The sequence below is a fragment of the Ruegeria sp. CDSA241 genome (assembly GCF_059611265.1).
This window is the reverse complement of sequence record NZ_JBXWPF010000003.1, coordinates 110345-168015: the sequence shown is the minus strand read 5'-3', so window position 1 is coordinate 168015 and position 57671 is coordinate 110345. Positions and strand designations below refer to the sequence as shown.

56 protein-coding genes, 1 tRNA gene, 1 other RNA gene and 1 pseudogene (2 of these 59 running past the window's edge) are annotated in these 57671 nt (G+C 57.7%); 31 read left to right on the top strand and 28 right to left on the bottom strand.

The window, feature by feature from the left end; all coding sequences use genetic code 11:
- A protein-coding gene (locus AC2FJV_RS04390; RefSeq protein WP_496712803.1) for a permease crosses the window boundary here: on the bottom strand, positions 1–938 show its 5' portion. It extends 334 nt beyond the left edge of the window; only the first 938 of its 1272 coding nucleotides appear in the window; its start codon is at positions 936–938; its stop codon lies off the left edge, out of view.
- Positions 939–1074: 136 nt separating this feature from the next.
- Complete coding sequence (locus tag AC2FJV_RS04385; RefSeq protein ID WP_142636775.1) at positions 1075–1815, bottom strand: YebC/PmpR family DNA-binding transcriptional regulator; 741 nt, start codon at positions 1813–1815, stop codon at positions 1075–1077.
- 110 nt (positions 1816–1925) lie between these two features.
- On the opposite strand from AC2FJV_RS04385, the gene AC2FJV_RS04380 reads away from it, so the two are divergent.
- The 4 genes from AC2FJV_RS04380 (at position 1926) to AC2FJV_RS04365 (ending at position 7053) form a co-directional block, all read left to right on the top strand.
- On the top strand, positions 1926–3698 hold the full coding sequence (locus tag AC2FJV_RS04380; RefSeq protein WP_496712801.1) for an SLC13 family permease: 1773 nt from the start codon (positions 1926–1928) through the stop codon (positions 3696–3698).
- Positions 3699–3715: 17 nt separating this feature from the next.
- Positions 3716–4450, top strand: a complete 735-nt coding sequence (locus AC2FJV_RS04375; RefSeq protein WP_496712799.1) for a glutamine amidotransferase — start codon at positions 3716–3718, stop codon at positions 4448–4450.
- 72 nt (positions 4451–4522) lie between these two features.
- Complete coding sequence (locus AC2FJV_RS04370) at positions 4523–5380, top strand: bile acid:sodium symporter family protein (protein WP_496690945.1); 858 nt, start codon at positions 4523–4525, stop codon at positions 5378–5380.
- Between the two features lie 11 nt (positions 5381–5391).
- The gene (locus AC2FJV_RS04365) at positions 5392–7053 is read left to right on the top strand and encodes an FAD-binding dehydrogenase (protein ID WP_496712797.1); all 1662 of its coding nucleotides are present in this window, start codon (positions 5392–5394) and stop codon (positions 7051–7053) included.
- On the opposite strand, the gene AC2FJV_RS04360 is transcribed toward AC2FJV_RS04365, so the two are convergent.
- From AC2FJV_RS04360 to AC2FJV_RS04350, 3 genes are all read right to left on the bottom strand, one after another.
- A complete protein-coding gene (locus AC2FJV_RS04360; RefSeq protein ID WP_496677719.1) occupies positions 7054–7800 on the bottom strand; it encodes a YbaY family lipoprotein in 747 nt (248 codons plus the stop codon).
- Between the two features lie 96 nt (positions 7801–7896).
- Positions 7897–9675 (bottom strand): SLC13 family permease, encoded by a 1779-nt coding sequence (locus tag AC2FJV_RS04355; protein WP_496689672.1) that lies wholly within the window; start codon positions 9673–9675, stop codon positions 7897–7899.
- A 90-nt stretch (positions 9676–9765) separates the two neighbouring features.
- A complete protein-coding gene (locus AC2FJV_RS04350) occupies positions 9766–10581 on the bottom strand; it encodes a TIGR00282 family metallophosphoesterase (protein ID WP_142636761.1) in 816 nt (271 codons plus the stop codon).
- An 87-nt stretch (positions 10582–10668) separates the two neighbouring features.
- On the opposite strand from AC2FJV_RS04350, the gene AC2FJV_RS04345 reads away from it, so the two are divergent.
- The gene (locus AC2FJV_RS04345) at positions 10669–10902 is read left to right on the top strand and encodes a putative hemolysin (protein WP_142636759.1); all 234 of its coding nucleotides are present in this window, start codon (positions 10669–10671) and stop codon (positions 10900–10902) included.
- An 8-nt stretch (positions 10903–10910) separates the two neighbouring features.
- On the opposite strand, the gene AC2FJV_RS04340 is transcribed toward AC2FJV_RS04345, so the two are convergent.
- Positions 10911–11468: a 5-formyltetrahydrofolate cyclo-ligase gene (locus AC2FJV_RS04340; RefSeq protein WP_496712795.1), complete on the bottom strand. Its 558-nt coding sequence runs from the start codon at positions 11466–11468 to the stop codon at positions 10911–10913.
- Entirely contained in the window at positions 11465–12859 is a 1395-nt protein-coding gene (gene mgtE / locus AC2FJV_RS04335; protein WP_496712793.1) for a magnesium transporter, read from the bottom strand. The genes AC2FJV_RS04340 and mgtE overlap by 4 nt, the downstream gene beginning before the upstream one ends.
- Before the next feature lie 140 nt (positions 12860–12999).
- On the opposite strand from mgtE, the gene guaD reads away from it, so the two are divergent.
- Positions 13000–14289 (top strand): guanine deaminase, encoded by a 1290-nt coding sequence (gene guaD / locus AC2FJV_RS04330; RefSeq protein WP_496712847.1) that lies wholly within the window; start codon positions 13000–13002, stop codon positions 14287–14289.
- Here guaD and AC2FJV_RS04325 read toward each other — a convergent pair.
- From AC2FJV_RS04325 to AC2FJV_RS04315, 3 genes are all read right to left on the bottom strand, one after another.
- Positions 14286–15620 (bottom strand): 8-oxoguanine deaminase, encoded by a 1335-nt coding sequence (locus AC2FJV_RS04325; RefSeq protein WP_281994936.1) that lies wholly within the window; start codon positions 15618–15620, stop codon positions 14286–14288. The genes guaD and AC2FJV_RS04325 overlap by 4 nt on opposite strands.
- Positions 15621–15734: 114 nt before the next feature.
- On the bottom strand, positions 15735–16526 hold the full coding sequence (hisN, locus tag AC2FJV_RS04320) for a histidinol-phosphatase (RefSeq protein WP_281994937.1): 792 nt from the start codon (positions 16524–16526) through the stop codon (positions 15735–15737).
- A gap of 44 nt (positions 16527–16570) precedes the next feature.
- On the bottom strand, positions 16571–16942 hold the full coding sequence (locus tag AC2FJV_RS04315) for a helix-turn-helix domain-containing protein (RefSeq protein ID WP_142636749.1): 372 nt from the start codon (positions 16940–16942) through the stop codon (positions 16571–16573).
- 339 nt (positions 16943–17281) lie between these two features.
- On the opposite strand from AC2FJV_RS04315, the gene AC2FJV_RS04310 reads away from it, so the two are divergent.
- Positions 17282–18238, top strand: coding sequence for an NADPH:quinone oxidoreductase family protein (locus AC2FJV_RS04310; protein WP_496693843.1), 957 nt, complete (start codon positions 17282–17284; stop codon positions 18236–18238).
- Between the two features lie 7 nt (positions 18239–18245).
- Here the strand turns inward: AC2FJV_RS04310 and AC2FJV_RS04305 are convergent, their stop codons facing one another.
- Positions 18246–19127: a LysR family transcriptional regulator gene (locus tag AC2FJV_RS04305; protein WP_142636745.1), complete on the bottom strand. Its 882-nt coding sequence runs from the start codon at positions 19125–19127 to the stop codon at positions 18246–18248.
- 125 nt (positions 19128–19252) lie between these two features.
- On the opposite strand from AC2FJV_RS04305, the gene AC2FJV_RS04300 reads away from it, so the two are divergent.
- On the top strand, positions 19253–19462 hold the full coding sequence (locus AC2FJV_RS04300; RefSeq protein ID WP_142636743.1) for a DUF1127 domain-containing protein: 210 nt from the start codon (positions 19253–19255) through the stop codon (positions 19460–19462).
- Positions 19463–19643: 181 nt separating this feature from the next.
- On the top strand, positions 19644–20423 hold the full coding sequence (locus AC2FJV_RS04295) for a Bax inhibitor-1/YccA family protein (protein ID WP_142636741.1): 780 nt from the start codon (positions 19644–19646) through the stop codon (positions 20421–20423).
- 166 nt (positions 20424–20589) lie between these two features.
- On the opposite strand, the gene AC2FJV_RS04290 is transcribed toward AC2FJV_RS04295, so the two are convergent.
- The 7 genes from AC2FJV_RS04290 to gatC all read right to left on the bottom strand — a co-directional run bounded on the left by AC2FJV_RS04290 (position 20590) and on the right by gatC (position 25466).
- The gene (locus AC2FJV_RS04290) at positions 20590–21096 is read right to left on the bottom strand and encodes a hypothetical protein (RefSeq protein ID WP_185956682.1); all 507 of its coding nucleotides are present in this window, start codon (positions 21094–21096) and stop codon (positions 20590–20592) included.
- 228 nt (positions 21097–21324) lie between these two features.
- Positions 21325–21492, bottom strand: coding sequence for a 50S ribosomal protein L33 (rpmG, locus tag AC2FJV_RS04285; RefSeq protein WP_007799108.1), 168 nt, complete (start codon positions 21490–21492; stop codon positions 21325–21327).
- A 281-nt stretch (positions 21493–21773) separates the two neighbouring features.
- Positions 21774–22165: RNase P RNA component class A (gene rnpB / locus AC2FJV_RS04280), an RNA gene on the bottom strand.
- A gap of 123 nt (positions 22166–22288) precedes the next feature.
- Positions 22289–23005, bottom strand: a complete 717-nt coding sequence (locus AC2FJV_RS04275; protein ID WP_496712845.1) for an N-acetylmuramoyl-L-alanine amidase — start codon at positions 23003–23005, stop codon at positions 22289–22291.
- Positions 22956–23648, bottom strand: a complete 693-nt coding sequence (locus AC2FJV_RS04270) for a hypothetical protein (protein ID WP_496712791.1) — start codon at positions 23646–23648, stop codon at positions 22956–22958. The genes AC2FJV_RS04275 and AC2FJV_RS04270 overlap by 50 nt, the downstream gene beginning before the upstream one ends.
- Before the next feature lie 39 nt (positions 23649–23687).
- Complete coding sequence (gatA, locus tag AC2FJV_RS04265) at positions 23688–25175, bottom strand: Asp-tRNA(Asn)/Glu-tRNA(Gln) amidotransferase subunit GatA (protein WP_496712789.1); 1488 nt, start codon at positions 25173–25175, stop codon at positions 23688–23690.
- Between the two features lie 3 nt (positions 25176–25178).
- A complete protein-coding gene (gene gatC / locus AC2FJV_RS04260) occupies positions 25179–25466 on the bottom strand; it encodes an Asp-tRNA(Asn)/Glu-tRNA(Gln) amidotransferase subunit GatC (protein WP_496690956.1) in 288 nt (95 codons plus the stop codon).
- Positions 25467–25693: 227 nt separating this feature from the next.
- Between gatC and AC2FJV_RS04255 the strand changes: the two genes are divergently transcribed.
- Together AC2FJV_RS04255 and AC2FJV_RS04250 are read left to right on the top strand one after the other, a co-directional pair.
- The gene (locus tag AC2FJV_RS04255; protein WP_185956681.1) at positions 25694–25852 is read left to right on the top strand and encodes a hypothetical protein; all 159 of its coding nucleotides are present in this window, start codon (positions 25694–25696) and stop codon (positions 25850–25852) included.
- A 135-nt stretch (positions 25853–25987) separates the two neighbouring features.
- Positions 25988–26551, top strand: a complete 564-nt coding sequence (locus AC2FJV_RS04250; protein WP_496689663.1) for a DUF4202 domain-containing protein — start codon at positions 25988–25990, stop codon at positions 26549–26551.
- On the opposite strand, the gene AC2FJV_RS04245 is transcribed toward AC2FJV_RS04250, so the two are convergent.
- Entirely contained in the window at positions 26542–27198 is a 657-nt protein-coding gene (locus AC2FJV_RS04245) for a ceramidase domain-containing protein (protein WP_271949387.1), read from the bottom strand. The two genes, AC2FJV_RS04250 and AC2FJV_RS04245, sit on opposite strands and share 10 nt — an antisense overlap.
- A gap of 58 nt (positions 27199–27256) precedes the next feature.
- Here AC2FJV_RS04245 and AC2FJV_RS04240 point away from each other — a divergent pair, with 58 nt between their 5' ends.
- Entirely contained in the window at positions 27257–27949 is a 693-nt protein-coding gene (locus AC2FJV_RS04240) for a metal-dependent hydrolase (RefSeq protein WP_496689661.1), read from the top strand.
- Between the two features lie 7 nt (positions 27950–27956).
- On the top strand, positions 27957–28934 hold the full coding sequence (locus AC2FJV_RS04235; RefSeq protein ID WP_496689659.1) for a nuclear transport factor 2 family protein: 978 nt from the start codon (positions 27957–27959) through the stop codon (positions 28932–28934).
- A 28-nt stretch (positions 28935–28962) separates the two neighbouring features.
- Here AC2FJV_RS04235 and AC2FJV_RS04230 read toward each other — a convergent pair whose 3' ends face one another.
- On the bottom strand, positions 28963–29418 hold the full coding sequence (locus tag AC2FJV_RS04230; RefSeq protein WP_496693848.1) for a nucleoside deaminase: 456 nt from the start codon (positions 29416–29418) through the stop codon (positions 28963–28965).
- Positions 29419–29479: 61 nt separating this feature from the next.
- Between AC2FJV_RS04230 and AC2FJV_RS04225 the strand changes: the two are divergent.
- The 16 genes and pseudogenes from AC2FJV_RS04225 to AC2FJV_RS04150 form a co-directional block, all read left to right on the top strand.
- Positions 29480–30286, top strand: a pseudogene (locus AC2FJV_RS04225) (pseudouridine synthase); the annotation flags it as partial.
- Between the two features lie 177 nt (positions 30287–30463).
- Positions 30464–31378, top strand: a complete 915-nt coding sequence (locus AC2FJV_RS04220) for a 5-bromo-4-chloroindolyl phosphate hydrolysis family protein (protein ID WP_271949379.1) — start codon at positions 30464–30466, stop codon at positions 31376–31378.
- Between the two features lie 31 nt (positions 31379–31409).
- The gene (locus tag AC2FJV_RS04215) at positions 31410–32600 is read left to right on the top strand and encodes a toxic anion resistance protein (protein WP_496693849.1); all 1191 of its coding nucleotides are present in this window, start codon (positions 31410–31412) and stop codon (positions 32598–32600) included.
- A complete protein-coding gene (locus AC2FJV_RS04210; RefSeq protein WP_496693850.1) occupies positions 32569–33573 on the top strand; it encodes a DUF2927 domain-containing protein in 1005 nt (334 codons plus the stop codon). Before AC2FJV_RS04215 ends, AC2FJV_RS04210 begins: the two co-directional genes overlap by 32 nt.
- A gap of 22 nt (positions 33574–33595) precedes the next feature.
- Complete coding sequence (locus tag AC2FJV_RS04205) at positions 33596–34744, top strand: SPFH domain-containing protein (protein WP_496712787.1); 1149 nt, start codon at positions 33596–33598, stop codon at positions 34742–34744.
- A gap of 65 nt (positions 34745–34809) precedes the next feature.
- A complete protein-coding gene (locus AC2FJV_RS04200; protein WP_281994944.1) occupies positions 34810–35301 on the top strand; it encodes a cytochrome b in 492 nt (163 codons plus the stop codon).
- Between the two features lie 18 nt (positions 35302–35319).
- Complete coding sequence (locus AC2FJV_RS04195) at positions 35320–36429, top strand: TFIIB-type zinc finger domain-containing protein (RefSeq protein WP_496712785.1); 1110 nt, start codon at positions 35320–35322, stop codon at positions 36427–36429.
- 85 nt (positions 36430–36514) lie between these two features.
- Positions 36515–37183: a nitroreductase gene (locus tag AC2FJV_RS04190; protein ID WP_271949366.1), complete on the top strand. Its 669-nt coding sequence runs from the start codon at positions 36515–36517 to the stop codon at positions 37181–37183.
- Positions 37184–37203: 20 nt separating this feature from the next.
- Complete coding sequence (gene dtd / locus AC2FJV_RS04185) at positions 37204–37641, top strand: D-aminoacyl-tRNA deacylase (protein ID WP_496712783.1); 438 nt, start codon at positions 37204–37206, stop codon at positions 37639–37641.
- Complete coding sequence (locus AC2FJV_RS04180) at positions 37641–38744, top strand: glycerate kinase type-2 family protein (RefSeq protein ID WP_496712781.1); 1104 nt, start codon at positions 37641–37643, stop codon at positions 38742–38744. Before dtd ends, AC2FJV_RS04180 begins: the two co-directional genes overlap by 1 nt.
- A 51-nt stretch (positions 38745–38795) precedes the next feature.
- Complete coding sequence (locus AC2FJV_RS04175; protein WP_496712779.1) at positions 38796–40787, top strand: CocE/NonD family hydrolase; 1992 nt, start codon at positions 38796–38798, stop codon at positions 40785–40787.
- A 125-nt stretch (positions 40788–40912) separates the two neighbouring features.
- Positions 40913–42496 carry an ABC transporter substrate-binding protein gene (locus AC2FJV_RS04170; RefSeq protein WP_142636703.1) on the top strand — a complete coding sequence of 528 codons (1584 nt, stop codon included), beginning with the start codon at positions 40913–40915 and terminating at the stop codon, positions 42494–42496.
- A gap of 15 nt (positions 42497–42511) precedes the next feature.
- Positions 42512–43468, top strand: a complete 957-nt coding sequence (locus tag AC2FJV_RS04165; RefSeq protein WP_142636701.1) for an ABC transporter permease — start codon at positions 42512–42514, stop codon at positions 43466–43468.
- On the top strand, positions 43468–44283 hold the full coding sequence (locus tag AC2FJV_RS04160) for an ABC transporter permease (RefSeq protein ID WP_142636698.1): 816 nt from the start codon (positions 43468–43470) through the stop codon (positions 44281–44283). The genes AC2FJV_RS04165 and AC2FJV_RS04160 overlap by 1 nt, the downstream gene beginning before the upstream one ends.
- Entirely contained in the window at positions 44280–45917 is a 1638-nt protein-coding gene (locus AC2FJV_RS04155) for an ABC transporter ATP-binding protein (RefSeq protein ID WP_142636696.1), read from the top strand. Before AC2FJV_RS04160 ends, AC2FJV_RS04155 begins: the two co-directional genes overlap by 4 nt.
- A 143-nt stretch (positions 45918–46060) precedes the next feature.
- Positions 46061–46897: an alkaline phosphatase family protein gene (locus tag AC2FJV_RS04150; protein WP_496712777.1), complete on the top strand. Its 837-nt coding sequence runs from the start codon at positions 46061–46063 to the stop codon at positions 46895–46897.
- Positions 46898–46901: 4 nt separating this feature from the next.
- On the opposite strand, the gene AC2FJV_RS04145 is transcribed toward AC2FJV_RS04150, so the two are convergent.
- The 8 genes from AC2FJV_RS04145 to AC2FJV_RS04110 form a co-directional block, all read right to left on the bottom strand.
- Positions 46902–47825, bottom strand: a complete 924-nt coding sequence (locus tag AC2FJV_RS04145; RefSeq protein WP_496712775.1) for an alpha/beta hydrolase — start codon at positions 47823–47825, stop codon at positions 46902–46904.
- 13 nt (positions 47826–47838) lie between these two features.
- Complete coding sequence (locus AC2FJV_RS04140) at positions 47839–49728, bottom strand: acyl-CoA synthetase (protein WP_496689643.1); 1890 nt, start codon at positions 49726–49728, stop codon at positions 47839–47841.
- 151 nt (positions 49729–49879) lie between these two features.
- Positions 49880–51700 (bottom strand): ABC transporter transmembrane domain-containing protein, encoded by a 1821-nt coding sequence (locus AC2FJV_RS04135; RefSeq protein WP_271949350.1) that lies wholly within the window; start codon positions 51698–51700, stop codon positions 49880–49882.
- A gap of 127 nt (positions 51701–51827) precedes the next feature.
- Positions 51828–51902, bottom strand: a tRNA-Gly gene (locus AC2FJV_RS04130).
- Between the two features lie 138 nt (positions 51903–52040).
- Positions 52041–53177, bottom strand: a complete 1137-nt coding sequence (gene nagA, locus AC2FJV_RS04125; RefSeq protein WP_496712774.1) for an N-acetylglucosamine-6-phosphate deacetylase — start codon at positions 53175–53177, stop codon at positions 52041–52043.
- Entirely contained in the window at positions 53174–54202 is a 1029-nt protein-coding gene (locus AC2FJV_RS04120) for an SIS domain-containing protein (protein WP_496712772.1), read from the bottom strand. The genes nagA and AC2FJV_RS04120 overlap by 4 nt, the downstream gene beginning before the upstream one ends.
- A 19-nt stretch (positions 54203–54221) precedes the next feature.
- Positions 54222–54971 carry a GntR family transcriptional regulator gene (locus AC2FJV_RS04115; protein WP_271949346.1) on the bottom strand — a complete coding sequence of 250 codons (750 nt, stop codon included), beginning with the start codon at positions 54969–54971 and terminating at the stop codon, positions 54222–54224.
- Positions 54958–55833, bottom strand: coding sequence for a glucosamine kinase nucleotide-binding domain-containing protein (locus AC2FJV_RS04110; RefSeq protein WP_496689635.1), 876 nt, complete (start codon positions 55831–55833; stop codon positions 54958–54960). Before AC2FJV_RS04110 ends, AC2FJV_RS04115 begins: the two co-directional genes overlap by 14 nt.
- A gap of 171 nt (positions 55834–56004) precedes the next feature.
- Here AC2FJV_RS04110 and AC2FJV_RS04105 point away from each other — a divergent pair, with 171 nt between their 5' ends.
- A complete protein-coding gene (locus AC2FJV_RS04105) occupies positions 56005–56889 on the top strand; it encodes an N-acetylmuramic acid 6-phosphate etherase (RefSeq protein WP_281994952.1) in 885 nt (294 codons plus the stop codon).
- Between the two features lie 24 nt (positions 56890–56913).
- On the top strand, positions 56914–57671 hold the 5' portion of the coding sequence (locus tag AC2FJV_RS04100; RefSeq protein ID WP_281994953.1) for an ABC transporter substrate-binding protein. It continues 496 nt past the right edge of the window; 758 of the gene's 1254 nt are visible here — the first part of the coding sequence; its start codon is at positions 56914–56916; its stop codon lies beyond the right edge, outside the window.

Sequence of the window (57671 nt, the reverse complement as noted above, 5' to 3'; positions counted from 1 at the left end):
CCTGCTCCGGTCAAGGCCACCATCAGAGTTCCGGATACCATGACCGCCCGGTGGGATTTCAGGTTAACAAACTGCCACAAAGGCGCAGAGACCAGATATCCAGAGGCCGACGAAATGATCATTGCGGTAAGACCTTTGGCCGAACTGTGATGTGCCTCGGCCGCCATCAGGGCAAAGAACGGAACCGATAGACTGACAACCACAATCGGAAGGCGCATGACCATATAGCGCCGGAACCAGGTCTGGTTGAACATCGCCAGAATATCGGTGAAATACTCGGACCAATGTCTTTTGCTTTCGTCCTCAGGCGCTGTGGAAATTTTCTGATGCGGAACTTCGGACATCGCCAGGATTGATAGGCCAGACAACAGAAAAAACACCACTGCAACTCCGATCACAACTGAATGGCGCGCAAACGGAGGGTTGCCCAGCGTGATTTGATGGACCAACAGAACAAGACCGATTGCGCCCAATCCGCCGGCGCCTAACTGCAGATATCGCATGATCATCCGTGACCTGGACTGAACGTGCGCGCCCAGCAGGTCAGTAAGCAGCAATGTCTGGATCTCACCCACGAGACCGATCAAAAAAAATGCGGCGATAAAGGCTGTAGCCGTGAACACGAGACTGCCCGTCGCGGCCGCCGCCAGAGCCATGACAAGGCAGGCCCCGATCAATACTTCGGTCATCGCGATGCTGCGTTTCTTCTGTTCGCGCAGCGCAATGACTTGGGCCAGAAACACGTCGGCGATCATGCTGCCGACCATGCGGATTGAAACCAGCGCGCCGGCGATGAACATCGGAAGTTCCAGCGAAACCGCAAGAAATGGCAAGACAATGGACGGGCTGCCAAGGGTCCAGGCGACCTGCGACAGAATGCTCTGCCCGGTCAAAACAGGCACATTGCGTTTGGCCAAATCAAATTGAGGTTCGGTCATCTGCTCTTTGACTCACTGCTTCAGCTATTCGACCCAGCCTATGGGTTCGAACCTGATCGGCCAATAGCCCTATCCTCCAACCAACAAAAAACCCGGCCTGACGGCCGGGTTTCCAAATCTCAAGATGCGGGGCAGATCAAAGCTGCGCCATCACCTCATCCGAGGCTTCGAAATTGGTTGTGACGCGCTGAACGTCATCATCATCTTCCAGCGCATCGACCAGCTTCATCAGCTTTTGCATATCCTCAAGCCCCAGCTCGGTCGTGGTGCTTGGCTTCCAAACCAGTTTGGTGGATTCCGTTTCACCCAGCGCGGCCTCGAGCGCGTTCGAGACGTCGTTCAGATCGGTGTCGGCGCACCAGATGATATGACCTTCGTCCGAGCTTTCAACATCTTCCGCGCCTGCCTCAATGGCCGCTTCGAACACGGTGTCGGCATCACCAACCGTATCTGGATAGACCACTTCACCCTTGCGTTCGAACATAAAGCCGACGGAGCCGGTCTCGCCAAGATTGCCGCCATTCTTGGAAAAGGTCGAGCGCACGGTCGATGCGGTCCGGTTCCGGTTGTCGGTCATCGTCTCGACGATGACGGCCACTCCGTTGGGGCCATAGCCCTCATACCGGATTTCTTCGTATTCGTCGCCATCGCCCGCCTGCGATTTCTTGATCGCCCGGTCGATCACGTCTTTGGGGACCGAGTTTGACTTGGCCTCTTTCACCGCCAGACGCAGACGCGGGTTCTTGTCGGGGTCGGGGTCGCCCATCTTAGCGGCAACAGTGATCTCTTTTGACAGCTTGGAAAACAGTTTGGACCGCGCGGCGTCCTGACGTCCCTTGCGGTGCTGGATATTGGCCCATTTGGAGTGGCCTGCCATGGTGCGTCCTCGTGATAGTGTTTGCGTATTTGGCGCCCATATAGACGTTTGCGGGCCATGGGATCAAGAGACCGGCTTGCGACGGCTTCTTCTGCGAGTATGTTGGCGGTATGACGACAGATCAGATCATACTCTTCGCTCTCTTTGCCACTGTATTCGGAATGCTGCTTTGGGGGCGGTTTCGCTATGATCTTGTTGCGTTTTCCGCGCTTCTGGTCGGAGTGGTGTTGGGTGTCGTGCCCGTCGATGACGCTTTTGCCGGTTTTGGTCACTCGGCGACCATCATCGTCGCGCTGGTTCTGGTCGTTTCGGCCGGACTGGTCCGGTCCGGTGCGGTATTCCTGATCACGCGATCCTTGGTTGACGCGTCACGCGGCCTTGGGGCCCATATCGCCTTGATGGGCGGTATCGGGGCGGTTCTGTCCGCCTTCATGAATAACGTCGCTGCCTTGGCCCTATTGATGCCGGTCGACATTCAGACCGCACGAAAAGCCGGACGAGCTGTCGGCCTGACCCTAATGCCGCTCAGCTTTGCAACAATTCTGGGTGGGATGGCGACCCTGATTGGCACGCCACCGAACATCATCATCGCCTCAATCCGCGCAGAAACTCTGGGCGAGCCCTTTCGTATGTTCGATTTCGCCCCTGTGGGTGGCATTGCTGCGATTGCCGGGCTTGCTTTTGTCTCACTGGTGGGCTGGCGATTGATCCCGAACCGGGGACCGCAAACCGAAACCTCTGAGGCGCTGGCCGAATATATCGCAGAACTAACCGTCCCACCGGAATCGCCGTTGATCGGCAAACGGGTCAGCGAGCTTTATGAAGATGCCGAGAAATCTGACGTCGCCATCATCGGCCTGATCCGCGACGGCAAGCGCCGCTATGGCCGGTCGGCCCATGCAACACTGAATCAGGGTGACGCGCTGGTGCTTGAGGCCCGCCCCGAGGCGCTGGATGAATTCCGCGCGGCGCTGAAGCTGGATTTTTCGGACACACGTCGACAGGAGCTTCTGACCGCTGAAGGCGACGGGCTGGAAGTCGTCGAGGTTGTCGTGACCGAAAACGCCCGCATCACCGGGCGTACGGCGCAGGGGTTGGGATTGGCATGGCGGCAGAGCACCGTTTTGATGGGCATTTCGCGCCAGGGCCGCAGCATCACTGAACAGGTCCGCAAAACCGAGGTTGAGGCTGGCGACATCCTGTTGTTGCTGTGCCCGCGTGATCGCAGCGCCGATGTGACCGAATGGCTGGGATGCCTACCGCTGGCCCAACGTGGTTTGAACGTCACCGCCAATGAAAAGGCGTGGCTTGCGATTGGCCTGTTTGCCACCGCGGTACTGGCAGCCAGTGTTGGGCTGATCTACCTGCCGGTCGCATTGGGGCTGGTTGTGGTTGCCTATGTGCTGACCAAGATCATGCCAATCGCGGATCTCTATACTCACATCGAATGGCCGGTGGTCGTTTTGCTGGGCTCGATGATCCCGCTGGGCAGCGCGCTGGAAACCTCGGGCGGCACCGAACTGATCGCCAATGCGCTGATCCAGTTAACTGACGGTCTGCCTGCATGGGCTATTCTGACCGTTCTGATGGTGGTCACCATGACCCTGTCGGACGTGTTGAACAACACCGCCACAGCGATTGTGGCCGCCCCGGTCGGCATTCAGATGGCCCGCACGCTTGAGGTTTCCCCCGACCCGTTTCTGATGACGGTCGCCGTTGCAGCCTCTGCTGCGTTCCTGACGCCTATCGGGCATAAAAACAACACGCTGGTTCTGGGACCGGGTGGCTATCGGTTCGGAGACTACTGGCGCATGGGCCTGCCGCTGGAAATCCTGATCATTGCGGTTTCGATACCCGCCATCCTTGTGTTCTGGCCGCTGTGACGGGTAAGAGCCGTTCCATGAAACAATTTCTGATCCTGCAGTTACGCCCGGAAACCGATGCGTCGGATGCCGAATATGCCTCGATTCTGGACAAAACCGGCTTGAGCCCCGAACAGACCCACCGCATCCGGCTGGACTGCGAAGACCTGCCCGACGGTCTGGACGTGACCGACTATGCCGGGGTGATCGTCGGCGGTGGCCCCGGCTGTGTCAGCGATGATCCGGCGACAAAATCGCCGACGGATGCCCGCACCGAAGCCGCCATCATGGGTCTGATGTCACAGATCACCGGGCGCGATCATCCGTTCATGGGGTGCTGCTATGGGTTGGGTATTCTTACCGCGCATTTGGGTGGCGATGTCAGCAAGGACCAGTTCGGAGAGCCCGTCGGCCCCTCAACCTGCCACGTGACAGAGGACGGTGCCACCGATCCACTGATCTCGGGGCTAGGTCAGAGTTTTGATGCTTTTGTGGGCCATAAAGAGGCTGTGCAATCCCTGCCAGATGGGTGCGTGCATCTGCTGGCCTCGGACCCTTGCCCCTTCCAGATGATCCGCTGGGGCCAGAATGTCTATGCCACACAGTTCCACCCCGAGGCTGATGCCCGCGACTTTGAAGAACGTATCACCATCTACAAACACCACGGCTATTTCCCGCCCGAAGATGCGCAGCGTCTGATCGACATTTGCCACGCCGCCAATGTCACTCTGCCCGGTGAAATCCTGCGCAGGTTCGCCCAACGCTACGGCTGACCCTACGGCGCGGTTGCCTGCGGCTTTGACCCTCGCTTACGCTGGTCCGAACGGCTTTGGGAGGAGTTGTAGTTGGATCTGCTTATTAATGTCGGCCTGCCACTATCGTTGGCCATAATCATGCTGTCCTTGGGTGTCGGGCTTGAGATCGCCGATTTCCGCCGGGTTGTCAGCAGACGATACCCTTTTGCGATAGGGGCGTTCTGCCAGGTGATCTTGCTTCCCATTGCGGCATTTACGACGGTCAAACTCTTTGCACTGCCACCGGAAATAGCAGTCGGTGTTATGCTCCTCAGCTTTTGCCCCGGCGGTGTTACCAGCAATATCCTGACTAAACTGGCCAAGGGTGATGTCGCTCTTTCCGTCAGCCTGACAGCCATCATCAGCTTGCTGTCGATGGTGACGGTACCCGTATTGGCCGCATGGTCGATCAATCACTTCATGGGCGAGGACGCACCCGAGGTTTCGATCACCGGCCTCGCCATAGCGATGTTCCTGATAACCACCCTGCCCGTCGCTATCGGCGTCAGTATACGGCATTTCGCAAAAGGATTCGCAGAACGGGTCGATGCCCCTCTGTCCAAACTGGCTTCGATTCTTTTCGTCCTGATCGTTCTCGCCGCGCTGGCCGGGAACTGGGAAATGTTCGTCGAAAATTTGGGGCTGATGGGGTCGGCGTTGATCACCCTGAACATTGCGCTGCTGCTGATCGGGCTGGGACTGGCCCGCGCCGTGAACCTGTCATGGAACGAGAGCAAGACGATCTCGATCGAAACTGGCATCCAAAACTCGACTCTTGGCATCACATTGGCAGCGCTGATTACCAGCACGGAAAACGGGCTAAGCCCTCTTGCTCTGCCATCGGCCGTCTATGGTATCTTGATGTATGTCGTCGCCCTGCCATTTATCGCCTGGCTGCGCCGCAGCTGAGAGGAAAAAACATGTCCAATAACACCGCAGATGCCATTGTCGTTGGGGCTGGGCTGGCTGGGCTTGCGGCCGCGGCCGAGCTAGGCGACCGCGGAAAAAAGGTGATCATACTGGATCAGGAACCCGGTCATTTCCTCGGCGGTCAGGCGTTCTGGAGCCTCGGTGGATTGTTCATGGTCGACACGCCGGAACAGCGCCGGATGGGCATCAGGGACAGCCACGAACTGGCCTTGCGTGACTGGCAGGGCAGCGCGCAGTTTGACCGCGAAGAAGACGCTTGGCCCCGCAAATGGGCCGAGGCTTATGTCGAATTCGCCGCCGGTGAAATGCGGCCCTGGCTGCACGATATGGGGCTGCGATGGTTTCCTGTGGTTGGATGGGCCGAACGTGGCGGTTCTTATGCCGATGGACATGGCAATTCGGTACCTCGGTTCCACATCACATGGGGCACCGGCCCTGGTATTCTGGAACATTTCATCCGTCGCGTGCGCGAACATGTCAGCACAGGCCTGATCCAGCTGAAGTTCCGCCACCAAGTCAGCCATATCATTATGCAAAACGGCTGCGCCAAAGGCGTCTCGGGAGAGGTCTTGGCTGAGGACGCAGCCGCGCATGGCGCCAAGACCAACCGGGAAGAGGTCGGGGAATTCGAGGTCTATGCTCCTTCGGTCATCGTCAGTTCGGGCGGTATTGGTGGCAATTTCGAAATGGTGCGCAAGAACTGGCCGCGCGACCGCCTGGGCGAACCACCCAAAGACATGATCGCGGGCGTGCCGTTCCACGTTGACGGTCGGATGATCCCTATCAGCGAAAAGGCCGGTGGGCATGTGATCAACGGCGACCGGATGTGGCATTACACCGAGGGCGTCAAAAACTGGAACCCGATCTGGCCATCGCACGGAATTCGTATCCTGCCCGGCCCAAGCTCTATGTGGTTTGACGCGCGCGGCAATCGTCTGTTGCCCCCTTGTTTGCCGGGGTTCGACACGTTGGGCACGTTGAAAGAGATCCTGAAAACCGGTTATGAATACAGCTGGTTTGTGCTGACCCAAAAGGTGATCAAAAAGGAATTTGCGCTCTCCGGGTCGGAACAGAACCCGGATTTCACCTCGGGCAGCTGGAAAGAGGTTATCCGTCAGCGCATTTTGTCAGGATCGCAAGCCACCGCGCCGGTCGAGGCCTTCAAACAACACGGGGAAGATTTCATCGTTGCCAACACTCTGACCGAACTGGTCAGCGGCATGAACCAACTGGGTGGCGATCTGATCAAAGAGGCGCATTTGCGCGCCCAGATCGAAGCGCGGGACTCACAGGTCGACAACCCTTTTACCAAGGACGCGCAGATGGCGGCGATTCTGGCGGCCCGCAACTATCGGGGTGACAGGTTGATCCGCACCGCCAAACCACACAAGTTCCTTGATCCTGCGAATGGGCCGCTAATCGCGGTCAAACTTCACATGCTGACGCGCAAAACGCTGGGCGGTTTGCAGACCAACCTCGACAGTCAGATGATCGGTGCAAACGGTCAGGTCGTTCCCGGGTTGTTCGCCGCAGGAGAGGTCGCCGGTTTCGGCGGCGGCGGCTATCACGGATACAACGCACTGGAAGGCACATTTCTGGGCGGCTGCATCTTTTCCGGGCGCAACGCAGGACGGTCGCGCGCTGTGGCCTGATTAATGCGTGCGTATGAATTTCAGAACCGGGTCGCCTGCGCTGTCCAGCAGCGCAAGGCTATCGCCCGCCACCGCATAGGACACCACGTTTTGCAGCGCGGCAAAGAACTGATCCTCGACCTGCTCCATCTCGGGTGGGCAGGCCATCAAAGTGGCCGCAATATTGTCTGGAAACGTCAGCGAAGTGCCCGAAATCTCGGCCTGCCCGGTGAACCGGTTGCAACCGCCTGAGCCGCTAAAGGCACCGCCTTGCGCAAACTCAAGCTGCGGGGCGCGTTCGCTGTTCAGCACGGCCCCCTCCACACCAATCGCCGTCCAGCTTGTGTTTTCCAGCCCCGCCGATGTGGGGCCGTCCGTCTTGACCAACAAAATGTCGGCCGTATCCGGCGCACCATTGGTCAGGACCGGATACACCGTGTCGGTCGTAAACAGCAGTTGTGACCCACGATATATTGCCCCCCGCACCGCATAGGTCATCCCGTCACGGATCAGAGCATCATCATAGGTCAGTTCAAACTCGGCAGGCACCCCGCTCAGCACGTAGCGCTGCGCAGCCAGCGTTACCGCTGGCGCATCCGCAAGCGATATATCCTGCAGCTCGATATAAAGCGTCGCGTCTTCAGGTACGGCAATCCGTTCGCGATAGGAGGCGGTACCGGTCACCGAACCAGCCGATACATCGCTGCCAATCAGCGCCACCATAATCGCACCCATTACGATCAACTGACCAAATTTTGGAAAAGGCATAATCCCGTCCTTTCGTCCAAGTTCTAGAGGAAAAGATTGTGTCTGGATCGGCCTTTACAAGACCGTCAGCGCAAAACCGGCGGGTTCGCGCCGGTGTCACAACGGCCAGATGATCGGAATAAGCAACGAAGCAAGCAGCCCTACCGTCAGGTTCAAGGGGATGCCAACCTTCATGAAATCGACAAACCGATATCCCCCCGGACCATAGACCATCATGTTGGTCTGATATCCGATTGGTGTCGCAAAGGATGCAGATGCCGCCAACATCACCGCAACTACCAGCGGCCTTGGGTCTACGCCGACGGCCTGTGCCAACCCGATTGCGATCGGCGTGACCACTACCGCAACGGCGTTGTTGGAGACGAGTTCGGTAAGCACCGAGGTCAAAACATAGATGGCCCAAACGATCAGGAACGGTGGCAGCGCACTTAGCCCAGGTGCGATTGCATCGACGATCAGGGAAACCGCCCCAGACTTATCAAGCGCGGCCCCGATGGCCAGCATCGAGAATATCAGCGCCAGAAGCCGCCCCTCGATAAAGGAAAACGCCTCATCCGCGTCTATGCAGCGGGTGACCAGAACCAGAGCGACCGCAAGAATGGAGAGCAACAGAATTGGCGCCACACCCAATGCAGCCAATACGACGATCCCGATAAGTGCGCCAATCGCCACCGGAGCGTGATTGCGGCGGAACGCACGCGCCGAGGGCTGTGTCACGTCGACCATATCCATATCAGCGGCAAGCTTCTGGATATCGGCAGGCGATCCCTCCAACAGCAGAGTATCCCCGACCCGCACCACGAGGTCGTCTAGTTGACGACCGATATTCTGGTTCCGCCGATGTACCGCCAGAACGTAGACACCATAGCGGCGGCGCAGGCGCATCACGCCCAGCGTTCGCCCAACCATACGGCACCCCGGTGTGATCAGCACTTCGACCGTTTTGGTCTCGACTGCAGAAACCTGATCAACACGCTTTAACTCTTTGTTGCTTTGCAGGCTCAGCAACTCGGTCATCTCGGTCCGCAGGACCACGCGATCCCCAACCTCAAGCGTCACCCCTTTGAGGTTGCGCCGCAAAGACTCGTCCCCGCGGACCACGTCAATCAGGCGTACGCCAGGGCGTTTGAACAGTTGCACCCCTGTCACCTCGCGCCCGATCAGGTTGCTGTCGGGCGGAATGACGGCCTCGGTGAAGAACTTCATCTTAGAGCGATCACTGAGAAGCGAGGCCATGCTGTCGCGTTCCGGCAGCAGGCGCGGCGCAACAAAGCGCAGATAGATCATGCCGTAGATCACTACTGCGATGCCCAAGGGCGTGACTTCGAAAATCGTGAATGCAGCCAGACCCTGAGATCGCGCGACACCATCCACAAGCAGGTTGGTCGAGGTGCCGATCAGTGTCAGCGTCCCCCCCATGATGGCAGCATAGCTGAGCGGGATCAGCAATTTCGAGGCCGGCACGTTCAACGTGCGGGCAATCTGTACAAAAACCGGGATCATCACGACGACCACGGGTGTGTTTGACACCACCGCCGAGGCCAGAACCACAAACCCCATGAGCATGGCAATCGCGATACGCGGGTTAACCTGTGCCTGTTTCTGCGCAGTTGCGGTAAAGGAATCCAATGCCCCGGTTCTGACCAGAGCCCCCATGACGATGAACATCGCCGCAATCGTCCATGGCGCAGGATTGGACAGAACTGCCAACGCGCTTTGATAGGGCAGGATACCGGTCACCAGCATCAGGGCAACGCCCGCGATGGCGACAACCTCGGTCGGGTAAGCCTCGCGCAGGAACATGACAAACATGCCTGCGACAACCAATAGCGCCACGATCGCGCTGCCCGTTTCTGTCAGTTGAAGAAATTGCATTCGTGGTATTCAGTCCGAACCCTGGCCCAGCTTGCGCGCCCGTCGGGCAGTTTCCCGTATTGCGGGCAGCAGGGCAAGCCCAACGTCGCGCTATTGCGGCCCGGCTTGTTGCAAGCGACCCCCAACGCGCACCATTTGCACGGATTTTGCCTGACCATTGCGATCATCGGTTTCCACGAACACACCGCTTAGCGTTGCTTCGCCATTTGCAGGCGTAAACCGCGCCTTGGGCATGCCGGTGATGAACCGGCGCATCGGTTCCAGCTTTTCCATACCAATGACAGAATCGTAATCCCCGCACATCCCGGCATCGGTCAGATAGGCTGTTCCCCCCGGAAGGATCTGAGCATCTGCGGTCGGCACATGCGTATGCGTTCCAACCACGAGGCTGGCGCGCTTGTCACAGTAATGCCCCATCGCCATCTTCTCGGATGTGGCTTCGCAATGCATGTCAACGATGATCGCCTGGGCCTGACCGCCGCGCGGGTGCGACTTCAGAATTGGCTCGATCGCCGAGAACGGATCATCGAAGGGCCGCTTCATAAAGACCTGCCCCAGCACCTGTACAACCAGAACCTTGCGCCCGCCAGGGGCGGTATAGAGACGATGCCCGCGTCCCGGAGCACCCTTAGCAAAGTTAACGGGGCGCACAATGCGCGGTTCGCTCTCAATGAATTGCAACATGTCCTTCTGGTCGAAAGCGTGGTCGCCCAGCGTCAGACAATCCGCCCCTGCATCTAACAGCAGCTTGGCATGATCCCCGGTCAAACCCATTCCGTTCGAGGCATTCTCACCATTGATCACCACGAAATCCAGCCGCCATTCGTCGCGCAGACGTGGCAGATGTTGCTGAACAGCCGCGCGTCCAGCGCGGCCCATAACGTCACCCAGAAAAAGTATCCTCATAGAAACCGTCTAAGTGTGGCAATTCGCAAGTACAAGCCGTTAAGCTGACCCAATGAACGGCAAAACTCTTTATTTAGGAGATTCTTTATGTTTCGGATCGGTCTGACCTTTGGTGTCTGTGCCACCCTTGCTGCCTGCTCGGAAGAGCAAGCGGTCAACTCAAACCCACAGCTGCCAAACCCCTCGGCCATCTATTGCATCGACAGCGGTGGGCGGTATGAAATTCGGGACGGAGAGAATGGTCAGACCGGCGTGTGCATATTGCCTGATGGCACCGAAAAAAATGCCTGGGAATATTTTCGCGCTAAAAACCAGGGCTGATACCTTCGTTAAAAGGTCAACACACGGCTTTCAGTTACTACCATATCAAGCGGCTGATCCGTCGATTCCAGCGACAGCCCGTCTGCTTCTTGCGCATCGAAGGCAAAACCGATGGCCAGAGTCGGGCGTTTCGCGCGCAGCCCTTCCAATGTCCGGTCATAGAACCCGCCCCCATAACCCAGACGCCCCCCATTTGCATCGAATGCCACCAGCGGAACGATTAGAATTTCGGGATCGAAATAGTCATCGACCTCGGGCACTTTGGCGCCAAACGGACCATCCTTCAGCCTACCTTCGGGCGTCCAGCGAGAGAATTTCAACGGCTGCCCGGCCGCCTGAATAACCGGCACACCAACCGGGCCATAAGCGGACGCCTCGGCCATGGCGGGCAGCGGGTCACTCTCGGTCCGGATGGGCATATAACCCGACAGGGGTACTCCGCGGTGCCCGGCCAGAATTTCAGACAGTCGCCCGGCGGCACCGGGCGGATTTGCATCAAACGCAGATTTGCGCCGGGCAAAGGCCGCCTTGCGCGCGGCAGCTTTGATTTCGGTCAGATCGGTCACAATAGCACCACGCTGGCAAGCCCAAGAAAGATAAAGAATCCCATGACATCCGTCGTTGTCGTCACAAAGGTCCCTGACGCCAGCGCCGGGTCAACACCCATCCGGTCCAGCACGACCGGTACTACCGTACCTGCAAAGCCTGCGATCACCATGTTCACGACCAGAGCGGAGCCAATCACGACACCCAGCAACGGCGAGCCGAACCAATACATTCCCACCACGCCCAGAACGGTGGCAAAACACAGCCCGTTCAACATGCCCACCAGCAGTTCCCGTCGGATCACCCGCATTACGTTCGCACCTGTCAGGTCGCGCGTTGCCAGGGCTCGCACTGCGACGGTCAGCGATTGTGTCCCCGCATTGCCCCCCATCGAGGCCACAATCGGCATCAGAATGGCCAATGCCACCAACTGATCAATCGCCGCCTCGAATTGGGAAATCACCAGCGAGGCGCAGATCGAAGTACACAGGTTGACCGCCAACCACGGCAGGCGTCGCCTGCTGGTCGCGGCCACACTGTCGGACAGCGAGCTTTCGTTGCTGACACCGGCTAGGCGCAACATATCCTCTTCGTATTCCTCATCCAGCACCACCATCGCGTCATCAATGGTGATCACACCAACAAGCCGTCCGTCACCATCCACCACTGGGGCCGAGATCAGGTGGTACTGATTGAACGCATAGGCCACGTCCTCTTCATCCTGATCGACGGGAATGGTATAGAACTCTTCTTCGGCAATTTCGTGCAGAGGCACCTCGCGCCGGGTGGCCATGAGTTTGCCCAGTGTTACCTGTGCTGTTGGCTTCAACCGCGGATCAACAAGAACCAAATGGTAGAATTGTTCTGGCAGTCCGTCATTGGCACGCATAAAATCAATGGCCTGCCCAACTGTCCAATGCTCGGGCGCCATGACGACTTCGCGTTGCATAAGCCGTCCGGCCGAGTTTTCCGGGTAGGATAACGCCTGTTCGGCCGCGATCCGTTCGGAATCCTCCAGCGCACCCAGGATGGCTTCTTGCTGCGGCTCTTCAAGGTCTTCCAGCAGATCGACGACATCGTCGCTTTCCATGTCGCGTACGGCATCCGCCAGAACATCGGGACGCAGGACTTCAATAACTTCTTCCCTGACACCTTCGTCCAGTTCAGACAGAATATCGCCGTCGAACTCTTTGTCATACAGACGGATCAACCGGGTGCGGTCATAGGGGTTGATCTGTTCCAGAAGGTCGGCGATGTCGGCAGCGTGCAGCGGGTCCATCAATTCGACCAGCTTATCGCGGTCATCAACATCAACTGCATACAGAATGGATGCTACCGTTCGACGATCCAGTGCATAAGCGTCATCATCAGAAGTCGGCTCACTTACGGGTTCGTTAATACCTGTTGTCATATCTGCCCCCGCTCTGTTCGCCCATTGGCCCCTAAATAGAAGAAGCAGCTACCGGAAAACAATGACAATGCGCCGATTTACCGACAACTTTCCTGCCCCTATGCTGTTTCGCAGTCCCAGACAGGCGGAGATGAATGAGTATGGCGCAAAAAACGCTGCTGAAAGGGCGTGTCCTGAGTTTCACTGGCACCCCGTTCGAGGGCGAACCGACCGAGGCTGTCAAAATCAGCGAAGCGGTTCTGATCGAAAACGGTCGGATTTCCAGCGTATCGGATGCCGACAGTCTGAACAACGCCCACCCCGAGGCAAAAGTCGTGGATCATGGTCAGCACGTGATCCTTGCAGGATTTGTTGATGCGCATGTGCATTATCCGCAGACCGCCATGATCGCCAGTTGGGGCAAACGCCTGATCGACTGGCTGAACACCTATACCTTCCCCGAAGAGATGAAATTCGGCGATGCAGCCTATGCCTCTGAGATTGCCAACCGGTATCTGGACCTGACAGCGGCACATGGCACCACCACGATGTGCAGCTATTGCACCATCCATCCCGAGAGTGTTGATGCCTTTTTCCTTGCGGCCAAACAACGCGGTCAACGGGTGGTTGCGGGCAAAACCTGCATGGACCGTAACGCGCCCGATGGTCTGAGGGATACGGCGCAAACCGCCTATGACCAGTCCCAGGCCTTGCTTGAGAAATGGCACGGGATCGACCGCCTGTCCTATGCGATTACGCCGCGTTTCTCACCCACCTCCACACCCGAACAGCTAGAGGCCATGGGCGCATTATGGGCAGAGCATCCCCATTGCCTGATGCAAACCCATCTCAGCGAACAGACTGATGAAATTGCCTGGGTACGCGAGCTGTTTCCCGACGCCCGCGATTATCTGGACACCTATGAAAAGTTCGGCCTGCTGGGCCCCAACGGCCTGTATGGCCACGTCATCCACCTTGAGGCACGTGAGCGCGACCGACTGCGTGAGGTCGACGCTGCGTTGATCCATTGTCCGACCTCAAACACCTTTATCGGGTCAGGACTGTTCGACATGGCAGGGTTGATGCGCGACGGACACCGGGTTGGTCTGGCAACGGATACTGGTGGCGGTTCAAGTTTCTCGATGCTGCGCACGATGGCATCGGCCTATGAGATCGGACAACTGCGCGGAACGCCGCTGCACGCCGCGCAACTGCTGTGGCTGGGCACCGTAGGGTCGGCCCGAACGCTGAGGCTGGATGACAGCATCGGCAATATCGCCCCGGGAATGGAGGCCGACCTGATCGTGCTCGATCTCGCCTCAACCCCGGCCATCGCGCAACGCGAGGCCTGCGCCGATGATTTGTGGGAGGCCATCTTTCCCACCATCATGATGGGCGATGACAGGGCGATTGCCGAGGTTTGGATCGCAGGTCAACCTGTCAGGACCTAGGATTGCAAGGCAAGGGCCAATCGGTTCTGCCGTTCAATCACCCGGGGCAGATCCAGCGTTGCGATCTGCCCGTCCCGCACGATCTGACGGCCTTCGACAAACAGGTGCTTTACCCTCGTCGGACCGGCAAGCAACAGGGCTGCCGGATCCCAACTGCCCGCGCTTTCGATGCCGCGCGTATCCCAAATGGCTATATCGGCACGCTTACCGATAGCCAGACGGCCGCAATCAGGTCGGTTCAAGACATCCGCCCCACCCCGCGTGGCAATTTCAAGCGCCTCGCGAGAGGACATGGCATCGGCACCGCTTGCGACTCGCTGCAACAACATAGCCTGCCGCGCCTCGAGGATCAGATTGCCGCTGTCATTGCTGGCCGACCCATCGACGCCAAGACCCACAGGCACGCCACTATCTCGCATCGACCTTACCGGTGCTATCCCCGAGCCCAACCGGCAGTTCGAACAGGGACAGTGGGCCACGCCAGTCCGGGACCGGGCAAACAGATCAATCTCTGCCCCGTCCAGTTTCACGCAATGGGCGTGCCAAACATCTGATCCGGTCCATCCCAAATCCTCGGCATATTGACCAGGACGGCACCCGAATTGTTCCTGAGAATAGGCGATATCCTCGTCATTTTCGGCCAGATGGGTGTGGAGCATTACGCCTTTGTCACGGGCCAGATTGGCCGTGTCTCGCATCAAGTCGCGACTGACAGAGAACGGCGAGCAAGGTGCCAGCCCGACCCGACACATTGCACCCTCTGACGGGTCATGAAAGGCGTCGACCACACGCATCATGTCTTCGAGAATAGCTGCTTCGGCTTCGACCAGAGCATCCGGTGGCAGGCCGCCATCGCTTTCGCCAATACTCATCGCACCGCGCGTTGGGTGGAACCGCAGGCCGACCTCAGCCGCCGCAGCAATGGTGTCATCCAGACGCGCGCCGTTGGGGTATAGATACAGGTGATCAGAACTGAGCGTACATCCCGACAGAGCCAGCTCGGCTAAACCGATCTGGGCGGATACGAACATCTCTTCGGGGCCAAATCGCGACCAGATCGGATAGAGCGTTTTCAGCCATCCGAACAAAAGCGCATCCTGCCCGCCAGGCACGGCGCGGGTCAGGGTCTGGTACAGATGGTGGTGCGTGTTCACGAGGCCGGGCGTAACCACACATCCGCTTGCATTATGGATCTCTGCGGTTGCCTGCAACCCGTGGCCGATCTGTTCGATCTGTCCATCTCGGATCAGAATATCCGCGCCCGAAAGCTCTCGGCGCTGGTCATCCATGGTCAGGATCGTGTCTGCATTTTTGATGAGGATACCAGTCATCTTGCTCTCCTTGCATCGCCCGTTTCATGCATGGAGTGCAAAAGCTGGCGGAAAACGGGCACAAGAACCAGCCGGCTCAAGGTTAATCCGCTCGCCGGGTCGCCGCAACAATTTTCAGAAGTTGCGCAGAATTTCCAGCGCAGCTGCGTGAATATCCGGGTTTGCCGCCGCCAGAGCCCGACCGCCATTATGGGCGGGGCCGCCTTGCCAGTCTGTGACGATACCGCCAGCCGCATGAATCACGGCGATTGGAGCCTGAATGTCATAGGCGTTCAGACCTGCTTCGATCACCAAATCCACCTGACCCGCTGCAAGCAGAGCATAAGCATAGCAATCCATTCCATAGCGGGTCAGGCGTACGTGCTGTGACACAGCCTCAAACCCGGCACGATCTTCCGACGCGCCGACCTCGGGGAAGGTCGTGAACAGAATCGCCTGGTCCAGAGAAGGTGTTGAACGGGTCTTCAGGGACATATCGCCCGTAGGACCATGGCTTCGCGCGATATCCGCCGAGCCGATGAAGCGTTCCCCGATATACGGCTGGTCGATGATCCCCATGGTTGGCCCGTCCTGCGTGCTAAGCGCAATCAGAACCCCCCATGTCGGTGTCCCGCTGATAAACCCTCGGGTGCCGTCGATCGGATCCAGAACCCAGGTGCGGCCACTTTGCCCCTCGTGCTGCCCATATTCCTCGCCAAATATTCCATCTTGGGGCCGATGTCGGGCTAAAACCGCGCGCATGGCTTTTTCGGCTGCGCGGTCGGCGACAGTGACCGGATCAAATCCCTGATCCAGCTTATTTGAAGTCTCAAGATTAGACTGCCTGAAAAAAGGAAGAATGGCCGAACGCGCTGCGTCGGCCATTTCTTCAGCTACTTCAAGATCACTCAGCGACACCTTATCCATACGCTACCCGTGCGTTCCGTCAGGATCAGAGTCAACCCGCGAAATCAGGCAACATCACTCAGAACGCGCGCAAGCTCGAACAAGCGGCGACGCTGGTTTTCCGGTATGGCATAGTAAGAGCGGACGAGATCCAGGGCTTCTTTGTCGCCCATAAGGTCTGCAGGAACCGATTTCTTATCCGAGCTTCCTTTCTCGACCTCTTCCAGGCCTTCAAAGAAGAAACTGACCGGAACATCCAATGCCTCGGCAATGTCCCAAAGACGAGACGCGCTGATTCGATTGGCACCGGTTTCATATTTCTGGATTTGCTGAAACTTGATACCAACTTGCTGTGCCAACTGCTGTTGGGTCATGCCAATCAGCCAGCGGCGATGCCTGACGCGTTTGCCCACATGGACATCGACGTGATGGGTCATTGGTACTATCCTCCCTTACACACACAACTGAGACGGGTGCGCAACATGCTTTGTTACCGCAACATTAGCGAGCCCGACTTAACCACTCCCTAATTTGGAACATGCCCCCCAAATCAGCACCATAGCGCACTATTACGTTTTTTGGCGCTTTTTTCAAGAAGGTTGAATCTGATTCCACAAACAATGGTTTATAGTTGTGTTGTGAATACCGCGCACACGTTGATTCCGATCTGGAAACAACCACCTGATCAACACCGGATTAACGGGGTCTTCAGCAGGGTAACAGATTGACAAGACCACGACAGCACTGACCTATGCCCGAAAAGACGGAGCCAAATCATGCTGGCGTTTCATATCCAGACCAACGGGGCCAAGGCCCAGCTTTGCAATATTGACCTGCCAGAACCCGGCGACAGCCAGGTCTGCATTCAAATCAAAGCCTGCGGTTTGAATTTTGCGGATCTCCTTATGCAGAAGGGGACGTATCAGGACACCCCGGTGGCGCCCTTTTCCTTGGGCATGGAAGTCGCAGGGATTGTTCGCGAAATTGGAAACAATGTACGCCACCTGAACCCGGGTGACCGTGTCGCTGTCTATTCCGGCCAGGGTGGCCTCGCTGAATTCGGAGTGTTCGACGCCGATCGTGCAATCGCAATCCCTGACTCTATGAGCTTTGAAGACGCCGCCGCAATTCAGATCACATATGGCACCAGTCATATTGCCTTGGATCATCGTGCGCGGCTCAGGCCCGGCGAAACCCTTTTGGTGACCGGTGCGGCAGGTGGCGTCGGCCTGACGGCGGTAGAGATCGGCAAGCTTATGGGCGCCACGGTTATTGCGCAGGCGCGCGGCAGTGAGAAACTCAAGGTGGCACAGAGGGCCGGGGCCGATCATCTGATCGACGCATCCGAAGATCTGCGCGCCCGTGTCCAGGCATTAGGAGGCGCGGATGTCGTATATGACGCGATCGGCGGCGATGTGTTTAAAGCCGCCTTTCGCGCGACCAACCCCGAAGGTCGCATCCTGCCCATTGGCTTTGCGGGCGGTGAGGTGCCGCAAATTCCGGCCAACCACCTACTGGTCAAGAACCTGACAGTCATCGGGCTCTACATCGGCGGCTACTTGAAGTTTCGACCTCAGATTGTGACGGACAGCTTTGAAACGCTGTTTCGCTGGCATAGCGAGGGCCGCATCAAACCGCATATCAGCCATGTCCTGCCCCTGTCCGAAGCCGAACGCGGACTGGCCATGCTGCGCGACAGGACGGCCACCGGGAAAGTTGTCATAACCCCTTAAGGGATGATCAACCGACAACGGCTTTGAGCGGCACCCCCCCAAGCAAACGAAAGTTCTGGCGCACCAGCGTCGCCAACGCCTCAACCACGGCCCCGCGGCCAGTTTCGCCGCCATACAGATTTATCATATGCGCAGGAAGCTCGGGCAGGACGCCACCCGAATCGATCTGGGCAAGATGTGCGGCCTCTGTCCCTTCGAGCATGGCATGAACCGCCAAATCGGCGCTGACCGTTGCCTCGATAGTACGGTCGTTTTCGGTTTCCACCGAAAGCTCCCAGGGAATTCCAGCCGCATCCAGCGCAGCAATGACCTGCGGCCTGAACAGACACCGACGCCCAAGCGCTAGCGGAATGGGGCGTTTTCGCCAGGCAGACCCGCCCGGCGCACCAATCCAGCGCAAAGGAAGCTCGGCAATCGTCTCGGCCCCCTGCCCCACTGTCGCCTCGGTCGTTAGGATCAAATCGCAGTCTCCGCGCTTAAACATATCCTTCAGTTGCAGCGAATAGGAGGAGATAAGCTGCACACGGACGCGTGGGAAATCCGCGTTGAATCGCTGCAGCACCCGGGGAATCGCCGGATAGACGATATCATGCGGCACACCAAGAACGACCTCGCCCTCATAGGCCTGATCCGTCAGCTTGGACATCACCTCGTCATTCAACGAGATCATGCGTCTGGCATAGGCCAAAAGCTGTTCTCCCGACGCTGTCAGCGCGATGGTTCTGCCACTTCGGTCCAGCAGCTCCAGACCTAAAAGCTCCTCCAACCGCTTTAGCTGCATCGATACGGCAGATTGTGTCAGGTGCAGGAAACCGGCTGCCCGCGTCACGCCACCCTGATCGGCAACTGCCACAAAGGAGCGGAGAGTGGTGATGTCCAGATTTCGCATCTTCACGATTCCTTATGGATGTGTTCAATAATATTCATTTTCAAAATGTGTCACAGCCCTCCATATAAATCAAGGAAGTTGATGCAATAGGCACAACACATCAGCAAAACCGAAAGGACAAGGCTATGACGCAAATCACAGCTTCAACATATTGCAAGCCACGGCAGCGCTTTAAGCTCACTTCTGTTCTGGATGCGCTATCGCTACGGCGCCAACGCTGTCAGCTCGCCAGATTGGACGACCGCGCCCTTCTCGATATCGGCATTACCCGTGAAGAAGCCGAAGCCGAAGCAAAACGCCGCATATGGGATGCTCCGGAATTCTGGCAAAAATGAACCTAATCCACTACTTTTACCACTGAATGGCGGCTGACACCTCGAAGCCGCCATTTTTGTTGCGTGTTTTAGCCTGTTTCCCACGTTAAACCCTTGAAACACAGCCCGCACTTGACGATATTTGCGAGGAGCGCGGCCTGACATCGGGACGCAAAAAGAATATGTGGAGGGAGACCTTTTAATGGCACAATTTGACACGATCCGGACGGCGACCGGTACGCGCGCTGCCCAGATTGACGAGGGCCTGCGCGCCCATATGAACAAAGTCTACGGCACAATGTCCGTGGGCATGCTGATTACGGCACTCGCGGCCTGGGCTATTGCTGGTCTTGCCGTGACCTCAGATCCAAGCAACGCAGTTGCTCAGATCGGCGCTGATCGTTATCTGACCAGCCTGGGCGGCACCCTGTTCCTGTCGCCGCTGAAATGGATAGTGATGTTCTCACCGCTGGCATTCCTGATCTTTGGCTGGGGCGCGCTGATGCGGCGCGGGTCGGCTGCGGCGGTGCAACTGGGTTTCTTCGTATTCGCGGCCGTTATGGGCGTTTCGATGAGCTCGGTGTTCATGATCTACACTCCTTACTCGATCGCGCAGACGTTCATTGTGACCTCGATTGCCTTTGCTGGTCTGAGCCTGTTTGGCTACACCACCAAGCGCAATCTAAGCGGCATGGGCACATTCCTGATTATGGGTGTGATCGGCCTGCTGGTGGCGATGGTCATAAATATGTTCCTGCAATCGCCTGCGATGATGTTCGCGATCTCGGCAATCGGAGTGATTATCTTTGCTGGCCTGACGGCGTTCTACACACAGGACATCAAAAACACCTACGTTGCGCATGCAACACATGGTGACCAGGAATGGCTGAACAAAGCGGCTATAGACGGCGCGCTGAGCCTCTATATCTCGTTCCTGAACATGTTCCAGTTCTTGCTGATGTTCATGGGGCAACAAGAGTAGCACACCGCATTACAGCAGCAAATAAACAGGGCGGGTCCGAAACGACCCGCCCTTTTCTTTTGCGGCCTGCAGCAGGTCGCCCTGCGGTCAGCTCCTCGCCACGTGCTCCCAAAAAGAAAGGCCCCGTCCTGATGACGAGGCCTTGGAATTGAAAGCGAACGGAACTTTAGCTGCAGTTCAACTGAACAGCAAATCCGGAACTGCGCTTTTCTGAACCTTTGCGATAAACGTCGCCGACAGGCAAGCAGCCAGTGAATTGTTCGGCGCCAGTACCAAAGTTTGCACCAATCGTATTCGGAACCCTGGTGCGGCTATTTTCGGTACGAACGACGCCGAAAAGCGTTCCGTTCACTTCAACAGTGCTCAGGAACAGGTTTGTATCTGAGCCAGAAACGACTACTGCGCTGGTATCGCTGCGCGCGCCATTTTCTATTGCAACACGTGCAATTTTACCCGGATCGGTCTCGTCCGTTGAAACTCGGACCGGGGGCAGCTCTGCCAACTCTGCCGGAACATTGGTGGACTCTGGAACAAACGCCGCCGCACCCGGCACTTCGCTGATGCTCCGCGGCTCACCATCAATGCCCGTAAAGCCAACACCCTCGCGGTTATAGGGGTCTTCACAGGCTGCGAGAGCCAGAATAGTTGCTGTGGATAACAAGATTTTTTTCATGACGGCCAACATTTTGGAACGGTTAGCTCAAGCGTAGTTGCAATACATTCCAAAAAGCAACCCAGCGGGCAAACGAATGCCTCGGCTGCTGATGCTTAGCTGCAACGGCCTCCAAGCGCGCTCCGGCTGCCTTGAGCCGATAGATTCAGGTATGAAACATCGTCGCGCAAACGAAAAAGGCCCTGTCGAAACAGGACCCTTGTCATTCTGTCCAAGCAGGACGGCAGATTACTTGATCTTGCCTTCCTTGTACTCGACATGCTTCCGAACGACCGGGTCGTATTTACGAACGGTCATTTTCTCGGTCATGGTGCGCGCGTTCTTTTTGGTCACATAGAAGTGGCCCGTGCCCGCGGTCGAGTTCAGACGGATCTTGATTGTCGTCGGCTTCGCCATGGTTATCTCCTGCGTCCGAAAAGGCAGGGGCCTTTCGGTTGAATTCCTATGAGCGTGCGCTTTTACCCGGTCATGCAGCCGAGTCAACCTGAATTCGGGTAGATCGGCGCAGATTTCATCAAAACACAAGATCGTCCCTGCCCCCAGCTTATCGCAGACCTTTACGCGGCCATTTCGGCCACAAGGGATGCCAGCTCAGCAGCCACAGCAAGACCTGTATCAAAGGATGACTCCAGCCGTGACCCACCTGTGGAACAACGCGATTCGTCTTAGCAATATTAACGCGCGGAGGGCCTGTAAGCCGGATCTTGTTCCAGGGTTGCCCCCTTCGATGACCATTCCTCTAGGCCGTGCATTGCTGCACGGCTCAAGCTGCCAACCCGGTCCCTCTCGGCCAAGACGCACTTAGCGGCGGTATCGGCGGACGCCGACCTGCCCGCGTGGGGACCCTATTTGGCATTGCTCCCGGTGGGGCTTGCCGTGCCACCCCTGTTGCCAGGGGCGCGGTGGGCTCTTACCCCACCGTTTCACCCTTACCATGCACGCATGGCGGTCTGATTTCTGTGGCGCTTTCCGTCGGGTTGCCCCGCCCGGGCGTTACCCGGCACCGTTGTCTTGTGGAGTCCGGACTTTCCTCTCGGGCTTACGCCCCAGCAGCCATCCGGCCCTCCGCGCGGAGACGTGGGTATGCGCAGTGTCAGGCCGCGTCAAGGGCCGATAGGGCGTTAAGGGGCAGCCCCTTCTTGGCCTGCGGTCAATTCAGCCCCGAGATATTTTTGGTCAGATGAAAAGCCGATCAGGTCCAGAGCGCCGCATGGCCGAGCGAGGTGAAATCCGCAGGTTCCAACGGGCCTTTGGCCCAAGGGCGGTATCTGAGACGCACGGTGGCAAGCAGCGTGTCGTCGTCCGTTTCGGGCGAAAAGCCCATCTGTTGCGCCAACGCACGGAACAGCGGCATCGAGGCCTCTTGCGGGCCATCATCCTGGCCACGTTGGCCAGCAAGATTGAGATGTTCGAGCCGTTGCCAGGGAAAGCGAGGGCCGGGGTCGACCTTGCGCCCCGGAGCCATGTCGGAATGGCCGATAACCCCGTCCGGTGCAATCGCCCATCGGGCCATGATACGGGCCAGAAGCCACTCAAGCGTGGTCATCTGAGGTTCGGGAAAAGGATGGGTGCCAAGATTGTCCAGTTCTATCCCAATCGAACGCGAATTGATATCGGTTCGCCCGCGCCACTCTCCTGCCCCGGCGTGCCAGGCCCGGTCCTCTTCGCGCACCATTTGCCAAAGCGTGCCATCGGAACCGATCAGGTAATGCGCAGAGACTTCGAAGGCCGGGTCACACAAGCGATCCAGCGCAGCCTGTGCACTGTCCATTGCGGTGTAGTGCAAAACGATCAATGACGGCGTCAGCCCATCCCGGCGATCTCCGAAATTGGGGGATGGGTGCCAGATGGGCTTTGGATCAGTTGTTGACGGCACTGCGGAACGGGCTGGGATCCCAGCCGCAAGCATATCCGTCGCCATCAGGGTCCAGCCCCTTGCGGTCCTTCTGGGGACCGCCATTTGACAGGAACTCGATCTGCGCCTGGTCCGCCGATTGGAATTTCGCGCAATTCCGCTGTGCCTTGGCCTGCAGGTTGAACCCTGCACGGCTGTAAAGCTGGGCACCGACCGGATTGGATGTGCTCAGCGCGTATTGGACGATGTTTGGCTGACCATCCGCTCCGCGTTGCGGAACCGCGGTTGGGGCGACAACCTCATAGGTTTGGCTGTTCTGTTCGATTCGAGCAGCATCGGTTTCGATACTGCGACGTTCAGAAACCGCAGCAAAATCCTGTTCGTCAGAGATGCCGCTGTTGCTCGCAGTCGGCACCGATGCTGAAGCGGCGGCCGCCTGCGTCGAGGTGCTTGCAAGCGCTGCAGCAGTGGCCGTGGCCAGGTCAGCGCCATCCACGCCGGATGTTGGCGAGCCCAAGGGTTGCTGCGAGACCTCATAGGGTTCCGGCAGAGGGCTTCCAGTGCCGCCCTGCCCTGCCAGCTCAGCTTCTCTTTGCGCCTGATAAGTCGGGGTGTTGAATCCTGTACCCTGAACCGGGGCCACCGTGTTACAGGCGGCCATCAACCCGATTGCGGGGATCAGAATCGAAAAGCGCATCCAGCTGCTCCGTTCTACGTTGTCTTGTTGATCAGAGGATTACCACCATTTCCCCGGCTTGGCCACAAAGCCCGCAGCGCTTTCCAGCGCATAGGCCGTGTTCAGCAAATCGCCTTCGTCCCATGGACGGCCAATCAGCTGCAGACCAAGCGGCAAACCCTGAGAATCAAGACCTGCAGGAACCGAAATGCCCGGCAATCCAGCAAGGTTGACCGTCACGGTAAAGACGTCGTTCAGATACATCTGAACCGGATCCGCCTCGGTCATTTCACCCAGACCGAACGACGCCGACGGCGTGGCCGGGGTCAGGATGGCGTCAACACCGGCGGCGAAAACGTCCTCGAAATCTTTCTTGATCAACGTGCGGACCTTGCGGGCGCGGTTGTAATAGGCGTCATAGAAACCCGCCGACAGAACATATGTCCCGACCATCACCCGGCGCTGCACCTCGTGCCCGAAGCCTTCGGCGCGGGTTTTCTCGTACATCTCGGTGATGCCGTCGCCCTGCCCCAACTGCGCGCGGCGGCCATAGCGGACACCATCATAACGCGCCAGGTTCGAGGACGCTTCGGCAGGCGCAATCACGTAATAGGCGGGCAGCGCGTATTTGGTATGCGGCAGCGAGATGTCGACGATCTCGGCCCCCGCGTCCTTCAGCATCGCCGCGCCATCTGCCCAGAGCTTTTCGATCTCGGCGGGCATGCCGTCCATTCGGTATTCCTTGGGGATACCGATCTTCTTGCCCTTGATGTCGCCGGTCAGCATGGCCTCGAAATTCGGGACGGCCAACTCGGCGCTGGTGGAATCCTTGGGGTCATGACCGCACATGGTTTCCAGCATGATCGCCGCGTCGCGGACATTCTTGGTCATCGGCCCGGCCTGATCCAGCGAGGATGCAAAGGCCACGATGCCCCAGCGCGAACACCGGCCATAGGTTGGCTTGATGCCGGTAATGCCGACAAAGGCCGCAGGCTGACGGATCGAGCCGCCAGTATCGGTGCCAGTGGCGGCCAGACACAGATCAGCCGACACGGCCGAAGCCGATCCGCCGGAGGACCCGCCCGGTGTCAGCTGTGCGTCGTCATTGCCACGGCGCCACGGGCTGACCGCATTGCCATAGATCGAAGTTTCGTTGCTGCTGCCCATTGCAAACTCGTCCATGTTCAGCTTGCCCAGCATCACGGCCCCCGCGTCGGCCAGTTGCTGCGAAACGGTAGATTCGTATTCAGGTTTGAAGCCTTCGAGAATCTTTGAGGCTGCCTGCGAGGGCACGCCCTTGGTGCAGAATAGGTCCTTGATGCCGATCGGCAGACCACACATCGACGGCGCATCACCCGCTTTGATGCGCGCGTCCGCTGCCTTGGCACGTTCTATCGCGATCTCGGGGGTTTTATGAACAAAAGCGTTCAGCGCATCTGCTGCATCAATGGCGGTCAAGCAGGCTTCGGTCAGCTCGACCGAGGTGACATCACCGGCACGCAGCGCGTCGCGGGCTTCGGCCAGGCCCAGTTTGTTCAGATCACTCATGTCTTACTCCACCACTTTGGGGACTGCGAAAAAACCTTCGCGTGCGTCGGGGGCATTGGCCAGAACCTTGTCCTGCTGGTTGCCGTCGGTGACCATATCCTCGCGGCGCTTCAGGCGCATCGGTTCGACCGAAACCATCGGCTCGACACCGTCGACATCCACTTCATTCAACTGTTCGATGAACCCAAGAATGGTGTTGAACTCGGATGCCAGCGCAGGCAGCGCGTCATCCTCGACCTTGATCCGGGCCAGTTTGGCCACCTTTGCGGCGGTGCTTTGGTCAATCGACATCGGAAAACCTCATATGCGTCAGGGGGCATTTACCTGTCTGATGCCTCGGTCGCAAGGGTAGCAGGCGGTTGTTCTGCCCCTTCTATGCAAGGAGGTGGCTTAGCCATACAAAATTGCATAGCGCCTATGCACAAAAGTAAACCAATTAGTTCAGAATTCGCCTTGAAAAAGTGAACTGCGCCGTTCACTTCTTACAGCATGGCACAGCCACTAACTGGAGTAAGATGATGAAAACGCTCATGACCGCATTTGTGTTGGCCACTACTGTTCTTGCTACGCAAGCTCAGGCATTCGGACCCACCATGGGTTCGCTAACCCGCGACCTGTCTTTCCCCGATCAGGTTTCCGAACCAGTTACACAGGACAAAACGAAGCTGGGTAACTGACGCCACAACTTCGTCCGGGTCGGATCCCCCTCTCCGACCCGGAATTTCGCATTTGACTGCTGCGTTTGATTTGCCGACTCGCTACGATGCGTCCGAACACACCGCCGGATTTCCGGCAAGGCCACGGAGCATAGAATGAGCGCGCGAAAACAGGCAGTCCTGGACGCAATCGACGCAGCCAACACCCAAGATCCAACCTTAGAGAACGGCCAACCCGCAGCGTTGCTTTACGGACAACGCATGAGCGCTGAACTGGCCAGGCTTTTTCCCGATGCATCGAACTCGCTTGAGATCGCCGCACGCGGGCAACATGTTGAACGCTGGAAGCTGGCCCGAAGTGAATATCCCGAAGGGCGCGCAGGGTATCTGGCTTGGCGCAAGGCGCAGGGCGAACACCATGCGCAAACCGTCATGACCTTGATGAAGCAGTGCGGATTTGAAGAAAACGAAATCCAAGACGCCGGACGCATGGTGCGCAAGCAGGGTATCAAACGTGACAACGAGGTACAGGCGCTGGAAGATGTGGCCTGTTTTGTGTTCCTCAAATGGTATTTCGCTCCCTTCGCCGCAAAGCACTCGCAGGAAAAAATCCTCAGCATTGTCGAGAAAACCGCGCGTAAGATGTCATCCGATGCACGCACCAGGGTTCTGGCCGAATTTGACCTGCCGACAGAACTGGCTGCTGCGTTTCAGGCCTGAGACGCACGGCTTAGGTGCCTGCGGTAGACCTCGATCATCCAGCCCAACATCGTGGCGTTCAGGATGTGCCACAGAAAATGCGTGCCAGTCGGGAACTGCGTGCAAATCGGTGCGTCCAAAGCGCGAAAGGTAATTGACACGATCAGGATCACTGCGCCGGTCGCCAGCCCGCGGGCGGTATCAGGCAGGCATTTCGACAACAGGACGGCGTAAATCAGGATCAATAGCGGCACCGGAGCATAGGCGGCCGATCCGCCCAGACCCGGAATCAGTTGGAACACCGGAATCGTCAAAGCGGCATATGGCACAAACAGGGCCGCGCCGATCCCCGCGTAAAGCGGCCGCAACTGCCAGACGTCGCGATTCATTGCAAAAATATAGGTCAGGATAAAAAGCAGGATGGGTGCTGTATCCGCCAACGCGGACCAGACCTGTGCATGGGTGTGAAACAAATAACTGCCAATTCCGATGCCGACCAGGATAACCACAAGCATTTTTGCCAATGGCATCCCCGGCCCGCGCACCCGCCGCCACATAATGAAAGCCGCAATCAAAAAGGCGGCATTCGTAACCGCATTTATCGGCTCTGCCCAATAGGCAGGCGATAAACGCTCGCAATAACTGTCAATTTCCCGAAACCAATCCATGAAATTTTACATACCCGATGCTAGTCTGCAGCCAACAGTTCATTTGGGAGTGCTTTTCATGAATATCATCTGGCTTGGGCATGGCAGCTTTCGCATTGAAACAGCAGGACAGGTTCTTCTGATCGACCCTTGGCTGACCGGCAACCCCGTTTTGCCTGAAGATCAGCATGACGCTGCTTTGGAAGACGCGACACATATCCTGCTGACACACACGCATTTCGATCATGTTGTTGACGTTGTCTCATTGGCCAAACATCTGAACGTCCCCGTGGTCGGTCAGTATGACCTAATGGGGTACTGGAGCGAAGCCGAGGGTCTGGAAACAGTCGGCTTCAACAAAGGCGGCACGGTCAACCTGAACGGTGTTATGGTCTCGATGGTACCCGCCTCGCACAGCTCGACATTTTCGACCCCAGACGGGCTGCGAACCGGCGGCAGCGAGGTCGGTTTCATGATCTCATCCGAGGGGCACATGCTCTATGTTTCGGGCGACACCGATATCATGGCCGATATGGACTGGATGGGGGATTACTATAATCCCGATATTGGTATCCTGTCCGCAGGGGGCCACTTTACCATGGACATGAGAGGCGCCGCCTATGCTGCAAAGCGCTATTTCAATTTCAAAACCGTGATTCCCTGCCATTACAAGACCTTCCCGATTCTGGAACAATCCGCGCAGGTGCTGGCGGACGGTTTGCCGGGTGTCGAGGTGATCGAACCGCAGCTGATGCAAGCCATCAAGCTGTAGCCGCTTGATGAGTAACGCGGTAACACCCTCTCCAGAACTGGTCGCTGTCATACGGCGCTGGAATGATGCGGTTCGCCTCAAGGATCGCGCCGCGCTGATGAACCTGCTCTCGTCATCTGAACATCTGCGGTATCAGGGGTCGGCAGATGGCGAAAGCTGGTCCGGACAGGTGTTCCGCCAGGGCTTTGCCGACCACACCCGCGAAATTCCGGATTTCAGCTGGGACGAACATTCGCTCGAGGCGTTTGAATGCGGTGACATAGGATGGGCCCATTGCGAAGCAACACTTGCATTCACATCAAACGGCAAAGCCACACTCCATAGGTTCACCTTTGTATTGCATCTGGAAAACGGTGTCTGGAAGATGATCCAGATGCATGTCTCCAACCCGACTTCGAACATGGAGAAAATCGGGATCGAGCATGAAGCGCTGAACGCATTGATCGCGGCAGCTCGGCAGGAATTCACTCAGGATCAACAAGAGGGCGCGGCATCGGTCATGTTTACTGATATCGCGGGTTCTTCTGAAATTACGCGTAAGGTCGGAGATCACAAATGGACCGCGCTCATATCCAGCCATTTCGATCTGGCTGAAAATCTGATTCACACCCATGGCGGCCGACTGGTCAAATCACTTGGAGATGGCACGATGTCGATCTTCTCCTCTGTCCACGACGCGATCCAAGCGGCGACCGAATTCCAGAGGGAAAATGCGGCCCTACAGTCGGATATACCCTTGGGTCTTCGGGTTGGCATTCATACCGGCGATGTCATTCAGCGGGACGAGGATTTCTTTGGATCAGTGGTCAATAAGGCCGCACGGGTGACTGGCCTTTGTGGCGCAAATGAAATTCTTGTCACCGACGTTACCCGATTGCTGCTGGGCGCGACCGCCGGGCTGCAGTTCAGCGCTCCGATTTCGGCTCAACTAAAGGGGTTCGGTGGTCCACAGACGGTCTATCGCGTGGACTGGGCCAAACCCTAGCACCGCAGGCCGGTGGTCCCAACCCAGATTATTTACTGGCCCTCTTTTTGGTGAAGAATTCGCGCAGCAGGGCTTCGCAATCCTTGGCGGCAATACCGTCAAACACTTCGGGTTTATGGTGCGACTGTGGATGGGAAAACACACGCGCCCCGTGAGCTACCCCACCCGATTTGGGATCAGAGGCCCCGTAATAGATCCGCCGAACACGAGCGGCGGCCAAAGCCGCGGCGCACATCGCGCAGGGTTCCAGTGTGACATAGATGTCGTGGTCAATCAGGCGTTCCGATCCGGTCGCAGCACAGGCGACGCGCAGGGCCAGAATCTCGGCATGTGCGGTTGGGTCGTTCAACTCGCGTGTCTGATTGCCTGCCACGGCGACAACCCGGTCGCCCAGCACGATAGCAGCCCCTACCGGAACTTCGCCGCGTTCACCGGCTTCGCGCGCCTGCTCAAGCGCGATATCCATGTACGATCTGAACTCCATGCCTCTGACTGCATCAGAAACCTGCCTTTCGCAAGGCGGCGGGATGCGCTATGGGCTGCAAATGACTAATACCCCTCCTCCAGGCGACCGGATCGCCAAAGTCCTTGCCCGCGCTGGCGTCGCCTCGCGCCGGGAAGCGGAACGCATGATCGAAGCAGGTCGTGTGGTTGTGAACGGCAAGACCATCGACAGCCCCGCGCTGAACGTTACCGCCAAAGACAAGATCACCGTCGACGGCAAGCCGGTGTCCGAGCCGGAACCGTCACGTCTTTGGCTGTACCACAAGCCACCCGGTCTGGTTACGACGACGAAGGACGAAAAAGGCCGCGCGACGATCTTCGACAAGTTGCCCGAGGACATGCCCCGCGTCATGAGCGTCGGGCGGCTTGACCTGAACTCGGAAGGGTTGCTGTTGCTGACAAATGATGGCGGCATCAAGCGCAAGCTGGAACTGCCTGCCACCGGATGGCTGCGCAGATACCGCGTCCGTGTAAACGGGCGTCCAAAAGACGAGGATTTCGCGCCGCTCCGAAAGGGGCTGGTGATCGAGGGTGAACGGTTCCAACCGATGGAAGTAACACTCGATCGGCAACAGGGTGCAAACGCCTGGCTGACCATTGGCCTGCGCGAAGGTAAAAACCGCGAAATCCGCCGCGCGATCGAGGATATCGGCTTTGCCGTGAACCGGTTGCTGCGCGTCTCGTACGGCCCGTTTCAGTTGGGCAAACTGAAACCCGGAGAGGTCGAGGAAATTCGCCGCCGGGTCATGCGTGATCAGCTTGGTCTTGAGGCTGAGCCCGAGGCTCCGGCCAAACGCCCTGCACGGCCACAGCGCAAACGGCCTCCGATCGGCAAGAAATCTCGCAAATGATAAGGGTTAGGTAACCTTCCCCCTAGCGCCGGGGCCGCGCATCCCCTAAGTTTTCCGCAAAGAGAAACTCAGGGAGCATCATGTCCGGGTCCGGAGTACAAAAACTGGCTTACGTGGCCTTATTGGTTCTGTTGTTCGGCGTCTGCACCGGATTACTGGGAGGGCTGTAAGCACATGGCCAAACGCTTTGGCGGCAAATACAGCCCAAACGACTCAGATTCGTCGACAGATCAACCGGCGCGCGGTCAGTTTGATGGCGCGCGCGTAGAACCAGCTGGAGCACGGGCTAATATCCTGTTTATCCCGGCTGTTCCATTGGTGTTTCTGTCGCTGAACGACGGTGCAATCGGGATGACCATTGGCCTGATTGCCGCTGGTTTGCTGACCGGGGCGGCCTTTCTGCTGCGCGAAGGGTTGCGGGCCGAAGCGGCCTATAACGCGCGGCGCACAGCCCGGCGCCCGGCAATTCCCCGCAAGATATTTTCCAGCGTTCTGACCGGCCTTGGGGCTGGATTGGCCTCATACCGATCCGAGTTTCTCGATGCGGCAACCGTGTCTGACGCCAGCCTCATCGCCCCAGTTTTATTCGGCACCGCCGCTGCTGTGTTGCATTCCGTTTCCTTCGGCCTGGACCCTATGTCAGACAAAGGCATGGAAGGCATCGATACCTTTCAGCAGGACCGTGTCGCACGGGTAGTCGAAGACGCTGAGGCGCATCTGACCGAAATGACCGACGCCATCAAACGTGCTGGGGACCGCCGGATCGAAGCGCGGGTCGAGCGATTTCAGGAAACTGCCCGCGATTTGTTTCGCACCGTCGAAGAAGATCCGCGCGATCTGGCCGGAGCAAGAAAATACCTGACCGTCTATCTGCAGGGTGCCCGTGACGCGACGGTCAAGTTCTCGGATGTTTATGCGAGAACACGTGATGCACAGTCGCTGCAGAATTACTCGTCTCTACTGGATGACCTGGAACAGAATTTCTCTGCCAGGACCCGTAAGATGCTATTGGATGACCGCAGCGATCTGACGGTTGAAATTGACGTGCTGCGCGAACGGTTGCAGCGCGAAGGCGTTCGGTTGGACTGACCGGCCCGAAGTATACAGAGAGGATTACCCCATGTCCGAGGAAGTAAAGAACAAGGCAGTCGAAGCCGAAACGCTGCTACAGGAAGTGACCGCCGTCGCCCTGCCCGACCCCACGGCGGAAATTGTCCTTCTGAAAGAGGCCGACGAGCCTGTAGGTGCTGAAATTCGTAAACGCATGGGCGAGATCGACATGGGGAACACGAATTCCATCGTGTCCTTCGGCTCGGGTGCGCAGGCCGAGTTGCAGGAAATCAGCCAGGCGATGCTGGCGGATGTACGTAACAAAGATGTCGGTCCGGCAGGTGACAGCCTGCGTAATATCGTGACCACGATCCGTGGTTTCTCGGTCAGCGAACTCGACGTGCGGCGCGAGCGTAGCTGGTGGGAAAAACTGCTGGGCAAGGCCGCCCCGTTCGCCAAGTTCACCGCCCAATACGAACAGGTTCAAGGCCAGATCGACCGGATCACGGATGACTTGCTTTCGCATGAACATACGCTGTTGAAGGACATCAAGTCCCTGGACATCCTGTATGAAAAGACGCTGGGCTTTTATGATGAGCTGGCGCTTTACATCGCGGCCGGCGAAGAGAAGCTGAACGAACTGGACAGTCAGGACATTCCTCAGAAAGAGGCCGAGGTTCAGGCCGCTCCCGAAGAGGATCAGGTGATGAAAGCGCAGGAGCTGCGCGATTTGCGTGCTGCGCGCGATGATCTGGAACGCCGGGTGCATGACCTGAAGCTGACGCGGCAGGTCACCATGCAGTCGCTGCCCTCGATCCGTCTGGTTCAGGAAAATGACAAATCCCTGGTGACCAAGATCAACTCGACCCTGGTGAACACCGTGCCACTCTGGGAAACCCAGCTGGCACAAGCCGTCACCATTCAGCGCAGCGCCGAGGCCGCCGCCGCCGTGCGCGATGCGAATGACCTAACCAACGACCTTCTGACTGCGAATGCCGCCAACCTGCGCGAGTCGAACAAGGTGATCCGTCAGGAAATGGAGCGCGGTGTCTTTGATATCGAGGCCGTAAAACAGGCCAATGCCGATCTGATCGGAACCATCAATGAAAGCCTGGAGATTGCGGATGAAGGCAAGGCCAAACGCGCCGCTGCCGAGCAAGAGCTGCAGAAGATGGAAACCGAACTGCGCGACACTTTGGCCGCAGCCAAAGCGCGCAAGGACGGTATCGGTGACAACGCCGGAACAGCTGTTCCGGGCTGATGGTGGATTGAAGGTGCGGTCACAGGGATATCTGAAGCCTGTATTGGGTCTGGTCGCATTGCTGGCGCTGGCCAACTGCGACGAGGCCCTGACGTCTTCGGTTGCCCCTCAACCGCGCCCCGTAGCCCCCCCAGCGCCTGCCCCTAATGCCTATGTACCTCCATCTGCGGCCAGTCAGGATCTTGCGCGGTTCTATCAGCGGGTAGAACGTGACCTGCTAACGCGTGGTATGCTGCGCAGCGATGGCGGCGGGCCGGACACACCCTATGATGCCAGCGATCTGGAGCGGAATTTCGAGACGATTGCCTTTTTCAACGAGTATCCAGATCACGCCGTCACCGCGACCACATACTCGACCGAGGGCCAGCTTAGCCGATGGTCCGCCCCTATCCGTGTTCAGACAGAATTCGCCCCGTCTGTGTCCCCCGAAATGCGGGCAAAGGATGCCGAACAGGTCGAGATCTTTACCGCGCGGCTGTCCAAAGTGACCGGCCATCCGATGTCTGTCGTTACCCGCAAGGCAAATTTCCATGTCTTTTTCGCGGGAAAGGATGACAGTGCATACGTGGTCTCCCGCCTGAAACAGCTTGTGCCCGGTATCGATCAGCCTTTGCTAGACCTGGTTGCAAACCCGCGTTCAAATATTGACTGTTTTGTCATCGCGTCTCCGACCAACCGGTCCCTGCACCGGTTTGTTCGGGCGGTGGTGCTGATCCGTGCTGAATTGCCTGATATGCTGCGGCGCAGTTGCATCCACGAAGAAATGGCGCAGGGGCTGGGACTCTCCAATGACAGCAACGCTGCGCGACCCTCCATCTTTAATGATGACGATGAATTTGCGCTGCTGACCAGCCATGACGAGAAATTACTGACAATGCTCTATGACCCGCGTCTTGAGCCTGGCGTGGCTGTCGAAGACGCGCGTCCCGTGGTGCGGATCATTGCGCGCGAACTGATGGGCCAGCAGCTGTGAGCCCAAGATAAGGAGACCCCAAATGGGTATTTTCGATTTTCTGACCGGCGAGTTCATCGACGTCATCCACTGGGTCGACGACACCCGCGATACGATGGTCTGGCGGTTCGAACGCGAGGGCCATGCGATCAAATACGGCGCCAAACTGACCGTGCGCGAAGGCCAGGCGGCCGTTTTCGTGCATGAGGGGCAGCTGGCGGATGTCTTCACTCCTGGTCTCTATATGCTCGAGACCAACAATATGCCGATCCTGACGACACTGCAGCATTGGGACCATGGCTTTCAGTCTCCGTTCAAATCCGAGATTTATTTCGTCAACACGACTCGCTTCAATGACCTGAAATGGGGCACCAAGAATCCGATCATGCTGCGCGATCCGGAATTCGGACCGACCCGCATTCGCGCTTTCGGTACTTATACAACCCGGGTCAAAGACCCAGCAAAATTCATGATCGAAATCGTCGGCACCGATGGTGAGTTCACGATGGACGAGATCAGCTTTCAGGTGCGCAATATCATCGTTCAGGAATTCAGCCGGGTCATCGCAGGATCAGGCATTCCGGTTCTGGACATGGCCGCCAATACCGCCGATCTGGGCAAGTTGATCGCGGCAGAAGTGACCCCGGTCTTGGACGGGTACGGGCTGGAGATGCCTGAATTTTATATCGAGAACATCTCACTGCCACCCGCAGTTGAAGCGGCGCTGGACAAGCGGACATCGATGGGGCTGGCTGGTGATCTGGGTAAATTCACCCAGTATTCAGCCGCTGAGGCGATGACAGCCGCGGCCAACAATCCCGGTCAGGGCGGTGGCATGGGCGCTGGCCTTGGCATGGGAATGGGCATGGCCATGGCACAGCAGATGTCGAACATGGCAGCGGGTCAGCCGAGCGGTCCGTGGGGCGGTTCCGCCCCCGCTGCCCAGCAACCTGCGGCGCATACGGCGCCTCCGCCGCCACCGCCAGTGGAACATGTCTGGCATATCGCCGTTGACGGGCAAACCAGCGGGCCATTTTCCAAGGCCAAGATGGGCCGCATGGCGACAGACGGAGAGATCACACGAGACACCCATGTCTGGACCGCCGGTCAGGACGGCTGGAAAAAGGCGGGTGAGGTACGGGAACTGGCGCAGTTGTTCACGATCCTGCCGCCACCCCCGCCCGGAGCCTGAAGTGACGGAAAGCTTAGGCAGCAACGTTTAACGCGTATCCGCAACCTCTCTGAAAGAGCAAACGAATGTCTACTTTGGACCGCTACTCAAAGCCCCAAATCGTATTGCACTGGCTGATCGCTGTGATCATCATCGGCGAATGGATCAGCAGCGATGGCATGGGACGGGCCCTGCACGCCCGGCTCGAGGGCAACACGGTCTGGACAGAAGGGGCCACCCCTCATGTCTGGCTTGGCTGCATCGTCTTTGCGCTGATCCTGGTCCGCATCCTTCTACGGTGGCGACAGGGCGCGCCTGCCCCGGTTGAGGAGAGCTCGGCCCTGATGGCGACCGCAGCAAAGTTGGGACATCTCTTGCTTTATGCGCTGATGGTCGCGGTGCCAATCTTCGGCATGTTGGCCTGGTTCGGGGGTATCCATGTTGCTGGTGAGGTCCACGAAACCGTGGGCAATGCCCTGTTGTTCGTCGCATTAGGTCACGCTGCCTTTGCCATCTGGCATCATTTCATCAAACGGGACGGGGTGCTGAACCGGATGCGCCTGTCCTCTGGCCGATAACGCAAATTCGAGACTTCAATGGCCCCTACCGACCCTAACATTGTAGACGAACACCGCTTTCCCTGCGATCAATGCGGGGCGGATTATCGGTTCAATCCCGGTGATGGTACGCTCACCTGTGACCATTGCGGTCACTCAGAGGCAATTGGCGCCGGACCGTGGGGCGGTTCCAGCCTGAAAGAGCTGGATTTCAACAGTGCGCTTTCGGATCAGCTGCCTGACGATGAGATCGAGGAAACGCGTGTTCTGACCTGCCCCAACTGTGCGGCTCAAGTTGAATTTGAACCGGCCACGCACGCAGCCGAATGCCCCTTTTGCGCAACCCCAGTAGTGACGGATACCGGCATCAGCCGTCACATCAAACCCCGCGGCGTGCTGCCCTTTGCGCTGGATGAACGCACTGCGCATAAGGCGATGGGAGACTGGCTGGGACGGTTATGGTTCGCCCCAAACGGGTTGAAGGATTATGCCCGCAAAGGGCGCAAGATGCAGGGTATCTATGTTCCATACTGGACCTTCGATGCGGATACGAAATCCACATATCGGGGCGAGCGCGGCATAGTTTACTATGAAACACGCAGCGTCATGCGCGATGGCAAGCGTGTACAGCAAAGGGTCGCCAAGGTGAGATGGTCCCCGAAATCGGGCCGGGTCGCACGGTTCTTTGATGACGTTCTGGTTTTGGCATCCCAGTCTTTGCCCAAGAAGTACACCGACGCGCTGGAACCCTGGGATTTACCCGCGTTGGAACCGTATCAGCCTGAGTACCTCGCCGGTTTTCGGGCCGAGGCCTATACAGTCGAATTGAATGACGGCTACACCGAAGCCCGCACACATATGTCCCGCGTGATAGAACGGGATGTACGCTTTGATATTGGTGGCGATCGGCAGCGCGTTCATGCGGTTGAGACCGATGTGCGGGATGTGACCTTCAAGCATGTCCTCCTGCCGATCTGGATGGCCGCCTACAAATATCGGGGGCAGACGTACAGGTTTGTAGTAAACGGCCGCACCGGGCGCGTTCAGGGGGAACGTCCCTGGTCAGCGCTCAAGATCTCTGTCGCCGTGTGCCTTGGCCTTTTGGTAGCTGCCGGTGTTGGTTACATGGTGGCAACCGGTCAGCAATGACGTGACCGGCTAACCGCATCAGCACTTGAACATCCGCCAGTCTGACCTCATCCTGCGCCCTGTCAACGCCGATGGGGAGGCCTGTGTGACACTATCCGCTCTGAACAGTCTACTGGATCAACGGCATTCCTGCCGCGCCTTCCTGTCTGACCCGGTGCCAAAGGATCAGATTAATCAGATCCTGACCAGCGCAGCCCGCGTTCCAAGCTGGTGCAATGCGCAGCCCTGGAACGTGACCATCACCAGCGGGCCAGAGACCGATAAGTTTCGGAAGGCTCTGCAGGATGAGGTAACCGCGGACACGCCATCCCCGGACCTGCCCTTTCCTGCCTCCTATTCGGGCATCTACCAGGAACGCCGCCGTGAATGCGGCTGGGCCCTTTACGAAGCCGTTGGCGTTGAACGCGGAGATCGCGCCGGGTCCACCCGGCAGATGATGGAGAATTTCGCCCTTTTCGGAGCGCCCCATTGTGCAATCATATCCAGCCCAACGGAACTCGGCGCTTATGGCGCGATGGATTGTGGTGGCTTTGTTACGGCCTTCACCCTAGCGGCGCAGGCTCTGGGCATAGCGACAATTCCGCAGGCCGCAGTGGCCAGCTATGGCCCTTTTCTGCACCGATATTTCAACATCCCGGATGACCGTCTGATCCTATGTGCGATCTCTTTCGGCTATGCAGACAAAGACCACCCGGCCAACAGGTTTAGAACCAGTCGCGCCGCGCCCGACGCGTTTGTCGAGTGGGTCGACTGACCATCAAATGGAGGAACCAAATGCGTGCGCTGTTGCAGAGGGTCTCGCTGGCAAAAGTCTCGGTCGAGGGTACGGTGATCGGACAAACCGGTCCGGGCCTGCTGATACTGGTTTGCGCGATGCAGGGGGATGACGACCAAAAGGCCGAACAGCTTGCTGCCAAGGTCTCAAAGCTGCGGATATTCAAGGATGAGGCCGACAAGATGAACAGGTCGGTTCTGGATATGGGCGGCTCGGCCCTAGTAATCAGCCAGTTCACACTTGCCGCTGATACCTCGCGCGGGAACCGCCCGGGGTTTTCTGAAGCGGCACCGCCAGAGGTTGGAAAACGCTTGTATGAGGTTTTCGCGCATCGGCTAAGTGGTCTTGGCGTCCCTGTCGAAACCGGTCAATTCGGGGCGGATATGGCCGTCGAACTGGTCAATGACGGCCCGGTCACGATCTGGGTCGAAAGCTGATGGAGCAAAGGCAAAAGGCAACCCGAATATGGCAGGCCGGAGTTGACGCGGTTAGTGGATATGCGGCGACGTTAACGGCGCTGAATGATATCGAGGCGCCCGACCAAATTTTAGCTGTCGGCAAAGCTGCGGCGGCGATGACCCGCGCAGCGCTGGACCATTTCGGCCCCCTCCCCGCGCTGGTTGTCACCAAAGATGGCCACGGGGACGCCCTGCCTGACCATGTCAGGGTGATCGAGGCCTCTCATCCCGTACCAGATCTTCGCAGTCTGCAAGCGGGCCGCGCACTGCGTGAGATGGTCCAGTCGATGGGATCGTCTTCGCATTTGCTGCTGCTGGCTTCGGGCGGGGCCTCGTCTTTGGCCGAGGACCTTGTACCCGGCAAAACGTTGGCGAATCTGGAGCAGTTGAACCGAAAACTGCTGTCGGAAGGGATGAATATCTCTGAAATGAACGCCGAACGGCGCAAACTGTCCCAAATCAAAGGGTCTGGCCTGTTGGCCCAGTTCAAAGGAGCGAAGGTGACTGTTCTGGCGATTTCCGATGTGCCCGGCGATGACTTGAACGTTATCGGATCGGGCATTGGCGCACTTCCTGAGCCGCGCGATTTTCAGGGAGTTGCGCGCATCGTTGCATCGAACAAGCATGCCCGTGCTGCCGCCGTCCGACAGGCCATGGCCGAGGGCGCACCCGTTTTAGCGAATGAGGAATGCCTGCACGATGACCTGAAAAGCATAGCAGCCCGTTTGGGGCCACGGCTGCGCAATATGCCCGAAGGCGTCATGGTTTTCGGTGGAGAGCCAACTGTCGTGCTGCCCAGAAATCCAGGCAAGGGTGGGCGCAATCAGGCACTCGCTTTAGCGTTGGCCAGAGAAATCGCGGGTATTGCTGGGCTGACGCTGCTTGTCGGGGGCACCGACGGCACCGACGGGCCGACCCAGGCCGCGGGGGCGATTGTTGACGGGACCACCTGGGGCGATGGTGCGGAAAAGGCGCTGCGGGATGCTGACAGCGGCAGCTATCTGGAACGCGCAAATGCTCTTTTCGTCACCGGACCGACCGGAACCAACGTAATGGACCTTATTGTCGCAATCCGAAGCTGATTTGACGATTTTCACCTGCACCAAAACCCTTTTGGCCCCGAGACTGACCGAATGAATCCAGCCGACAATTCGCTACTCGACATCGAAGACCTGCCAGATGTCGGCATTCACATGCCGGATGGGTGCCGGCTTTCAGCCCGGATATGGAAGCCGTCGCATGCAGAAAGCCACCCTGTACCTGCCATTCTGGAGTTCCTGCCCTATCGCAAGCGCGACGGCACTGCGACACGAGACGCCCTGACCCATCCTTGGTTTGCCAAGCGCGGCTATGCCAGCATCCGCGTGGACATGCGCGGCAGTGGTGACAGCGAAGGGCTGATGGCGGATGAGTATACCCAGCAGGAACTGGAAGATGCAGTTGCAACTATCGAGTGGCTGGCGCAGCAACCGTGGTGCTCTGGTTCTGTAGGAATGATGGGGATCAGTTGGGGCGGTTTCAATGCTTTGCAGGTGGCGGCACTACAGCCAGAGGCGCTGAAGGCGATTATCACGCTGTGCTCGACCGCCGACAGGTATGCGGACGACATCCACTACAAGGGTGGCTGCCTGCTGAACGAAAATCTCGGCTGGGGCGCGACCATGTGGTCTTATTCATCGCGCGCTCCCGATCCGGCCCTGCGTCCGAACTGGCGCGAGCTGTGGCTGGACCGCCTTGAGAACGAGCCCTTTCTGCCCTCTGTCTGGTTGCGCCATCAGACTCGGGATGCCTATTGGCGTCACGGGTCAGTCTGCGAGGATTTCAGCGCTATCCGGGCGGCGACTTTGGCTGTTGGCGGCTGGGGTGATGCCTATAAGAATACGGTGCCTTTATTGGTTGAGCAGCTTGATTCTCCGGTCAAGGGGATCGTCGGACCTTGGGTTCACAAGTATCCGCATTTTGCTGTTCCCGAGCCCCGAATCGGATTTCTGCAAGAGGCCCTGCGTTGGTGGGACCATTGGTTGAAAGGCCAGGATACTGGCGTCGACCAGGAACCCGACTATCGCGCCTATCTTATGGATGGGGTACGCCCCCAGCGCTGGTACAAGGAACGGCCCGGTTGCTGGATAACCGAGGATAAAGGCGCGACCTCGCATCTTCCTATTCAAACTCTGAATATTTCTAATGTTGGGCTGGACCAACCCGGACCGCTGGACACGTGCATCCGATCCCCCCAGACCTGCGGGATGGAAGGCGGAGAATACTGCGCCATCTGGTTGGGGCCGGATATGCCGGGCGATCAGCGTGTGGATGATGCATTTTCGGCCTGTTTCGACAGCGCCCCACTGGCCAATGATCTGAACATCGTGGGCGCGCCGCAAATATGCCTGCACATCAGTGCCGACCGTCCCCATGCCCAGATGGCAGTGCGCTTGAATCACGTCCATCCCGATGGGGCAACAACACGCATAACATACGGTGTCCTTAACCTGTGCCATCGCGATACCCATTCGCAACCGACCGAATTGGTCCCAGGCAAGGTATACGAGGTCACGCTGAATCTGGACCATATCGCTTATCGGGTGCCAAGGGGACACCGCTTGCGGATTGCGGTATCCAGCGCCTATTGGCCGCTGATCTGGCCTTCGCCCGAGTCTGCAGAACTTCATCTGACCGAGGGCCAAATCAAGCTGCCCATCCGTCACGCGGCTAGCGAGGCATATGTATTCCCCCCCCCGGATGCCGAGGCCGCACACGACATCACGACTGTCCGAGACAGCCGGAACTCTCGACAGGTCGAAACTGACATGAACTCGGGGGAAACTCATCTGATTATCGAAGATGACTTTGGCCTTGTTACGGACAACCACCACGGCCTGACACATGGCGGAACAGCCTTTGAACGTTGGTCGATTCGCCCTGATGACCCCTTATCTGCGCGCGGATATTGCCATTGGACACAAGAGATAATCCGTGACGGCACAGAGCTGCGTACAGAAACATCTTGCGAAATGTGGTCAGACGCCGGAAACTTCTACCTCTGTGCTGAACTCAAGGCATTTGAAAACGGCAGTTTGGTATTTTCAAAGACTAAGGAGGATACCGTACCGCGTAATCATATGTGAAATTCAAGCAGGTCTGAGCCGGACTTTTTTCTTGCTCGACCAACCGAATTGCGCCTAACTTGACTGGCGCGTCAATAAAAAAACCCGTCAGGGGCTGACGAGATAAATCACTGGGAGATATCTGAATGAACGAACAAATCACTCACATGGCCAAGCAGGTTACAGCTGGCAAGCTGACCCGCCGCGAATTTATGGGGAAAGCTGCAGCACTTGGTGTGTCTGCTGCGATGGCCAGCACAATGTTTGCCGATGCTGCACGCGCGGCTGGCCCGAAAAAGGGCGGTGATCTGAAATTTGGCCTGCAGGGCGGGGAATCCACCAACTCGCTTGACCCGGCCACCTATGCCAGCTCGGTTCCGTTCCAGAACGGCAAGCAGTTCGGCGACCAACTGGTCGAGGTTGCGCCCGATGGATCGATCGAACCGCGCCTTGCAGAAAGCGTCGAAGGCAGCGCGGATGCCAGGGTCTGGACCTTCAAACTGCGTCAGGGCGTGGAATTCCACAACGGCAAGACCATGACCAGCGAAGACGTGCTGAAAACCATGGAGCGTCACTCGAACGAGGATTCCCAGTCCGGTGCTCTGGGCATCATGCGCGGCATCGAATCGATGAAGGCTGATGGCGACAATTTCCAGGTTACGCTGAATGAACCAAATGCCGACCTGCCCTATCTGATGGCGGACTATCATCTGATCATCCAGCCGGATGGCGGCATGGAAGATCCGGGCGCAGGGGTTGGCACCGGCCCTTACCAAGTGGAAGTCAACGAACCCGGCGTGCGCCACGTGTTCAAGAAATTCGCCAACCACTGGAGCGATTACGGCAATTTCGACAGCGTCGAAGTGGTTGTTATCAATGACGCAACCGCCCGGACCGCCGCGCTGCAATCCGGTCAGGTCCACGCGATCAACCGGGTTGAGCCCAAGATTGCTGATCTGCTGGGTCGCGCACCGAACCTGACTGTGCATTCAACCGCAGGCCGTGGCCACTATGTGTTTATCATGCATTGCGACACGGCACCGTTTGATAACAATGAACTGCGTTTGGCCCTGAAACACGCGATTAACCGTCAGGATCTGGTCGACAAGGTTCTGCGTGGCTATGGCTCGATTGGGAATGACATGCCGATCAACGCGGCCTACCCGCTGTTTGACGGTTCGATCCCGCAGCGTGAATTCAGCATCGAAAAAGCAGCTGAGCATTACAAGAAGTCGGGTCATGACGGCTCGCCAATCATTCTGCAGGTCGCTGATGGCGCCTTCCCTGGTGCTGTGGACGCGGCCGCCCTGTTCCAGCAGACCGCGGCTCAGGCTGGTATCCCGCTGGAAATCAAGCGTGAACCCAACGATGGTTACTGGTCCGAGGTTTGGAACGTACAGCCGTTCTGCGCCTCGTACTGGGGTGGCCGTCCGGTGCAGGACCAGATGTATTCGACCGCGTATCTGTCGACCGCAGACTGGAACGACACGCGGTTCAAGGTTCCGGCCTTTGACGAGATGCTGTTTGCAGCCCGCGCCGAGCTGGACAATGACAAGCGCAAGGACATCTACAAACAGATGGGCATGATGGTCCGCGACGAAGGCGGCGTAATCTGCCCGATGTTCAATGATTTCGTCGAAGGTGTCAGCAATCAGCTGGAAGGTTGGGAAAGCGACCCGACCCAAGAGATGATGAACGGCAACATGTCCCGCAAGATGTGGTTCTCCTGATAAGGACCACGGATCATGCATCCTATCATCAAATTGGTTTCCCAGCGCCTTGCGCTGGGACTCCTATTGCTGTTTGGCGCTTCGGCCCTGATTTTTGGCCTGACCGAAGCCCTGCCCGGAGACGCCGCGCAAGCCGTCCTGGGACAGTCCGCAACTCCTGAGGCTCTTGCTAACTTACGTGAGGAAATGGGGCTGAACCGCCCTGCCCTGACCCGATACGCCGAATGGCTGGGCGGGATCGTTCAAGGCGATCTGGGCCAATCGATGACCAACAAACTGGATATCGCTGAAAGCATCGGCAAGCGCCTGGGCAACACGCTGTTCCTGGCTTGTGCCGCCGCCGTCGTCTCCGTACCACTCGCTATCTTCCTTGGCTTGTTGGCCGTCCGCTATCGCAACCGTATGCCGGACAAATTGATCTCGGCTGTGACCTTGACCACGGTTTCGATCCCCGAATTCCTGATCGGCTACGTGATTATCTATTTCGTTTCCGTAAAACTGGGCTGGTTTTCCTCGCTTGCGATGATCAACGATTCGATGTCCTTCGGCGAAAAGCTCTATGCAATCGCCTTGCCGGCCTTTGTGCTGACGCTGGTGGTATTGGCACAGATGATGCGGATGACCCGCGCCGCAATCCTAAACCTGATGCAGTCGGCCTATATCGAAACGGCTGAGCTGAAAGGTTTGTCCAGTTTTCAGGTCATCGCGCGACATGCCTTCCCCAACGCGATTTCGCCCATTGTCAACGTTGTTATGCTGAACCTGGCCTATCTGGTCGTGGGCGTCGTCGTGGTCGAAGTGGTGTTCGTTTACCCTGGCATGGGGCAATATCTTGTGGACTCGGTGACCAAGCGTGACGTGCCAGTGGTTCTGGCCTGCGGCGTTGTCTTCGCTGCGGTCTATATCGGGCTAAACATGGTTGCCGATATCGTGTCCATCCTTGCCAATCCAAGACTGAGGCACCCGAAATGATGAAGAATCTTCCTATTTCGGCCATGATCGGTCTGTTTTTCACCGGGCTGTACTTTTTCGTGGCGCTCGCGGCACCCCTGATCGCTCCTTACGGCATGGCTGAGGTGGTCGGTGATGTCTGGGAACCGTCCAGTGCCAAACACCTGTTGGGTACGGACAATATCGGGCGCGATCTGCTAACTCGCATGATCTATGGCGGGCGCACGACCATCTTTATCGCTGCTGCTGCCACAATCCTCAGCTTTGCCACCGGCACCACGCTGGGCTTGCTGGCCGCTGTTCTTGGTGGCTGGGCCGATCAGGTCCTCAGCCGAGCGGTTGACCTGGTCATGTCGATCCCGACACTGATCCTGGCGCTGGTCATTCTGGCGATTGTCCCGGTGACTGTCCCGATCCTGATCCTGGTGATGGGCCTGCTGGATGCCACACGCCCCTATCGCCTGTCGCGATCTGTCGCTGTGGATATCAATGTGATGGACTATGTTGAGGCTGCCAAGCTGCGCGGTGAGGGTCGTATCTGGATCATCTTCCGGGAAATCCTGCCCAATGCTCTGTCGCCTCTGGTGGCCGAGTTCGGATTGCGGTTCATCTTTATGGTTCTGTTTATCTCGACCCTCTCGTTCCTGGGTCTGGGCGTCCAACCGCCGCTGGCGGATTGGGGTGGAATCGTGAAGGAAAACAAAGACGGTATCGTCTATGGCATCGGCGCGGCGCTATATCCGGCTGTTGCCATCGCGACCCTCGCCATCTCGGTCAACCTTGTTGCTGACTGGGTCCTGAACCGTACCACATCGCTGAAAGGAGGCCGGGGATGAGTGATACCCTTCTCAAGGTCCGCGACCTCAAAATCGGCGCGACCGTCTATCCACCGGGTGAAAAACCCCATGATATCGAAATCGTGCACGGGGTCAGCTTTGACCTTGAACGCGGCAAGGTGTTGGGGCTGATCGGTGAATCCGGGGCCGGTAAATCCACCATTGGTCTGGCCTCAATGGCCTATGGCCGTGGTGGTGTTGAACTCACCGGCGGAGAGGTTTGGGTTAACGGGCGCGATATCCTGAAAACCCCGCATAGCGATATCCGCAATCTGCGCGGAGGCGAAGTAGCATATGTTTCGCAATCCGCCGCAGCATCGTTCAACCCAGCCAAGAAGATCATGGATCAGGTGATCGAAGCCGCGGTGGAGCACAAGAAGTTTTCGCGTAAAGAGGCCGAAGCCCGCGCGCGGGAACTGTTCGCCAAGCTGGGGCTTCCCGATCCGGACAATATTGGTGATCGCTATCCGCACCAAGTTTCGGGCGGTCAGCTACAGCGGTGTATGACAGCGCTGGCGCTTTGTCCTGAGCCTGATCTGGTGGTGTTCGACGAACCGACAACTGCGCTGGATGTGACCACCCAGATCGATGTTCTGATGGCCATTAAGGAAGCCATTCGTGATACCGGCGTTGCCGCGCTCTATATCACCCACGATCTGGCAGTCGTTGCGCAAGTCAGCGACGACATCATGGTTCTGCGCATGGGTAACACGGTTGAGTACGGCAACACCGATCAGATCATCAACAACCCGCAGGAAGAGTATACCAAGGCGCTGGTCTCGGTCCGCTCCATCGAACATGAAGAAAAGAAGCCAACATCCGAACCAGTGCTGACAGTTGACGGGATCACTGCGCGCTATAAGGGGCTAAATTTCGACGTCCTGCACAACGTCAATGTCGAGCTCCATCCAGGCCAAACATTAGCGGTTGTGGGCGAATCCGGTTCTGGCAAGTCCACGCTGGCACGGGTGATCACCGGTCTGCTTCCGCCGCGCGATGGCGAGATCAATTTCGCCGGACGCAAGCTCAGTGGCGACCTGAAGGGCCGCAGCCGTGAAGACCTGCGCGAATTGCAGATGATCTATCAGATGGCAGACGTGGCAATGAACCCGCGTCAAACCGTTGGAACGATCATCGGGCGCCCGCTGGAGTTCTACTTCAACATGCGCGGCGCCGAAAAGCGCAAGCGGATCGTGGAACTGCTGGATGAGATCGAGCTGGGCGAGAAGTACATGGATCGCTATCCGGCGGAACTTTCTGGCGGCCAGAAACAGCGTGTTTGCATTGCGCGTTCATTGGCGGCCAAGCCTAAGATGATCATCTGTGATGAGGTCACCTCGGCGCTCGATCCGCTGGTGGCGGATGGTATCCTCAAACTGCTGCTGGACCTGCAGAAGATCGAGGATGTGGCCTATCTGTTCATCACCCACGATCTGGCAACGGTGCGCGCGATCAGCGACAGTATTGCGGTGATGTATCAGGGCCGAGTCGTCCGCTACGGCCCCAAGTCGCAGGTGCTGAGCCCACCGTTTGATGACTATACCGACCTACTGCTCAGCTCTGTCCCCGAAATGCATCTGGGCTGGCTGGAAGAGGTCGTCGCCCACCGCAAAATGGAAAGCGCCGGGAACTGATCCCGGCCCTTCCCGTAAGTTTATGAAATCCCGGCGCCATTCGATCAAGGTGTCGGGATTTTGCCATTCGGGGCGGGATTAGGCAGCCAGACCGCACCGAATCTTTTAGGGTCGGCTGAAGCAATCTGAAAAAGGGTCAGAGCATGGACCGCAAACTTCTCCTCATCATTCTGGACGGTGTTCCATGGCGCAATTTCCGTCGCTTGTTCGGCAATCTGGAAGGCTGGGTCGACACCGGCGAGGCGCGCGTTTGGAAGAAGCACGCTGTGCTACCCTCAATCTCGGCAAGCTGCTATGCCTCGATCCATACCGGTGTAACACCGCAGGAGCATGGCTGTACCGGCAATGGCAACGTGTTCCGCCTGAGTCAGAAGGACATCTTCAGCCAAGTGTGCGAAGCCGGCGGCGTGACTGGGGCTGTGGCCCACAGCTTCTGGTCGCAATTCTTTAATCGCCATCCATTCGACTATGTCCGCGATGTTGAATATGACGAGCCCAACAGCAAAACGATCAATCATGGTCGGTTCCACACGATGACAGGCTATGGCAAAGCCAACCAGATGACGCCCTGTGACGTCGATCTGTTCGCAACGCTGACCAATCTCTGCCTACGCCATGGCTTGGACTATGGATTGCTGCATACCAGCACTTTGGACAGCATGGGTCATAGGTTCTTTCATGAATGTGAAGAGATGGACCATGCCTGTTTCGTGATGGACGAAATGCTGGCCCCGTTTATCCCGCGCTGGCGGCAGTTGGGTTACGACGTCATCGTCACCGCAGATCACGGCCAGGACGATCGTGGCCATCACGGTGGGCGTGGCGCATTGCAGCAGGAAACCGCGCTGTATTACTTCGGTGACGCCGAAGGCCCCGATGCGGACGCTGTGATCGACCAGCTACAGCTGGCGCCCACGATTCTGGACCGTTTGGGTGCCCCGATTGCCGAGACCATGAAGGGTCAGCCCTTCTTGAAGTAGGGGATCAGTCGTAGGGCCAGATCTGCTGGCCCAACGCCTCTATCGCCACCGAGATCCTCTCGAAGCTGTCCGCCGCACGTTTGACCATGGTGCGCGCCCGCAGATAGCCGTGCACAAGGCCGGGTTCATTGATGCAATGAGCCTGCCCACCTGCAGCCCTGATCTGTTCGCAATAGATCGCACCATCATCACGTAAGGGATCACAATCTGCAGTTACCACCACGGTCGGGGGCAGCCCCGAGAAATCCGTGTCATGCAATGGAGCAAATGTCGGGTCGTTTTCCGGCACATCTCCACCACAGCGCACCTTCTCGTAAAAACTTACATCTTCCAGCGTCAGCAAAGGCGCATGGGCATGTTCCTTATAGGAACCACGGGACGAATCTCCGCCCAAGCCTGGATAGATGAGGACCTGACCAAGAAGATTGTCAAACTGCGTCCGTCCGTGCTGTGAAACTGCGGCGGCCAGATTTCCACCAGCGCTGTCGCCCGCCAGAACGAAAGGGTCCTGGAACTCTTGCACCGCCCAGTTGGTTGCCGCCCAACTATCGTGAAACTGGGCAGGATGAATATGTTCGGGGCTCAGGCGGTAATCCACGGCAATCACCCGATACCCAGTTTGTGCACAAAGTTCGGCACAGACATCGTCGTGACTGTCCAGTCCGCCGACGACAAACCCGCCTCCGTGGAAATAGATCACCGTCCGGCTTGGATTGCCTGCGGTGTAAATGCGAACAGGCACGCCAGCGGCGCGCCTGTCTTCTGTTTCAACACCCATTGGGCGAGGCTGGCGAAAATCCTTGCACATTACGTAATAGACGCCGCGCTGATCTTCGATCGACAATTCGACCGCGTCATCAGGATAGCTTTCAGCCGTTCGTCTTATGAACGCCCAGGTTTCTTCATCAATCAGACGTTCATAGTCCATAGCCCCTCCGCGATCAGGCAGCCCACTCCCATGGCCGGGTGAACGATCCCAGCACTTTGCTGACATCGTCGTCCGAGGAACCGTTGGCGTCAAGCTGCGCGACAAGTCCGCGCTTTTTATCATCCAGAACCGAAACCACACGCGCAGCAACGCCTGCGTCTTCAAGCGCACCATTGTAGATGCGTGTGATCGCCTGCTTACGTAGCTCGGGCTTAAAGACTTTGCCCACTGCCGTTTTGGGCAGTTCGTCCAGAATAGTCATGTGCTTAGGTTGCGCGGCACGCTCGTGAACGTGAACTCTGCAGTATTCCATCAGCTCCTGCTCTGTCACACTGGCCCCAGAGACCAATTCGACAAAGGCACAGGGCACTTCGCCCGCATGGGCGTCTGGTTGACCGATCGCACCGGCAAATGCCACGGCCTCATGCCCCAACAGCGCCTCTTCGATCTCGGCCGGGTCGATATTGTGCCCGCCGCGAATGATCAAATCCTTGGCACGACCGGTGATCCACAAATAGCCATCATCGTCAAACCGGCCCAAATCACCGGTGCGCAGATATTTGTCATAGTGGAACAGGCCCACGTTCTTTTCGACCTCTGTATACGTGTTGCCCGCAAATACGCCGGGGTTCGAGATACAGATCTCACCAATCTGATCAGTGCCACATTCGGTCGGACCGTCGGGCCCATCCTGAAGGATTTTCACATCCGTATAAGGGAACGGAACGCCAATCGAACCGATCTTCTTTTCGCCATCCACCGGGTTGCACGACACTAGGCAGGTGGCTTCGGTCAGGCCATAGCCTTCGACTATAGTGACGCCGGTGGCCTCTTCAAAGCGACGGAACAGTTCAACCGGCAAAGGAGCCGAGCCCGAGAAGGCCGTTTTCACTGACGAGATATCGGCGTCGACAGGGCGCTGCATTTTGGCAGAGATCGCTGTCGGAACCGTGATGATAAAGCTGACTTTCCAACGCTCGATCAGTTTCCAGAAATTGTCGAAAACGCCATCCCCGCGATATCCTTGAGGCGTCGGGAAGACCACATGCGCACCCGAACTCACTGCAGCCATGACGATCACATGCACAGCAAAGACGTGGAACATGGGCAGTGGGCACATGACCACATCGTTTTCGTCGAACAACAAGGTGCCACCACACCAGCCATTATAGATCAGACCGGAATATTTGTGTTGTGCAACCTTGGGCATGCCGGTTGTACCACCAGTATGGAAATAGCACGCAACACGGTCTGATTTACTGTCTTCGAATGTCAGTGTCTCGGGCTGTTTCGCCAGCTCTTTGCTGAAATTCAAATAGTCCGCATGAGCCAATTTAGCCTTGTCGCCCATTTTGGGACGCACAAGGGGCACGATCCACGATTTCGGAGGCGTCAGATAGCGATTCAGGTCGATTTCCAGAATTGTGTTCACACCGGGCGCGTGGCGTACGGCCTCTTCCACCTTCTGTGCAACATCGGCTTTGGGAAATGACTTTAGCGTCACAACAACCTTGGCTTTCGTCTCGCGCAAAATTGCTGCGATTTGCTCGGGCTCCAACAACGGGTTGATCGGGTTCACGATCCCTGCGACGGCCCCTCCCATGAGGGTCACCAGAGTTTCGTTGCAGTTGGGCAGCACATAGGCCACCACATCGTTTTCACCGATACCCAGAGATCTGAAAAGATTGGCGGCCTGATTGACCTTACCCAGCAGATCAGACCACGTCAGTGTCTCGGCCTTATCGGTTGGGCCGGAAAACAGCTGAAAGCTAATGGCCTTGTGGTCGGGGAACTTGGCCGCCGTTCGAGAAAGTAACTGATGAAAGGTTACCGGTACGTCTCGATCCTCCCACGGCATTTCATTTTCTATTCTTGCCTTATCGTCTAATCCCGCGAATGCCATTAGTTCCTCCCTGTACTTTTACTGCGTCACGCGCAGGCTCTCATCTAGGATGAAAGTAAAACCCGCTCATGTGCAAGTAAGGGCTTAACGGCAGAACAACCCAGAATGTAGAATGACGCTGGGGCGCAAAACAAAATTTCTCGCCATCAGGTTACTCTGCTGCAACACCATCGGTAAATTGCAACCGTGCCAAACGCGCGTACAGCCCATCCTGCGATACCAGATCGTCATGCGTTCCCTGCGCAACGATCTGCCCGTTCTCCAGGACGATGATGCGGTCGGCTTTTTTCACGGTTGCCAATCTGTGCGCAACAATCAGCGTCGTCCGCCCTGCACGCAACCTGTCGACAGCCCCTTGCACAGCGCGCTCGCTTTCAGCGTCCAATGCCGATGTCGCCTCATCCAACAACAGGATCGGAGCATCGCGCAAAATGGCGCGGGCGATGGCGATCCGCTGTTTTTGTCCCCCGGACAACATGACGCCTCGCTCTCCTACAAAGCTGTCATAGCCTTCGGGCAGCGTCGAGATGAATTCGTGGGCCGCAGCTGCGCGGGCTGCGTCTTCAACCTCGGCATCCGTCGCATCGAGCCGCCCAAATCGGATATTTTCGCGCGCCGATGCGGCGAATATCGTGGGATCCTGAGGCACAAGTGCCATATGACGGCGGAAATTGGAACGATCCAAATCTCGCAGGTCAATGCCATCCAAACAAACGCGTCCCGAGTCAGGATCATAGAATCGCTGAATCATCTGGATCACGGTTGTTTTTCCGGCCCCCGAGGGGCCGACAAATGCGACGGTTTCCCCGGGGTTGACTGTCAGCGACAGTTCATTCAACGCCACGACATCCGGACGCGCCGGGTAGCGGAAAGTCACATCGTCGAACCGAATCTCGCCGCGCACGGGCGCGGGGAAAGCTTGCGCCTGGCCGGGATCGTTCACGGTGTCCTGAGCATTCAACAGCTCGACCAACCGCTCGGTCGCACCGGCCGCACGCTGCAATTCGCTCCAGATTTCGGACAGGGCCGCAACCGAACCGGCCATGATGATCGAATAGATCACGAACTGGATCAGAACGCCCTCGGTCATGACACCGTTGCGGACATCATTCGCCCCCATCCACAACACGCCCACGATTCCGGAAAACACCAGGAATATAACGATGACGGTCAGCACGGCCCGGGTCTGAATTCGGCGCAGCGAGACAGTATAGGACGTTTCGGTCATCTCACCGAACTGATTTCGGCTGGCCTGCTCATGGGTAAAGGCCTGAACGGTTTGAACTGCGCTCAGCGCTTCACCGGCGTTGCCCGATGAGGCTGCGATCCAGTCTTGGTTTTCCCGGCTAATAACCCGCAGGCGCCGCCCCAATACCAGTATCGGAACTACAACCAGCGGAATCAGCAGCAAGACCATCCCGGTCAGCTTGGCCGAGGTCAGCAGCATCAGCACAAGCCCGCCCAGAAACATCAACATATTGCGTAGAGCGATCGAGACTGACGAGCCCAGCACGGATTGAATCAGCGTGGTGTCGGTCGTGATCCGGCTCAGCACCTCACCCGTCATGATACGTTCATAGAATTCGGGGCTCATCCCGATGACGCGATCAAAAACGGCTTTGCGGATATCGGCGACAACGCGTTCGCCCAGGCGCGTAACAAGCGCGTAGCGGATACCTGTTCCGACGGCCAGAATCGCGGCGATGCCCAGCGCCGCCAGAAAGTACCAATCCAGTAGCTCTCCGTCTTCGATCCGAAAGTTGTCGACCACACGGCGGACAGCCAAAGGCAATGTCAGCGTCATGCTGGCGGTCAGAACCAAGGCCAAAGAGGCCCCAATCATTTGCAATCGATAAGGCTTCATGAATGGCCAGAGCGAAGCCAGAACACCGATCTTCCTGGACCTGGCCCGTTCCTCAGCCGCACCGGGTGCGGGTTTTGCTGCTGGACTGGCTGAGACGGGTTTTGCCATGTCAGGCCCTTACATCGTGTTCGAATTCCGGTATCCCGCTTCTTGGCGTCTACAACCCGCCGGGTCAAGCGGTGCAGCCGAATGGCCCAAACGAAAGGCTATTTGACGCAGACTTTTGGGGCTGATTTGGAGCGGGCGGCGGGAATCGAACCCGCTTCATCAGCTTGGAAGGCTGAGGTAATAGCCAGTATACGACGCCCGCTCAGCGGTGGCTGGTTTATGCCATGCCCAAGGTGTCGTCAAGCACAGTTCGCACGCGAAATTCAAAATCATATGACACCCGGGGACGGACCCCGGCGCATCGGTAATCCCGGGGTCGTTTCGGCAGCGCGCGGCATATTCAACGCGCGGCATTCGCCCATTCGCAAGTTTCAAGATCCGCCGAAATACGGATCATGGATGCCAGATTCTTACTGGAAGATTCGGCCAAGCCAATCAACTTCGCAGGATAGGTCGTTGCGGCGCTCAGCGCATCCTTCAGCGGGACACCGACATTTTTGACAAGGATGCGAACAGCCGTCGTCAGATCCAGGTCAGCCCCTGCCAGCGTTCCATTTTCAAGCGTCAGGCGGCCATCCGTTCTGGTAATACGGCGCCCTTCAAGGTTGAATTCGGCATCCTCTGTTCCGGCAACAGCCATGGCATCGCTGACCAGAAATATCCGGGCCGGGCCGGTCTTTGCCGCCCATGCCGCCCGCATGACCTCAGGGTGTACGTGTATACTGTCGGCAATCAGACCCGCAGACAAACCCGCATTGGCCAGCGCCGCCCCCACAAGACCAGGCTCGCGGTTTCCAAGCTGGCTCATGGCGTTGAACAGATGTGTGACACAGCGCGCGCCCGCCGCAGCATAACGTTGACAGGTCGCAAAATCCGCATCGCTATGACCCAGAGACACCAGAATTCCGGCCTCAGCCAAAGAGGTAACCTGTCGCTCAGACACAGCTTCTGGCGCCAGGGTTACTTTAAGGCAAGGCAATCGGCTGGCCGCGGCTATCAGGGTGGTCAGATCCTCTTCATCCATCGGGCGGATCAGCGCGGCGTCATGCGCCCCTTTTCGCGCCAACGAAAGATGCGGTCCCTCCAGATGCAGTCCAGCGACACCGGGAACACCGACATCCACAGCCTTGATCGCGGCCTCTATTGCCTGCTGGGTCTTGGCCGCAGTGTCGGTAATCAGGGTGGGCAAAAAGGATGCGACGCCAAGCTTTCTATGCGCTTGAGAAATGCGCTGGATAGTCTCGGCAGAAGGGTCATCGTTGAACATGACACTTCCGCCGCCATTGACCTGTAGGTCCACAAATCCGGGGCAGAGAATATCACCGTTCAGATCGACCTGCTGCCCGGCGATTTTGGTTCCGTCTGCCGGGGTGATCTCGGACAAATTACCTTGGCGAAACACAACCGCCTGCCCCTCCAGCAGGTGTGTGCCGTCGAAATAGGCGCCGTTTCTGAATACAACCGTCTCAGAGGTCATACAGTTTCCGTAACTTTCTTAAGGTGACGCGGGGCATCAGGGTCAATTCCGCGATTGCAGGCGACCGATTCAACCATGCTGTAGAACGATGTGATGGCGCTGATGGGATCGGTCAGCCAATGGTCCGTTCTGACGACCGGCAGAGGCTGCGCCCGTTTCACCGCCGAGGTTGTGGCAAAAACGGTAGCCCCTTTTGCCGCCAACGTATCAGCCGCTTCTGCCGTTGTTTGTTCAGCGGCATCACTGGCAGCGAACACAATGGTTGGAAACCCTTCTTCAACGATTGAGACCGGCCCGTGCAGAACTTCTGCAGTCGAATAGCTCTCGGCGTGGATCTGGCAGGTCTCTTTGATTTTCAGCGCCGCTTCATTCGAGATCGCCAGCGATGGACCGCGACCCAAGGTAAACAGGGACCGGCCGGAAATCGCATTGGCGGCCGGGGTCCAGTCGCATTGGGCAGCCTTCCCAAGATACCCGGGCAGTGACCATATGGCCTGCTTCAGCTCTGCCTCATCCGCGATTTCCGCCAGCAACCACAGCCCCGCCACCAGAGACGTCACAAAGGTCTTGGTTGCTGCCACACTCAATTCCGGTCCCGCATGAAGAGGCAGGACGGCGTCCGTGGCATCTGCCAGGTGGGATTCCGTATTGTTCGTAATGGCGACCGTCACGGCACCAGATCGTTTCAGCGCGCGCGTCATGCCAACGATGTCCGGGCTTTGACCAGATTGCGACACCGATATGCTCAACGCACCCTGCGCCCGAAGCTCGGCACCATAGATCGAGTTGACCGAGGGCCCGACCGAGGCAACAGGAAGGTTCAGCAATAGTTCGCATGCATATTTCAGATAGGTGCAGGCGTGATCCGAAGATCCTCGCGCCACCGAGACCAGAAAACGCGGGTCTGCGTCGCGCGCCAACTGGGCAGCGTGGCGGATATTGTCAGCCCCATTGCTTAGCAATCGGTCTACGGCATCAGGAATTTCCAGAATTTCCTGACGCATCTTCGAGAGTTCTACGGACATCTAGTTCCGTCCTTTCAGGTTACAACCGCAATTCAGCGACAAAATCATACGCATCGCCGCGATAAAGCGAGCGTGTCAGTTCGGCGACGCGTCCGTTTCTGAGAAAAGAAACACGTTCAATATTCAGCCCGGCGGCTCCCTCGGGAACATCAAGAAGTTCAGCCTCACGCGCGGCCAAATTCAGGGCCGAGATCTTCTGAACCGCCCGAACAGGACGGCGGCCCAGCCGATCCAAGACCTCGTACAGAGAGGTGGTCACCTCGATCGGGTTCGGCAGGATATCCAAAGGTAACGCCGCTTTTTCCAGCGCCAATGGACGGCCATCGGCTTCGCGCAATCGGTAGATACGAGAGATTTGCTCACCCTCGGACAAGCTCAAGGCGGCAATCTCTTCTTGGGTCGGCGCAAAGACCCCCCGCTCCAGCCATTTCGACGCGGTTTTCATTCCACGGCTGGACATGTCTTCGGTGAACGAAGTCAGATGTGTCAGCGATTGTTCGACCCGTGGGATGCGCTCGCGGATGAACGAGCCCGAGCCCTGGCGCTGTTCGATCACGCCCTCTTGGACAAGCTCTTGAATCGCCTTTCTCACGGTGACGCGCGAAAGGTCCGTGATCTCGACAAGTTCTCTCTCGGACGGAAGCGACGATTTGGGGGGCAGAACACCCGTATCAATGCCCTCCTGCAGCCTTCGCCGTAGTTGGACATATCGCGGCCCATTATCAGCGGTCAGCCAGGAATCCGAACGCAGAAAATCAGCAATGCTCATGTTCGACCTCCTTTGCCAAGGCGAGCGCCCCGTCGAGCGGTTCTCCTAACGGCGCGCGCAGGTCGGATTGCATGTTTTCGGGCAGATACGACGCGTATTGACCACCAATACCGCCCGTCAGACACAGCGCGGCTCCCGGGCTCCACCCCAAATGCGTGGCGGTATCCGCCAGATAGGCAGCACCTGCCCGCATGATTTGTTGCGCAACCACGTCGTCATCTTGGGCAGCCATGGTCACTTTTGGTGCAATCGCTCCAAACTGCGCAGGGTCTGCAGCCCCTGCAAAACGAACGATCCCGGCAGGTCCGTCATGTTCGGACAGCAAAGTGGTCAAAAGGTCCGAACGGGTCTGCGTTCCATCAGACGCACGCAATGCCAAGGACAATGCCATCCTTCCAACCCACTGGGCCGAGGCTTCATCCCCCAAGACCGAGCCCCAGCCACCGGCAAAGCGCATGTCTCTACCAGTTTGTCTGGCCAGAAATGAGCCTGTACCACAATGGGCAATCAGCCCGTCCTGCGCACCCAGTGCCCCGCGCAAGGCAGCGGGACGATCATCCTCTATCCGGGCGTGCTTTAGACCAAGCGCATCCCTCAAACGAGTTGAGATCGCCTGATCCGTGATCCCAGCTAAACCAACAAAGGCAGGACTTGCCAACAAGCCCTCAACCCCGATGCCAAGCTTGCCAGACAGCTGGTCCAACCCCAGCTTTATCTGTGAAACGCCAGCCTGAAAATCAGTCGAGACGTTTGCAGCGCCAACTTCAACGCTGTGAGCGATTCCAGCAACCTCACAGGCCACACGACAGCGCGTTCCACCGCCATCAACGGCCAATACAGCATTATGCAGGGACTCAATCATGACAATACCAATACAATACCTATTTGATTTAGAAAAGCCTAGATTTTGGCGCTACTCGCAAATATTGCAGTTTTTCCTATAAGAACAGCACAAAACCTTCACTGAAAAGAAAATGTTGGACAGGTGGTATTAAATAGGTATTGTAATCGGGAAACCTGGGAGGGGATTCTCTTGACGCTGCCGTCAACCGAACAACTGCACCGCGACGCCACCAGCCTGAGCCGCGAAGACCTGACAGGGTCGGCGCTGTTGCTGGCCGAGGGGCAGATCGCTGCGGCAGCGGCGGTGCGCTCGGCCACACAGGCTATTGCATTGGGCGCCGCTGCGATGGCCAGGACGCTCCGGTCGGGCGGCATGTTGCACTATGTTGCGGCAGGCTCGTCCGGTTTGATGGCGGCGGCTGACGCGCAAGAGCTGGGCGGAACATTCTCGATCACGCCAGACCAGTTGCGAATCCATATGGCTGGTGGTCTTCCAACGGGTGTCGAGATGTCGGGTGATTCCGAAGACGCCGACGGTGACCTGCGTGAAGCGCTGAACAGTTTGTCAGCCCGGGACACGGTGATCGCCGTATCCGCAAGCGGGTCGACCCCCTACACGATGACAGCCGCAAGCATCGCCCGTGCAAAAGGCGCGACCTTGATCGGCATCGCCAATAACGCCAACAGTCCCCTGCTGACACAGACCAACATCCCGATCCTGCTAGCCACCCCGCCCGAACTGATTTCGGGATCAACGCGGATGGGCGCGGGAACGGCGCAAAAGATCGCTTTGAATATGCTGTCGTCGCTGATGGCGCTGGACCTTGGCCACGTACATGGCGGCATGATGGTCAACCTGCGCGCGGACAATGACAAACTGCGCGCCCGCGCGGCCGGAATCGTAACCCGCATTGCCGAGGTGGACACAGACGCAGCAAAGCGCGCACTGGAAGCAACACGCGGTGATGTGAAGCCCGCCGTGCTTGTCGCCGCAAAAGGTGTTTCGGCATCCGAAGCCACTGAACGCCTACGAACATCAGACGGAATCCTAACGGCCGCACTGGCCATAGAATAATAACCATCAATCGGGAGAATATGGATGACTAAGAATAGCTTGAAACTTGCTCTGCTGGGCACGACGTTGATGGCGTCGGCTGCCTATGCGGAAGATGTGACCCTGACCATCGAAAGCTGGCGAAATGACGACCTGACCCTATGGCAGGACCAGATCATCCCTGCGTTTGAGGCCAAACACCCCGGCATCAAAGTGCAATTCACACCCTCGGCCCCGGCGGAATACAACGCCGTACTGAATTCGAAACTGGATGCGGGATCGGCGGGTGACCTGATCACCTGTCGACCGTTCGACGCATCGCTGGCCCTGTATGAGGCCGGTCATCTGAGCGACCTGTCCGGTGTCGAAGCGATGAACAACTTCTCGGATGTCGCCAAGTCGGCCTGGCAAACGGATGACGGCTCGGCCAGTTTCTGCGTTCCGATGGCGTCGGTGATCCACGGGTTCATCTATAACAAGGACGCGTTTGCCGAACTGGGTATCGAAGTTCCCACAACCGAGGACGAGTTCTTTGCCGCCCTCGACAAGATCAAGGAAGACGGCACTTATATCCCGATGGCGATGGGCACCAACGACCAGTGGGAAGCCGCCACTATGGGCTATAACAACATCGGTCCGAACTATTGGAAAGGCGAAGAGGGCCGCCAGGCGCTGATCGCGGGCGAGCAAAAGCTGACCGATGAAGCCTGGACCGCCCCCTATGCCACCCTGGCCCGTTGGGGCGCTTATCTGGGTGACGGATATGAGGCGCAGACTTATCCCGACAGCCAGAACATCTTTAC

Coding starts and splice junctions, on each gene's coding strand:
- AC2FJV_RS04275 (WP_496712845.1), bottom strand. CDS start 23,005: ATGCTTGCGGCTGGGATCCCAGCCCGTTCCGCAGTGCCGTCAACAACT.
- AC2FJV_RS04215 (WP_496693849.1), top strand. CDS start 31,410: ATGTCCGAGGAAGTAAAGAACAAGGCAGTCGAAGCCGAAACGCTGCTA.
- nagA (WP_496712774.1), bottom strand. CDS start 53,177: ATGACCTCTGAGACGGTTGTATTCAGAAACGGCGCCTATTTCGACGGC.
- AC2FJV_RS04240 (WP_496689661.1), top strand. CDS start 27,257: ATGAATATCATCTGGCTTGGGCATGGCAGCTTTCGCATTGAAACAGCA.
- gatA (WP_496712789.1), bottom strand. CDS start 25,175: ATGAGTGATCTGAACAAACTGGGCCTGGCCGAAGCCCGCGACGCGCTG.
- AC2FJV_RS04270 (WP_496712791.1), bottom strand. CDS start 23,648: ATGCGCTTTTCGATTCTGATCCCCGCAATCGGGTTGATGGCCGCCTGT.
- AC2FJV_RS04235 (WP_496689659.1), top strand. CDS start 27,957: ATGAGTAACGCGGTAACACCCTCTCCAGAACTGGTCGCTGTCATACGG.
- AC2FJV_RS04380 (WP_496712801.1), top strand. CDS start 1,926: ATGACGACAGATCAGATCATACTCTTCGCTCTCTTTGCCACTGTATTC.
- AC2FJV_RS04365 (WP_496712797.1), top strand. CDS start 5,392: ATGTCCAATAACACCGCAGATGCCATTGTCGTTGGGGCTGGGCTGGCT.
- AC2FJV_RS04325 (WP_281994936.1), bottom strand. CDS start 15,620: ATGACTGGTATCCTCATCAAAAATGCAGACACGATCCTGACCATGGAT.
- AC2FJV_RS04355 (WP_496689672.1), bottom strand. CDS start 9,675: ATGCAATTTCTTCAACTGACAGAAACGGGCAGCGCGATCGTGGCGCTA.
- AC2FJV_RS04145 (WP_496712775.1), bottom strand. CDS start 47,825: ATGGACTATGAACGTCTGATTGATGAAGAAACCTGGGCGTTCATAAGA.
- AC2FJV_RS04245 (WP_271949387.1), bottom strand. CDS start 27,198: ATGGATTGGTTTCGGGAAATTGACAGTTATTGCGAGCGTTTATCGCCT.
- dtd (WP_496712783.1), top strand. CDS start 37,204: ATGCGTGCGCTGTTGCAGAGGGTCTCGCTGGCAAAAGTCTCGGTCGAG.
- AC2FJV_RS04300 (WP_142636743.1), top strand. CDS start 19,253: ATGACGCAAATCACAGCTTCAACATATTGCAAGCCACGGCAGCGCTTT.
- AC2FJV_RS04150 (WP_496712777.1), top strand. CDS start 46,061: ATGGACCGCAAACTTCTCCTCATCATTCTGGACGGTGTTCCATGGCGC.
- AC2FJV_RS04140 (WP_496689643.1), bottom strand. CDS start 49,728: ATGGCATTCGCGGGATTAGACGATAAGGCAAGAATAGAAAATGAAATG.
- guaD (WP_496712847.1), top strand. CDS start 13,000: ATGGCGCAAAAAACGCTGCTGAAAGGGCGTGTCCTGAGTTTCACTGGC.
- AC2FJV_RS04250 (WP_496689663.1), top strand. CDS start 25,988: ATGAGCGCGCGAAAACAGGCAGTCCTGGACGCAATCGACGCAGCCAAC.
- AC2FJV_RS04315 (WP_142636749.1), bottom strand. CDS start 16,942: ATGACCCATCACGTCGATGTCCATGTGGGCAAACGCGTCAGGCATCGC.
- AC2FJV_RS04350 (WP_142636761.1), bottom strand. CDS start 10,581: ATGAGGATACTTTTTCTGGGTGACGTTATGGGCCGCGCTGGACGCGCG.
- AC2FJV_RS04230 (WP_496693848.1), bottom strand. CDS start 29,418: ATGGAGTTCAGATCGTACATGGATATCGCGCTTGAGCAGGCGCGCGAA.
- AC2FJV_RS04200 (WP_281994944.1), top strand. CDS start 34,810: ATGTCTACTTTGGACCGCTACTCAAAGCCCCAAATCGTATTGCACTGG.
- AC2FJV_RS04155 (WP_142636696.1), top strand. CDS start 44,280: ATGAGTGATACCCTTCTCAAGGTCCGCGACCTCAAAATCGGCGCGACC.
- rpmG (WP_007799108.1), bottom strand. CDS start 21,492: ATGGCGAAGCCGACGACAATCAAGATCCGTCTGAACTCGACCGCGGGC.
- AC2FJV_RS04135 (WP_271949350.1), bottom strand. CDS start 51,700: ATGGCAAAACCCGTCTCAGCCAGTCCAGCAGCAAAACCCGCACCCGGT.
- AC2FJV_RS04375 (WP_496712799.1), top strand. CDS start 3,716: ATGAAACAATTTCTGATCCTGCAGTTACGCCCGGAAACCGATGCGTCG.
- AC2FJV_RS04120 (WP_496712772.1), bottom strand. CDS start 54,202: ATGTCCGTAGAACTCTCGAAGATGCGTCAGGAAATTCTGGAAATTCCT.
- AC2FJV_RS04255 (WP_185956681.1), top strand. CDS start 25,694: ATGAAAACGCTCATGACCGCATTTGTGTTGGCCACTACTGTTCTTGCT.
- AC2FJV_RS04160 (WP_142636698.1), top strand. CDS start 43,468: ATGAAGAATCTTCCTATTTCGGCCATGATCGGTCTGTTTTTCACCGGG.
- AC2FJV_RS04360 (WP_496677719.1), bottom strand. CDS start 7,800: ATGCCTTTTCCAAAATTTGGTCAGTTGATCGTAATGGGTGCGATTATG.
- AC2FJV_RS04170 (WP_142636703.1), top strand. CDS start 40,913: ATGAACGAACAAATCACTCACATGGCCAAGCAGGTTACAGCTGGCAAG.
- hisN (WP_281994937.1), bottom strand. CDS start 16,526: ATGGATAAGGTGTCGCTGAGTGATCTTGAAGTAGCTGAAGAAATGGCC.
- AC2FJV_RS04175 (WP_496712779.1), top strand. CDS start 38,796: ATGAATCCAGCCGACAATTCGCTACTCGACATCGAAGACCTGCCAGAT.
- AC2FJV_RS04165 (WP_142636701.1), top strand. CDS start 42,512: ATGCATCCTATCATCAAATTGGTTTCCCAGCGCCTTGCGCTGGGACTC.
- AC2FJV_RS04290 (WP_185956682.1), bottom strand. CDS start 21,096: ATGAAAAAAATCTTGTTATCCACAGCAACTATTCTGGCTCTCGCAGCC.
- AC2FJV_RS04345 (WP_142636759.1), top strand. CDS start 10,669: ATGTTTCGGATCGGTCTGACCTTTGGTGTCTGTGCCACCCTTGCTGCC.
- AC2FJV_RS04195 (WP_496712785.1), top strand. CDS start 35,320: ATGGCCCCTACCGACCCTAACATTGTAGACGAACACCGCTTTCCCTGC.
- mgtE (WP_496712793.1), bottom strand. CDS start 12,859: ATGACAACAGGTATTAACGAACCCGTAAGTGAGCCGACTTCTGATGAT.
- gatC (WP_496690956.1), bottom strand. CDS start 25,466: ATGTCGATTGACCAAAGCACCGCCGCAAAGGTGGCCAAACTGGCCCGG.
- AC2FJV_RS04110 (WP_496689635.1), bottom strand. CDS start 55,833: ATGATTGAGTCCCTGCATAATGCTGTATTGGCCGTTGATGGCGGTGGA.
- AC2FJV_RS04180 (WP_496712781.1), top strand. CDS start 37,641: ATGGAGCAAAGGCAAAAGGCAACCCGAATATGGCAGGCCGGAGTTGAC.
- AC2FJV_RS04115 (WP_271949346.1), bottom strand. CDS start 54,971: ATGAGCATTGCTGATTTTCTGCGTTCGGATTCCTGGCTGACCGCTGAT.
- AC2FJV_RS04295 (WP_142636741.1), top strand. CDS start 19,644: ATGGCACAATTTGACACGATCCGGACGGCGACCGGTACGCGCGCTGCC.
- AC2FJV_RS04310 (WP_496693843.1), top strand. CDS start 17,282: ATGCTGGCGTTTCATATCCAGACCAACGGGGCCAAGGCCCAGCTTTGC.
- AC2FJV_RS04385 (WP_142636775.1), bottom strand. CDS start 1,815: ATGGCAGGCCACTCCAAATGGGCCAATATCCAGCACCGCAAGGGACGT.
- AC2FJV_RS04220 (WP_271949379.1), top strand. CDS start 30,464: ATGGCCAAACGCTTTGGCGGCAAATACAGCCCAAACGACTCAGATTCG.
- AC2FJV_RS04205 (WP_496712787.1), top strand. CDS start 33,596: ATGGGTATTTTCGATTTTCTGACCGGCGAGTTCATCGACGTCATCCAC.
- AC2FJV_RS04305 (WP_142636745.1), bottom strand. CDS start 19,127: ATGCGAAATCTGGACATCACCACTCTCCGCTCCTTTGTGGCAGTTGCC.